We start from the raw sequence: 57,671 nt of genomic DNA, 5'->3' as shown, positions 1-57,671 counted from the left end.
ATTTAGCCCTGGTGTTGATTTTTTCTTTGCTGATTATACAAGCAAAAACACCCGAAACAGCGATCAACCTCAAAGTGGGTCAATTTGAACCAATAGCCTATTGGGGTAAACGACATACAACTGCTTTTAAAGTAGAGCTGACTTCTGATGGGTTTATCAATTTTAAAGGTGAGAAAGTACGTTTTAATCTAAGCGATATGTCTCGTATTCAAAAGTATATTGAAAATCGATTGGCGGAGTACCCAACTGATAGGGCATGGATGTTTATAAGCGATAGTGTTGAAATGAAATATGTGATGCAGATTTCAAATTTATTCAATAAGTTTGGCATTTACCGTCTTGCTGTTACTAGTTTATAAAATTTTATTAAGGAGAGTAGAGTGGGGAACTTACTATTTAAGGAAAAGCTAGTTTTAACTTTGTGTTGTTGTATCAGCTTTATTTTCTTTTATGCAGGTTTTATAGGTTTTTTATTAGTAATAGCTCAACAAGTGACTTAGCTTTAGCAATGGGCGCTGCAATTACAATTTTTATTGTGGGGTTAAACTCTAAGTTTTTTTCTTTGCCTTTAAAATCTGCTTTTTCAGAAACACCGAAACCCATATTCTTAAAACCTAGCACACTAAACTTCTTATTGATAAGTGGCTTATCCTTGAGTGTATTGGGTTTGATAACTAAATATATGTTATGAAAAACCTAATGCGTTTACCCTAGGGGTTCATAACTAGATGGTTATTATGAGCCTTTATGTATTTTTTCGCATATAAACTTCAATTCTGAGTAAAAACAAAGTATCAAAGTTGCTGTGCATTTTTCAACCAAACATAAGGTGAGCTAAGAACAGTCCTTTAACTCTTTTAGTTGTTAAGAATATTGCGAAGTCACTTCATTTTTGCATTGAGACCTTAGGGCTTAAATTACTAGAGCAATACGATGACTGTATTAAATTGAAATCAGGGACTCATGAAATCATTATGTTTGAAGGCACAAATAAAGCGACTGAATACGCACATGGCTATAATGCAAATTCTACTTTATTATTTACTGGTGATGACTTAGACAGTCGAATTAAAGAGATGAAGTCTTTTGGTGTTCTTATACTATATAAAAAGCTCCAAAATAGAGCTTTTTATATAACTCTATGAGCTTTACTCAGCTAAACCTAGCAATTCAAGTCTTTCTTTAGCCAGCAAGTATCTTGCTCTAACATCTTCAATTTGTTCTTGAGTCAGTTTCTTTCCAAGTGTGCGTAAGCCGCCTTCAGCGTCATTATGGTTAACACCAAATGCAAACTTTAAGTACTCTAGAAGTAATGGTTGGGCATCTAGGTATGAAATAGAGTTCATTGCTTGAGAAATTTTGTTCGCTTCTGCCCATTGCCCTTTATTTACATACTCTTGCATCGTAACGCTTGCTTTAGGGAAGATACAACCAACACCAGTAATACCACCGCATGCACCAGCAAGACCTGCGTGTACGGTAACAGTATCGACACCAGCAAGTACTTTTAATTCTTTGTTTTCTAGCATTAATGTTTCAATGACTGATACATCAGTAGTTGAAATTTTAAGCGCTGTTACTTCTGGTAAAGCTGCAAGTCTCATTAATAATGAAGTTGATAGAGCGTGGTAGCCAGCGGCATCTGGATTATTATATGGCATGATCGTTACGCCAGCTTCTTTAGCTGCAGACGCTGATAACGCGTAATAGTCATACATTTCATCATCTGATGGCGTAGCTTCGGTTTTTGGCGGCATAACCATAACAGTATCAACGCCTACTTTTGCGAGCTCTTTTACGATATCGGCTAATTCTTCTTTTGTTTCTGCCGCTGCACCACTAATTAAAGGTACATTAAATTCTTTGGCTACTTCTGAAAGAGAAGCAAGTAAAGATAAGCGTTGTTCATTCGTTAAATAGCTATTTTCGCCAAGTGTGCCAGAGCCAACTAAACCGCCCATTCTGGTTCCTGCTTTACCTTCAACTCTTAAAATATCTGCAGCATACTTTTGTGTTGCTGCTAGATCTATTTCTAAAGCGCCAGACTCAGACTCTTTTAGCCATGTAAAAACGGCTGGCATAACCGTATAACGCCAATCTGTACTATTTGTTTCCATCGTAATACCTTAAAGAATAAAAAACGTATCATAAATAAGATCGTATAAAATATACAATTGATTGTAACACCTAAATTGCAATCAGCAAAGTATGAGTTTTATTGACTTCATTCTTTAGAACAAAGTACCTACTTAGAGAATGTTTAACGTTCGACTGTACTTAAAAGAATATGAATAAAAGCAGAAAGTTAGCGCTTGTTGTTTTTGTGTGTTTTGGAAAGAAAACTTTTCTAAATATTTATTATTAGGTACATTGATTAAAGATAACATTCTATATAACTATTAGATTTAGACTCATACAATCCACTTTTATTTTGGTCTTAGGTCGAGTTTTAATTAATTCATAAAGGAGTAAAGATGAATACTTTAATTTTTTCAGCCGGTATTTTGGCGCTATTAACGGCATTGGTTCATATAATTGCAGGTCAGATTGAACCGGTTAGACCTTTTCTTAAATCTGAATTACCCGATATACCAAAAGCAACCCTTTTAGGCTGTTGGCATATGGTATCTGTGATGCTTGTTATTTCAGCAGCTGCATTCTGCTTTATTGGTTGGTTTAATTTTGTTGAATTCCAAAATCTTGTGATTTTACTATCTGCAAGTTTTGTCTTTTTTTCTGTCGTGTTTATTGTGGTTGGGTGGTACTTTTTTAAGGCGCGTACATTCATTAAGTTACCGCAGTGGTTACTCTTGCTATCAATCGGGTTATTGGGTTTTCTGGGGGTAATTTAGTACTCGCAGCATACTTTATTTGCCTATCTAAAAATTTTATATGTTTGTTAGTTCAAAATAATAGAATCTTCATTATGAATACATTTTCAAAGCCATTTAGCAGAGTGCAAACTTGTGTACTTGCTTTTATGTTCTTTATTTTACTTTTGCCTATTTTATTAATTCCCTTTGGGCCATATTTATTTTTATATTGTTCTATATTTTTTTTCTTGTTACCCGTACTCGAATCATTTTTGCTAACACCTTTGTACAGTCGTATTGGTAGGTTCACTTACCTTTCACCATTGTTGATATATATAGAATCAAATCGTGAACTGCATTTACATATTGGCTCTATCTATGACTACTTAATCAATATAGAGCGACATGAATATGGACATAAAGCGCATCTTAAAGTTTTAAAAGGGATTTTAGATGGCTTAAACGAGTTATGTGCACGCACTAAGCAGGGCGAACTTGAACAAGAAAGAGCAATATTTGCAACGTCGTATTTTTTTAACGCTAAAAGCGCCAAAAAATTGGGATTTAAAGAGGATGAAGCGAATGATTTAGAAGTGTTTAATTTATATCTCTCATATTTTTCATTAGCGATCAGACTCAGCATAATTAAAGGTAAATTAGAATACCCTAAACTAAGTGAGATAAAAAAGATCCGAACGACTGCTGGTGAACTACTAAAACACAAAGACGCAATCGAAAGAATGCTTTCCCATGTTGAAACTCGTCTCAACAGATTAAATGACGTTAAACTCTAATGTCAAAAATCGCAATTCGGCGCTTATTAAAAGATATTTCTAAACACTTTCCTGAGGCTGTTCCGTTATTGGAGCAGCATGAAAAGTGGGCCTATACCTATAGATTTGAAGCTTTTTCTGAGTTGACCAATCAAGCCTTCATTTCAGGCGATATCGATAAAGCTATATCTTATTTAAATTACATGAGTAAAAAATTTGAGTCGGCTTCAAATATCGAAGCTGAATATATTGATGTCTATTATGTTGAGCACTTGTTCTTTTCTTGCACTGCTGAAGCCATTGATTTTGGCTGGCCATTGGTCCCTAAAAATTTACAGCAGCTGTACATAAACTTTCATGGTGGCGCACCAAATAAAAAACTTTAAATTGATTAAATATTGATTGTTTTTACAGTTTTTTTATATACGATAGCCGAGTCGAAATTAACTCATTTTTAAAAGAGGAATTGATGAGTAAAACTAAAAAATATCAACACGACCATCAACGTGGTGAGATAAAAGATAATGCGATTAAGGCGCTTGTGACGAGCGTGTTGTTTAAGAGTAAAGTCGAAAAGCCTAAAAAAGGTAAGGGCAGTTATCAACGTAGCAATAAACATAAAGGCCGAGAGCCTTACCTTAAGGCAGCCTAAGCTTTAAGATAAGGTTTTTGTTCTATAGATAAGGATTTTCTATGTTTATTGTGTCTTTAAGTTATTGTGCACCGCTTAGCGTCATTGATAAATACATTCCAGAGCATAAAAAGTTTCTAGAGAAGCAGTATGGCAATGGTAACTTTATTTTGTCAGGCCGCAAGAACCCAAGAACGGGTGGTGTGATCATTTCTACAATTAAAGATAGAAAGCAGTTAGACAAGGTAATTGCGCAAGACCCATTCTTTATTGAAGCTCTTGCGCATTATGAAATTACAGAAATTTTACCAACCATGGCTGCGCAGCCATTGAAGTTTCTTCTCCAAGATTAATCCGTTTTTTAAATAAGTATCTTAAGCATTTTAGTTTTAAGTACTTATTTAGCTAGTAGTAGTTCTACCACTTCTTTGTTGGCAACTTGCCTTTTTGTCACTAACAGTTTGTTGTTCTTTATATCTGTAATATTTTCGGTGTTCTTTGTAAGTGTCTTAATAGTCTCGAAGTCTTTAGTTTGTATGTCATAACACCAAGCTTGATTTTGGTTGTTTATGCCGTAAATTTTATTATCACGGGTGAAGTAACGTTTGTTATCACCACCTTGTATATTAAGTGCGGGAATAGGTTGATACTCTATCGCGCTAGAAATCCAGAATCTATCCATGTGATCGGTGAGTACAATCGCACCGGTATCCGTTTTTGTTGCCCAGTTGACACGCTTGTCTGTCAGCTTTTGCACTACGCCTGAAATTAAATCTACTTGAGCCAGTTTTTTCACTCCATTGAACTGTGCAAATACCAATGCCGAGTTTTTATTATCGTCCCAGTGTAATAATGCAAGTATGGGTAAGCTTGTCTTTATTGGTGTTTGTACTTTATCTAAAGAAATATTAAATAACGTGCTATTTGCGTTCATTAATATACTTTTACCATTGCTCGACCATTTCATACCAGTGATATAGCTGTCTGTTGGTAACTGACTCAGTTGCGTAGTCGTATTTTGATTTGTTACCCAAACTTGTTCGTCACCCGAACGTTCTGACTCAAAGGCAATGTAATTGCCTTTTGGTTGATACACTGCACTATTTTCACCTGTATTTGACCTTGAAATAACACTAGATGAACCATCGTTTATATCGACTACAATTATATCTGTATCATACACCCCTTTTATAACCAGGCCTCTATCACCATCAGGGTGAAACATTGGACTTGAGAAAGGCTTGTCAACGGGAATACTAATATTCTGTATTTCGCCATCAAACGTCATTGAAAACAGTTGTCTACCTGTACTAAAAATTAATGTGTTTTCAATTGGAGAAAAGTTAGGGCGAATAAAACGATAACCTGTAATTTCTGGAGGTAAAAGAATTGGATGGCTAGAAATCAGCTCGCCGTTAGGTTTGATGAGTTCTATATAGTATCTGCTATCTTCCTTAATACTCGTGACTGCAAGTAAATCATAGGTTGGTGAGTAGTCGTAGTGGTAAACAAAGCCATCATGGATCACATTGGTTTGGCTCTGATTACTTTCAAAACTCACCAGTTGCCAAAGCTCAGTGTGTCTTTGCATTAGCGCAATATTACCATTGTTCATCCAATAGGGTCGTCTAATCTCTGAGTTTTTGCACTCTAGGATTAAATCCATTTCCTGCGGTGCGTTTAAGGCTTTTTCGAAATCTAAACTCATAAGTTGATAGCATTTTTTCTGCATAACAGGTTCAGCACAGTCAATGGTTCGGATGACAATAATTTTCTTCCCGTCTTTTGAGAAGCGTTGTTGTCCATAGATATCCATATTTTTGGTGAGTTTATATTCTTGCTGTGTTTCTAGGTTTTTCGCCCAAATATCGTTAATACATTCTTCTTCTGAGTAGCGATGAAAAATAATGTACTTACCATCTGGTGAATAAATACTGGCTAATTCTTTGCCGTCTGTTGCGGTGAGGGCGCGTATTTGTCCTATGGAAAAGGGTTTTGATGGTTGTGAAGTGAAGTAATAACCACTTATTAATACAAGAATCAATAATGTAAATATAGACAAGACGTATGTAATGTTTAACAACGGCTTATTAGAGTTTTTTGCAGAGCTATCGCTTTGAGCTATTTTTTTATCACGGCCTATAAGTACGTCTTCAGGATCTTGCTTTTGGAAGTGTATTGTTTGTTCTTCTTTGGTGAGCCAATGTACGTTTTGCTCTAAGCTGTAACCTTGTTTTGCATGGGTTTTAATATAGGTTTGCTCTTTACCATCATCACCTAATGCTTTTCTGAGCTGGGCGATACTGCGTTGTAATGTATTAGGTGAGACAACAGTGCCTTTCCAAACGTTATCTAATAACTCGTCCTGACTAATCACTTTGCCTTGATGTTTGGCTAAATAAGTAAGAACGGCGAGGGCTTTTGGCGGAATGATTTGTGGTTTAGTGTCTTGTGTAATTTGATTGCGCGAAAGGTCGATAAGGAATTCGCCAATTTTATATTGCTCTGCCATGCCAGCTCGAAATGCCAATTTGAATTAAGTTATTTATGAATAGATTACCTTTGGGCTTTTCAAAACGCAATTCTCTAACTATCTGATATACATGCTTTTAAAAATTATCAGGTAAACGTCAGTATAAATTCATTGTCAGTTCATGTGTTTTTAAATGTTTTTAGTAGCTTTGTTGTACAACTGACTAAAAGGAGGCTGTATGAGTCTTAAATCAAATTTAAGCATTACTTTAATCGTTTCTATGAGCATTTTATCTAGTAATGCGATTTCTGATGAACTTAATAAGAACATTCCGCTCGCAAGTAAAGCCGAGCAAACTATGTCATTTTGGGATTTACCCTATCTTAATAATGCCTATATCAGTACAAAACCAGAAGATAGAGGGGATGGTTTAGTCGTAGGTGATTTATCTAAAGTTACTAAGAACAAAAGTGCAATCCTTCAATTATCAAAAGACATTCAGTCAGGAAAGTATGGCTTGTATGACAGTTTACTTATCAGCCACAAAGGTAGATTGATTTATGAATCTTATTACCGTCGTTCAAGAGTAGATTTACCGACTGGGCAAGCCTCTGCGACAAAAGCCCTTACGAGTCTTATAGTTGGTATCGCAATTCAAAAGGGACATTTAACACTAGACGATTTACATAAACCATTAATGAGTTTTTTCTCTGACTTAGATTCGAGTAAATTTGTGTCTGGTGTTGAAAAAATAACGCTTCATAAAGCGCTTACAATGCGTGGAGGAATTAAAATTGATCAAGAAACGATTAAAGAGATTGAAAAACAGCCTGATAATCTGAAAGGCAAAAAACATATACAAGCCATTTTTGAAAACTCTAAAGCGATTACTGAAACGTCACAAGCCTATGCATATGGTAATTTAAATGATGTGCTGGTAATGCAAGTCATTGATGCTGTTGTGCCTGGTGGTGCAGAGCAATTTATTAAAACCGAATTGCTTGATAAGTTAGGCATTAAAAATTATCAATGGAGAGAGTCTATCAGTGGGTTACCCACTGGCGGATATGGTGCCAAATTCACATCAAGAGACATGCTAAAATGGGGAAGCCTATTACTCAATGATGGTCAGTGGCAAGGTAAGCAACTTGTTTCTAAAGCGTATTTAGATAAAGCCACTTCAGCCATTGTTGACCCGCTTGATACTTGGATCCCCGAAACCTTTATGTATGGCTACTTTATTTATCAGACGGATATTTCGATAGATGATAAACAGTTTAAAGCTAACTTTGCATGGGGCGGTGGTGGCCAATATGTTATTTCAGTCAAAGATCTTGATTTGGTTGTTGTGATAAAGGGCCACGACAGAGAAGATAGAATACTCGATGCCGCTTTAAACACGGTTTTACCTGCATTTTTATAAAGTTTTATAAGGCTACATAAAGTTGAATATTTTTATGTAGTCTTTCAATTATTTGCATGATAAGTGTTATCATTATCGGCCAATTTATATCTTTAAGGCTGTAATGAACAAATATCTTTTTGGACTCGTTTTCTTAGCATCAAATTCATTCGCGTCTTCTACTCCTTCTTTTACGACTGAGTTTTTAATCGGGTCTTCTTCTCATAAGCTCCACGCATCTCAAGACTTTGATATAGGACACAAACGCTCTTCTAGTAATAACTCAACTTCTCATGGTATTAGATTTGGTCTACCTATTTCGGAATATTTTTCGGTTGAGTTATCTAAGCATTTTTATGGTGAGGCAGATCATTCGTACATACTAAAAATACCTTCAGGTTTTATACATGATTACGTATTCAAATCTATCCCTGTTAGCTTACCAATCGAAACAAACGCGCTTAAATTTGGTATTAAGGGTCATGTAAATATTAATGCAAAACTGAATGTAAATTTGCGAGTTGGTTTAGCGAATTGGCGTTATAAACAGTATTCGCCAGCTATGTTAGTCATAAATGATATCCAAGAACAAAACCACAGTGGAAGAGACGTATATTTTTCAGTGGGCTCTGAATATGTAGTTTCAGATAGTATTTATATAGGTTTTGAGTACTCTCAATTCAGTATTAAAGAAACCGAACAGGGAGTATATACCGCTGATGTCAGTTATTCCCATAAAATAAACGACTTATCTTTAGTGTTAGGCTGGGCTTTTTAAACTCAGCTTCTAAAACAAACAAGCTTCAATAATATAAATCATTATATTATCTCATCTACTATCCACGCGTCCTCTAATTATGTACTCTTACATCGATTTATTTTTGGAGGACATTCGCGATGATGCGAACGATTGTATCAGTCAGCTTAGGACTGGCTTTTAGTGTTGGTGCTTTTGCCAATGAGGTGATGACACCCGAAAAGTTGTGGGAACTAAAAAGAGTAAGTGCTTTAGGCCTTAATAAAGACAAAACCCACGTCATTTATAAAGTCACGACACCAAGCATTGAAAACAATAGTTTTGATAGCAAAGTTTATCAGGTTTCTTTAAATGGTGGCGATGCACAACTTTTAGAAAACTACCAAGGTGTTGTGATTGACAAAAGCCTGTCACCTGATGGCACTAAAAAACTTTTCCACAAAAAAGTACAACTAGAAAATGTACTTGCGAGAGATCGTTATAAAGAGCTGGGTAAGGCAAATGCGTATGTGTTTGACGATTTAAATTACCGTCATTGGGATACATGGAAAGACGGTAAATATAAGCATGTTTTCTACCAAGATCTTAAGACAGAAGAAAAGGTAGATATCATGAAGGGCATGCCGTTTGATAGCCCAACATCGCCGTTTGGTGGTGTAGCTGATTATAAATGGGGCCCAAAAGGTGAAAACATTTACTATGTTAGTAAAAAACTTACTGGCACAGAGTATGTAAAAAGTACAAATACTGATATCTATCGTTATAACTTGAAAAGCAAAAAGACGACCAATATTACTGAAAGTAACTTAGGTTACGATAAATACCCTGCATTCTCTCCTAATGGCCACTTAGCTTGGCTACAAATGGATGAAGCTGGTAACGAAGCTGATAAAAACGACATTATTGTTAGAATTAAAAATCGTGACCATAACTTAACCGAACACTGGGACGGCACAGTAAATAGCTTTAAGTGGAGTCACGATGGTAAGAGCATTTACTTCATTGCACCAATTGACGGCACTATACAACTTTTCCAAGTTAGTGTTAGCTCAAAAGGCAGGTCAATGCCAAAAATTAAACAGCTTACTAAAGGTCAGTTTGACGTAAATGGTATTGTTGCAGTACTAAAAGACAAACTCATCGTTACCCGCAATAGCATGAATGCGGCGCGTGAGATTTATCGCTTTGATCTTCGCAGCAAAAAGTTGACAGCTCTCACCAAAGAGAATGACGCTTTCTATGCGAGTCTTGATTTACCAAACGTTGAAAAGCGTATGGTTAAAACAACAGATGGCCAAGACATGCTGACTTGGGTGATTTACCCGCCGAACTTTGATAAGAAGAAAAAGTATCCAACACTTCTTTATTTACAAGGTGGTCCACAGTCTGCACTTTCACAGTTCTATTCTTTCCGTTGGAACTTCCAAGTAATGGCTTCTCAGGGCTATATTGTTGTTGCTCCTAACCGTCGAGGTATGCCAGGTCATGGTGAGCAATGGAACAGAGACATCAGTAACGATTGGGGTGGTCAGGTAATGGAAGATTACCTTGCTGCAATTGATGATGTTGCAAAAGAGTCTTATGTTGATAAGTCTCGAATTGGTGCTGTAGGTGCGAGTTACGGCGGTTACTCTGCGTTTTATTTAGCAGGCAACCATGAAGGCCGATTCAAAACCTTTATTGCACACTGTGGTATTTTCGACTTACGTGGCATGTACGGTACAACTGAAGAGCTGTTCTTCGTTAATAACGAGCTTGGCGGTGCTTATTGGGAAAATAACGCATCTACAAACAAAGCATACGGTCAATTTAACCCAATCAATCACATTGATAAGTGGGATGCGCCGATGTTTGTTATTCATGGTGCAAAAGACTACCGTGTGCCACTTGAGCAAGGTATTGCGGCATTCCAAGCTGCTAAGCTACGCGGTTTAAAGAGTCGTTTCTTACTATTCCCAGAAGAAAACCATTGGGTACTGACACCGCAAAACGGTATTGTGTGGCAGCGTGAGTTCTTCAAGTGGTTAGAAGAAACGTTGTAAAAAACACAACTTCATAGTACCTTTCACAGGAATTTTATAGCCAGGATATTTATGTATTCTGGCTTTTTTATATAAATACAAAGGAGAACTTGTGAAAAAGGTTTTGTTATCTGCGGCTGTGATCATGTTATCTGGGTGTGCTCAAAATATTTATCTTCAGCCTATGGTTGATGGTCCTAGTGCAAAATTAAGATTAGCTTCTGTCCCGAGTAATAATAATTTTGTTGGTAGACCAAGTAATAACAGTTGCATCTCGACTGTTTCTGAACATGGTAGCCATATTGCAACACTTGGTGTGAAAGCTAACCTTGTTAGAAGCTTGAGTCGTTTAGATATGCCTGCTTATGATAAAAAGCTTGGTGATTCACATCAAAATGAAGTTTACATTCCAGCAGGAAAACCATTCTCATTCCAATTTAACGGCGTTGGCATTTCAGGGTTCTCTCCAGGCAAAGTCGATTCTGGTGGTGCGTTATACTCTTGGTGCAGAAAGTTGGTTACATTTGAAGCACAAGAAAACGGAAATTATGAAGCTTTATACGATTATGTGGAATTACCTAATGGTAAAGAAACTTGCGGTGTTAAGGTATTCGAAATCATTGAAACAGAAAATAATACATACAAGAAAGTTGAAATGAGCGATTATCAAGTTATAGAAAATTATTGCGAATAAACGACAAACCTATCCTTTTTTAGTTGTGCTTGGCAGAGCATCTAATAAAAAGCAAAGCACAATTGATGTTAGTAGCTTCGACTATGAGCAGTTCAAAGCGCTTGAAATTATAAAGCTGGAATACGATGATGACCGTATCCTTGCATGTGGAACATGTAATGGGTGGCGCAACTAAAGCTTTGCTTATCAACTAATAAGTTGTTCATAAAAAGGCCATATCAATTTATGGCCGTTTTAATATTTATTTACTTATTTAATCTTTCTTTTCTGATTTTACTAAGAGTTTTTCTTTAATTAATCCTAAGCCCATAATCAGCCCGCCGATGGCACCTATTAAGTGTGCTTCTATGGCTACACGGGATTGGATAAGTTCGCCGACGTCTGCGCTTGGTCCAGAATACTGCTCCCAAGCAAGTTTTCCCCAAATACCAATGAATAATAATATGCCTGAACGCATACCGACTTGTATGTCTTTAAGTGCGCCCCAAACAATAACGCCATGTAATAGGCCACTTAGCCCTGTATAGATTTTTATATCTGGCACAAAGAGCCAAATGCCTAGCCCAGTCCATAAAGCTAAAAAAGCGGTATGTATATAATATTGGCTTTGTGTTCTATGTTCAGCGTGTAACAGCCATATGAAGCCAATACCTACAATATTAAGTAGTAAATGAGTTGGGTTCGCGTGTACAAATTGCCCGGTAAATATACGCCAAATTTCGCCTGTTGCTATTTTGTTTCGATGGAATTCCAGCAAGTCATTGGTATTAAAAAACATTAATGCGCTGCTAAGCAATATAAGTAGAATGGGAGGCAGTATGTATTTTTTATCTAGTGGCAATTGGATCATCAATCAAAATTCTTTTTTATTTTTTGCATATTTTGCCCGTTTACTCTTATCATGCAAACCAGAACTTGAAAATTAATGACAACAACTATGACATTCAAATCTCTGCCTTTTGCGTTATCGCTTTGTTCATTGGCTTTATTAAGTGCCTGCTCAAGCCAAATTTCACCAAAACAAGAAATAAGAGAGCCAGAAGCAGCCACTGGTTTTACAAAAAAGCAAAAGCAAATCGCCGATAATTATATGATTGCGGCTGCAAATCCTTACGCTGTTAAAGCGGGTAAATTGATGCTCGACAAGGGCGGCAGTGCAATTGATGCGGCAATTGCCACGCAGTTGGTTTTAACCTTGGTTGAACCTCAATCTTCAGGTATTGGTGGCGGTGCTTTTATTTTGCATTATGATCAAAATGAAAATGCATTGACAACATTAGACGGCAGAGAAACAGCACCAGCTAAAGCAACCTCAGGTTTATTCTTAGACGAAAATGGCAAAGCTGCACCTTGGATTAAGGCCGTTGTAGGTGGTCGCTCGGTGGGTGTGCCTGGTATTCTGCATGCTTTTGATAAGGCGCATAAAGAACATGGTAAATTGGCTTGGGCCGACTTATTTGAGCCTGCAATTCAATTAGCTGAGCAAGGGTTTGTGGTTTCGCCTCGTCTGAATATGTTGTTATCTAAAAAGTTTAATCCGGGCCTTACCCGTTTGCCTGAAGCGAAAGCGTACTTTTACCCAGATGATCAACCTTTAGCTGTCGGCAGTATTCGTAAAAACCCTAAATTGGCTATGTTATACAAGCATATATCTGAGCAGGGTATTTCGGCTTTTTATACAGGGCAACATGCAGAAAACATAGTTGATGCAGTGCAAAGCTCTGAAATTGCACCTGGGTTATTGTCTCTTTCAGACCTAGAAAATTACCAAAGTAAATATAGAGATGCGATCTGTACGTCATATCATGCTTACAAGGTGTGCTCTATGGCACCACCAAGCAGTGGTGGCGTTGCTGTACTGCAAATTTTGAAATTACTTGAAGGTAAAAAGTTAGGCCAATATCAGCCTAATGACCCTAAAGCGCTGCACTTATTCACCCAAGCTTCGCGATTAGCATTTGCAGACAGGAATCATTATGTTGCGGACCCTGATTTTGTGACTGTGCCAACCCATGCATTACTTGATGACGCATACTTAGCTGAACGTGCCAAGCTGATTTCAGACAGAGATAATCACAAAGTCCCTGTAGGTAAACCGTTAAATGGAACGTTAAGTTATGCCGCAGATAACAGCTACGAGCTGCCTTCAACGACGCATGTTTCAATTGTGGACCAAGCGGGGAATGCGGTGTCTATGACCAGCTCTATTGAAATGGCCTTCGGTTCGACAGTTATGGTTGACGGCTATTTGTTAAATAACCAGCTAACCGACTTTGCGCTTTCTCCGAAGAAGAATGGCAAATTGCGTGCTAATCGCGTTGAAGCCAATAAACGTCCACGTAGCTCTATGTCGCCTGTTATGGTGTTCAACAAAGATGGCAGTCTACGTTTAGTCGTCGGCTCTCCGGGGGGTAGTCGTATTATTAACTATGTTGCGCAAACAGTCATTGGCGTACTAGATTGGCAGTTAGATATTCAGTCTGCTATCAATCTTCCAAAGATAACTAACCGTAACAAAGTAACGACTTTAGAAAAAGGCTCTGACCTTGAAAAGCACCAAGCCTATTTTGAAAGTTTAGGGCATAAAGTTTTTATTCGAGATTTGAATTCAGGTTTACATGGTATTGAACTGGTCGGAGGTCAGCTCGTAGGTGGCGCAGATCCTCGACGAGAGGGCATTGTGCTCGGTGAATGACGGCTAAACCCGTAGGTTTAGTGATATTTTTAAGATATACTGCAAGGCTCTTTAATTATCTAGTTGTGTTAAAGCGCCTTTTTTATTTATAAGCAATTTTTTGCTTTCTTGCCTATTCACAGCTAAGTAATAATAAAATCAGCCAGACGTATCATTACAAGTAAATATGACTAAACAAACCGATCCAAATTATCTATACATTCCATACTCAGGTCCTAACCTGTTAGAAACGCCTTTATTAAACAAAGGCAGCGCATTTAGTCAATCAGAGCGTGAGAACTTTAACTTAAATGGGTTATTGCCACCGCGTTTCGAAACCATTGAAGAGCAAGTAGAGCGTTGTTATCAGCAATACTCTTCTTTCAAAGATAATTTAAATAAGCACATTTATCTTCGTGCAATTCAAGATAACAACGAAACACTTTATTACCGTTTGGTTCGCGATCATTTAGAAGAAATGATGCCTATCATTTATACGCCGACGGTAGGTGATGCATGTGAAAAATTCTCTGATATTTATCGCAGCTCTCGTGGTCTATTTATTTCATATGAAGAGCGTCATAACATCGATGATATTTTACGTAATGCGACAAAAGGCAAAGTAAAAGTGATTGTTGTTACTGACGGTGAGCGTATTCTTGGTTTAGGTGACCAAGGTATCGGTGGTATGGGTATTCCAATTGGTAAATTATCGCTTTATACCGTTTGTGGCGGTATTAGCCCTGCTTACACGCTACCTGTTATGCTTGATGTGGGTACTAATAATGAAAAGCTACTTTCCGATCCTATGTATATGGGTGCACGTCATAAGCGTATTAACCAAGAGCAATATGACGAGTTCTTAGACTTGTTCATCAAAGCGGTTAAACGTCGTTGGCCAAACGTACTGCTTCAATTTGAAGATTTTGCACAACCAAATGCCATGCCTCTACTTAAGCGTTATAAAGATACGATTTGTAGCTTCAATGATGATATTCAAGGCACTGCGGCGGTTACTGTGGGCTCTTTACTTGCTGCTTGCCGTGTTAAAGACGTAAAACTGAGTGACCAAAAAGTAGTGTTTGTTGGTGCAGGCTCTGCGGGTTGTGGTATTGCTGAGCAGATCATCAGTCAAATGGTATCTGAAGGCATCTCTGACGAGCAAGCGCGTAGCCAAGTGTACATGGTTGACAGATTCGGTCTACTTACTGAAGGTATGGAAGGGCTACGTGATTTCCAAGCTGCACTTGTGCAACAAAAAGATGCGTTAACTGATTGGCAATATAGCGGTGACTTTGCGTCTTTATTAGATGTAATGCACTGTGCGAAACCAGACATTTTGATTGGTGTTTCTGGTCAGCCTGGTTTGTTCACTGAGCAAGTGATTAAAGCGATGCATTCAGGATGTGAGCAGCCAATTATCTTCCCTCTAAGTAATCCTTCACGTCAAGTTGAAGCACATCCAATAGATGTGATTGAGTGGACGAATGGCCAAGCAATTGTTGCAACTGGTAGCCCATTTGGTGAAGTGGAATATAACGGCGAAAAGTTCATTATTCCTCAGTGTAACAATAGCTATATTTTCCCAGGTATCGGTTTAGGCGTCATTGCAGCTAAAGCTAAGCGTATCACTGATGCAATGCTGATGGTATCAAGTGAAATGCTTGCTGAAGCTTCACCTCGTGCAAACACAGGTAAAGGCAGTCTATTACCTGCGCTGGTGGAGATCGAACCATTAAGTAAGAAGATTGCATTTGCTGTTGCGAAGAAAGCGATGGAAGAAGGTGTCGCATTAGAAATGTCTGATGAAGCCATCCTTAAAGCAATCGATAAAAACTACTGGTACCCTGAGTACCGCAATTACAAGCGTTGTAGCATTTAATACTTAGCTTGTAATTTAAATTGAGCCAGCAAGATTGCTGGCTTTTTTATGCCTAATTTTCCTTAAAACAGATTTTATATTTTGAAAATGAAGGGCTGACGTTATAGTTAATACATTGATTATTTTATTAAAGACATTCAAAGCTATTTATTGCCAATAAGAGGGCTAGGAAGGATAAGCGTCTGCGAAAAGTACCCATGCAAGGTCGCTTTTATGATTAGTTTGTCATAATAGGTGTATTGGCAGAGGTGCTTGGTGAAAATAGGATTAGTTTTCATCGTATAATTGATCAAGTGCCGAGTGTATTTGGCAATGTTGTTTGTTTAAAAACACCGTTAGTAAAATAAGCGATTAATTTATTTAATCAAAAATGGCAGAATCTGAGATTTAAGAATTAATAGTTGAAGTGTATTGATACTTATTTTACCTTATTAACTCGACTTTATTAGCGACTCCTTAAAGTTGTTTTCTCTATTCAGCCTTAATTAATCAAGTTTTTAGTTTAATAGCGCATCTTTGGCCACATTAGAGATTTAACTCTGATTTTGGCTCAATATCCATAAATGGAGTAGGTATGTTTAAGAAATTACTAGCCGTTACGTCTTTACTTTTATCTTCAAGTTTTAATTACGCTTATGCAGAGCCAACCAGTCCTCATTTAAGTGTGACAGGGTACGCAGAGCAGCTCGTTCAGCCAGATCAAGTTGTTTTAAGTGTTGCGATTTCACACTCTGATAAAAACATTAACAAAGCAAAAGATGAAGTAGACAGTGTGATTGCGCGAGTGATAAAAGTCGCTAATACTTTTAATGTCAGTAAAAATAACATTGATGCATCACAGCTAAATATCTATCGCCAACACGAATATAACCAAGTTACTCAAAAGCAGGAGTTTAGTACTTTTCAGGTAACACGAAATGTTGAGATAAAGCTGACTGACGTTAATAAGTATGCTTTGTTTTTACAAGAACTTGTTGAGGCTGGTATAAATGAAATTGGTTATACGCAGTTTTCTTATTCAAAAGCTGAAGAAGTGCAAGATAAGCTAAAAAAATTGGCTATCAAAGACGCTAAATTTGAAGCTAAAGAACTGGCTAGCGCATTCGATGCTAAATTAGACCGTGTTTATTCTGTAAATTTTGCAAATGCGCCATCTATGCCAACACCATATGGAAGACAATCAATGATTGAATCAGGCCGAGCACATAAGCAGGCATATAATGTTTCTGATATTGTTATTTCTTCTGAAGTTTTCGTCACTTATTTGATTAAGCAATAATAGCAACCCTCAATCATTTTGAGGGACTAAAACTGGCGCTAGCGTCTTTGAAAATTTCTGATTTAGAACAACTAAATAGCAAAATTTCGCCTTGCCTATATGGATGTAGGTAGCTTAGCGAGAGCAGGACGCGTTAGCTGTGCTATAGACAAGTTTTTCTCGACTCAAAATAGATCGCTTAATTAAGAGGATTGGTATAAATTTTTCGTTATAATGCGCCCTTACTATTGTAGGGCGCATTATGAGTAAAATCTTTATTATCGGGTTACCGAGAACAGGCACGACAAGTCTTTGTGCCGCATGCATTGAACTTGGTTTAACGACGGCACATACAGCTTATACAATAGAGACATTTAATAACGCGCAAGTCATTGCCGACACGCCCGTATTTAATGATTATGCGTTGCTGCATCAAAAATATCCTGATGCTAAATTCATTTATTTAGAAAGAGACTTAGCGGTGTGGCTACCGTCTATTTCTAAATTATTAACGCGCATGTCAGGCAACCTGTTCTCAGATAAAGGTGGCTTTAACGACACCATCAAGCGCTGTTTCTTAAACTCCTTTTCGGGATTAGATACCAAGCACCTTGATAACTTCGAATTTCTCACTATGTGTTACGAAACACATAAAGCCAAAGCCATTGCGTTTTTCGAGGACACTCAAGCGCAGCATTTGTTTTTGAATGTTAGCCTGCCTCATAGTTTTGCAAAACTGTGTGACTTTTTAGAAGTTGATGTTGCTTGCACAGAAATGACAGACATGCCTAAGCTCAACGTGAACGGTAAAGTTACGGCTTGGAATGACTTAAAGCACCCACTTAAAGTCAGCTCTACACGTATGGGAAAAGTAGATAAAGACGCCGATTTACTCACATTTATGCAATCTGTTTAATTCGTGTATCTCCTACGCTAGAATACCAGCAGTTTATATTGATTAAGAATGTTTATGTTTGAACTGAAGTACCACACCCCGTTTAATTGGACAGAAAAAGTGCTTGCTGATTTTGATACTTTTTTACAAGATCACGCAGCTGCTGAAAAAAAAGCGTCTGGCATGGCGATGTCTATGTTGGGTCATTACCCTGACAGAATTAAGCTTGTGAAAGCGATGACAGATTTAGCCATTGAAGAGATGATCCACTTTAAACAGGTATTGAAATTATTAACAGAGCGTGGGGTTACCTTAGGTAACGACCAAAAAGACCCTTATATTAAAGGTATGCGCGCATTATTCAGACAGGGCACCGATGAATTCTTAATCGACCGTCTATTAGTGGCGGCGGTGATTGAAGCGCGTGGTCACGAACGTTTTTCTTTGGTTGCAGAAGCCTTACCTGAAGGCAAAGAGAAAGACTTTTATGTGGCCATTGCTAAATCAGAAGAAAAACATAAGAACCTATTCGTAGAATTGGGCTACGAATACTTCAATAAAGACATTATTGACGCACGTTTAGCTGAAATACTTAAAGCTGAGGCGGAGATCTGTAAAAAGATACCATTTACAGCGGCGCTTCATTAATTCTAACATTACCGCTGTATAAATAAGGACTAGCGCATGAAAACGATTATTTTTGGTAATTCTGGCTCAGGAAAGTCAACACTTTCAAAGCGTTTAGCACAAGAATATTCAGCTGCACATTTAGATTTAGACACTCTTGCTTGGTTACCAACGTCACCACCAACTCGGGCACCACTTGATTCTTCGCTCTATAAAATCAACGAATTTGTTCAATCCCATTCAGATTGGGTGATTGAGGGTTGCTATAGTGATCTCATTAAACCGATCACAGAGCAGTGTCAGCATTTGGTGTTTATTGACTTAGATGTGGAGATCTGTAAAGCCAACGCTAAAGCGCGTCCTTGGGAGCCGCACAAATACCCATCAAAAGAAGCACAAGATGAAAATCTAGACATGTTATTGGCTTGGATTGAAGACTATGAAACCAGAGACGATGTATTTTCAAAAGCAGCCCATACAAAACTATTCGAGACTTTCACTGGCAATAAAGTGCGTTTAGAAAGCAACCAGCAAAGTAGAGCGTTTAGCTTGAAGTAGTACGTAATAAATCAAACCTCTCAAAATAGAGCTCCTTATATTGAGAGTTGGTATAAAAACTCAGCGGCTTGGTAAACATCAAGCCGCTTTTTTTTGCCTGCATTATTCTAAAAGCGCTTCATAGCGCCACTTGATAACGCTGTTAAGCTTGCCGATATGGCTAATTATACATATACTGTATTTATATACAGTATATGTATTTGGGTGCAGTATGAAAGTAATACCAGTTAAAGCAGCAGCGGGGATCAGCGGTTTTGAGTCTCCCGCAGCAGAATATAAAGAGCTCGGTTTATCCCTTGACCAACTCATAGTTGGTGACCCTAACGCCACTTTTTTAGGCCTCGCATCTGGTGATTCGATGCAGGGCGTTGGTATTTTTGATGGTGATTTATTGATTGTAGATAGGGCGGCCGAGCCAAAAGACCAAGATGTGATTGTTGCTAATTTCAACAATGAGTTTGTATGTAAAATCCTTGATATCCATAACCGACGGCTACTATCTGCATCACCAGTGTTTAAACCAGTATTTATCAGTGATTGTGATGTTTTTCAGCTCGAAGGTATTGTGACTGGTTCATTAAGAATGCATCGGCAAAACATGAGATTAAAACAATGTATGCGTTAATTGATGCCACCTCGTTTTATGCTTCAGCCGAAAAAGTATTCGACTTATCAATACGTAAGCGACCCGTTGTGGTGCTCTCAAACAACGACGGCTGCATTGTTGCTGCATCTCCTGAAGTAAAAAAACTTGGCGTTCCAAAGTTTGAGCCTTACTTTAAATTAAAGCCTATTTTAGATAAGCATAATGTGGTTATTCGCTCCTCAAATTATGAGTTATACGCCGATTTAAGTGACAAAATGATGGCCATTATCAACCGTTTTAGTGATCAACATTATGTATATTCCATTGACGAGTCATTTCTAAAGTTTGATGGCTACAGTGATGTGGTGAATTCTTGGTATGAATACGGGCAACTTATTCGCCGCACGGTTTGGCGAAAAACTAAGTTGCCAGTAGGGGTAGGCTTTGGGCCAACACCTACACTTGCGAAAGCCGCTAATCATGCGGCTAAGAAGTTTTTAGGCGCAACAGGCGTTGCCGTTATTGATAGTGAAAAGTCTCGAAAGCAAATTTTAGCCAATATGGCAGTATCGGATATTTGGGGTGTAGGGCGCCGATTAACCAAGCAACTTAAGTTATTCGGCATCGAAAGTGCGTTAGATTTAGCTAAACAAAACCCAAAAATGATGCGAAAACAATTTAGTGTTGTGCTTGAGCGAACGATATCGGAGCTTAATGGAGTGTCATGTTTATCATGGGATGATGTAAAACAGCGCAAAAAAGAAGTATTCAGCACCCGCAGTTTTGGTGAGCGCGTCGAAAACCCATTCGCACTTAAAGCGTCATTAGTAACGCACTGTTCAATCGTAGCCAAGAAACTACGCAAACAAGGTTCTTTAACGAAACGATTAATTATCTTCGCTCATAGCTCACCACATGAAGATAATTACTATAAAAGGTCGTTTATTCAGAAGCTTGCTGTGCCATCGAATGATAGCATGGTATTTGCCAAACAAGTCGAGTTGGTATTCAGCCAATTGTTCCAACCTGGTGTGCGATACTACAAAGCGGGTATTGGCGCCATTGAGCTAGAAGACGATATGCACCAACAAATTGATATGTTTAATGTTTCTGATGATAAACCAGAGCTTATGCAGTGCTTAGATACAATCAATAAACGCTACGGAAGTAGTAGCTTACGTATTGGGACAGAATTACAAAGTAATCAGTGGCAAATGAAGAGAGATTGGTTATCGAGAAGATATACAACGCGATGGCCTGAGATCCCGCTAATAAAATGCCAATAAAAAAATGATAAAAATATCGGTTGGAAAAAACAATCTATACTCAAAGAAGTAAAGCTAACGCAAAGTGCTTGTGGTGAAGGAATATGTTTAACAAATTGATATTTGCAATGGTGATATTATTAAAATCAAAATTTAGCAAACAGTACAAGCAATGAAATTTCTATTGGTATTGCAGTCAAAGAAAACAAATACATTGCAAATATAAAAGAGATTGTCACACAAGCTTACAACGAATTAGATAAGACCGTTATTTGGAAAAACTTGCCAGAAAGCAGATCGCTCAGGTTAACGAATAAAGGTAAGTTAGATGCAGAATTTTTGCGAGTCAATTCAGTTGCTGATGAATATGAAAATCTAATAAAGATAGATACGCCATTAATTTATGCTTCTATAAATCTGTATTGTAAAAGCCCGAAAGATTGTGAAATGGCATTACAAGGAAAAATTCCGGTTGGCTATAACATGAGTTATAAAATCTATGAACATATCTGCAGAAAAGAATATTTGTCATGTTTTGGCGTTAACACTAAGGGCGATCCAAATGTACTATTCAAACACAATCAACTAGACACGATCTTATCTAACGATTTAGAAATAGTAGCTAGCTTATCAAGCTTCGAGCAAGTTTTGTTTAAGAGTAAAAAATTAGAAGATGTTACAGGGCATCACCATATAAACAAAAAACATAAAAACCAATTCGAAATCGATTTCAGATCTGGTAAAAAATAACAAACATATAAAACAATTAGATTTTTAAAATTTCAGAATTTGAAAACTCAATCATTGGAAAAGAGTATTAATAAGAGTAATAAAAGCTTAAATAAATCACAGGTAGTGTATGTTTAATTTAGTTATTCAGTTTATTTAACATAATATAAATTATGCGATATTAAGTGGTAGCTAATACAAATATAGACTTCTTCATATTAAACATTAAAAAAACATTTAATGTCCAATACTAGACGGTATCGGACATTTTAAAGCGGTGTAATCTATTGTTTAATCTTTTCTGTTATCTTAGTATGAAGAAAAATTTTTTAAGAAGTAAAAACATATGGAATTTGTTAGACCACTAGAACCTATTTTAATCATCGACGACTCTGTTGAAGCCCGTGAGTATTTGGGCAATATTTTAGAAGACCTCGGATTTGAGGAGGTATCTGGATCTGAAGATTTCGACTCTGCAAAAAATCATCTTGAAAAGAATCCCCCTAACTTAATTTTCCTCGATATTGAACTTCCAAATACTGATGGTTCAGCCATTTTAGATTACTTAAATGAACACTATCCTAAGTCACATGTGATCATGTGTTCTGGACATAACAGTCTAGAGTGTGTGCAAAATACATGGGAATGTGGTGCTAAAGATTTTATAGAAAAACCATTCAATGCGAAAAAAGTCGATACAGTATTAAAAAGATTAGAACTGGTTACATGAAAACAAAAATAAATACGCTACTAGAAGCGCTTTCAACTGTCATTTATGATAAACAACCTCAAGTGAAGTTGGCGATTTGTAGTCTACTTTGTAAAGGTCACTTATTAATTGAAGATTTGCCTGGAATGGGTAAAACCACTTTATCCCATGGTTTAGCAGAAGTTTTAGGTTTAACCTACCAAAGAGTTCAATTTACCAGTGATTTACTTCCAGCTGACATAACTGGCTCAACTATATTTAATACCGATAAGCAGAACTTTGTATTTCATGAAGGCCCTGTTTTTACACAAGTTTTACTTGCTGATGAAATAAACCGGGCGAGTCCTAAAACACAAAGTGCATTGCTTGAAGCCATGGAAGAAAGACAAGTAACCATGGATGGTCAAAGTCATCTACTACCAGAGCCTTTTTTTGTGATTGCGACACAAAACCCATTACATCAATCAGGTACACACCCCCTACCAGAATCACAATTAGACCGCTTTTTCATGCGCGTTAGCTTGGGATATCCGTCTAAAGACGCTGAAAAGAAACTTATACTTGGAGACCATGGTAGAAAAACAACGCTCACGCAATTGATGGAACTAAACACCCTATCGGAATTGCAATCAGCCATTGAAGAGATGGATATTAAAGAGCAAGTTGTTCAATATATATTAGATTTAGTGAGTTTCACACGAGAGTCTGGCTTATTTAAAGATCCCCTGTCGCCAAGAGCAAGTATTGCATTAGGAACAGCTAGTAAAGCATGGGCGATAATACACGGCAGAGATTATGTTACTCATGATGACGTACAGGCCGTTTTTCCTGCAGTTGCTGGCCACAGGCTCAACTTAGATGCCACAGAGCAATTTAGAATAATCGACGATATATACTCACAAGTACCGGTTCAGATGTAATGATTAAACTGCCCCAACCTGCTTGGTTTGATGCTTTGTTGTTAAAAAAGCATCAAGGAGACAGTATAAGACTCAAGCATGATACTATTTATGTTTCACCATCCAAGTCAGGACTAGGATTCTTAGGGATAGCAGTTTTAAACTTTATATTAGGCATTAATTATCAAAATAATTTGATCTTAGCTGTTTCTTACTTGATGTTTGTTATGCTTCTCATGTGCTTGATATATGCTTTTAGTAATTTCAATGGGTTGATAATTGAAGTCGCGGCAATTAAAGATGATTTTGCCGATAAAAGACCATCGGTAACCTTTAAAATCGAAAATCAAAAGCAACGTTACGATATTCAGATAGAGCATATTGATACAAAAGAAAAAAGCATTCTAAAAAGAATAAAGAATAACGAGTTTTTAGAAATATTTTTGCCTGTAAAACGTGGTAAACATAAGCTCGGGCGTTTTAAAATCCTCACCCACTATCCGTTTGGTTTAGTCACTATTTGGAGTTATTTGATAAGCGAAAAACATATCTATGCCTACCCAGCACAAGTTGAAACAGAGCTTCCAAAGAATAGCTTCATTATTTACGAAAAAGGTGAAAAAGCACTCGACGATAAGGCTTTAGCTGAAGACTTTAATGAATTAAAAAGTTATCGCGAAGGTATGAGTATACATAGGATATCTTGGCGGCATTTTGCTAAGAATAAAGAGCTCTTAGTCAAAGACTATCAATCACCAAATAAATCAGCTAGCTATGGCTTTGATTTTGATAAAGTTTCAGGCACTAAAGAAGATAAACTGTCACAGCTGAGCTTTTTAATCGTGCAGGCCGAAATAGAGCAACAAAGTTACGCCCTTAGATTACCAAATAGACTTATTACTTTAAGCCAAGGAAATAGTCATAAAAAGAAATGTTTGGAGGCGCTAAGTGAAGCTTAACCAAATTTCTTGCTCCCTTATTTACTTATTACTTGCTTGGATAATGGCCGATGATCTTGGTTTCGTTATTGTATCTTATATTACAGGCTTATTTATAGCTTACGAATTGAACCGAGTAATCTATAAAAAGACTATAACAGACAGTATTATCAATGGATGCGCATTAGCGGGTATTGCACTGCTAATGGGATTCGTTGGCGTTAAAAACTCAGTTGCATTTTTTGTTTCTATGATGCTTTTGGCATCGATACTTAAAATATATCAAGCGAAAACTGACAGGCAGACCCTGCAAGTGTTTGTACTTAACTTTTTCACAATTCCCTGCTTATTTATATTCTCGCAAAATTTCTTCTCGGCATTGTTGGTATTTATATTAATTGGCTTTAATTTAGCCTTAATGCTGATATATCAATATGAGTTTTCACCAAAAGAAGCCGTTAAAAACGCATTCAGCAAATTGGCTTTAACAATTCCAGTCAGCGTAATGTTAGTACTTTTTATTCCTAAATTACCTGCATTTTGGCAACTCCCAGGACCTAACTCCGCCAAAACTGGTCTATCAGAAAATGTTGATCCGTTTGAAATTTCAAAACTATCCGAATCAAATGAGCTAGTTTTCCGAGCTATCTTCCCAAAAGAGCGAAATGTGGAAGGCCCATTTTATTGGCGTGCGCTTATACATGATGAATTTGATGGTACACGTTGGAATATGTCGTCATTACAAAGTGTTTCGGCGAATTATCAAGCCAGTGATAGTTCGCATAACTACACCATTATTGTTGAGCCCAGCCATTTAAAATGGCTTTATACGCTTGAAAAAATGACAACAGAGCAAGACTTAGTCGCGACTAATGTGTTCGGTCTGCCTTATAGAAAGCGCCCTGTCAGTTCAGCATTTGAATACCAAGTTTATAATGTCGTTGACACTCAAGACTCCAGTATTACCCGTTGGCAATACAGACAAAATATTCAATTACCAAGTGATTTAAATCCTCAAGCAAGAGCACTGGCTGAGCAGATTGATAAACAAAGTAATGATACTGCAGAATTTATTGCTTTATTGAGGGATTATATTTTAGCTCAAGGCTTTACTTATACGCTTAACCCACCTATCAGCCAGTCTAGTAACAAAATTGATGAATTCTTATTTAACAACAAAGCGGGGTTTTGTGGGCATTATGCTTCTACGGTTGCCATGATGATGCGCACTGTTGGGATCCCAGCAAGATTAGTGTCGGGCTATTTAGGTGGTGAACTCAATTCAGAAAATAACTACTACAGTGTTTATCAATACGATGCGCATGCTTGGCTTGAATATTACGTCCCTACTCAAGGTTGGCTCGAGTTAGATCCAACAGCATGGGTATCGCCAGAGCGTTTAAATGGCTCTTTATCTCAGCATAGCCAATTGGCGGAAGAATTGAAAAGTAACATTGGCATAACACTCATGGGGTTATCTGATGTTGCATTAGTTAATTGGCTACGGTTGCAGCTAGAATCATTTGATTATCAATGGACACGTTGGGTTTTAAATTTTGATGACCAAAAGCAAAGTAGCTTTCTAAAAAATATATTTGGCGAAAAGGCTAAAATGCTTTCAGGTATCGCGGTGATCATAGGTCTTAGTTTGTTATTTGCATTAGTTTATTGGATATTACAACGCAATTCACATCGAACCACTCCCTTGCCTGTTAAACTGTTATGCAAATTACAGGTTAACGCTTGTGGTGAATTTGATAATACTAAAACACCGGGACAAATCATTTCGGCTATTCAATCAAAATATCCAAAGTTAAGAGTAAAACTTAATAATTTTCTATATGAGTTCGAAAAAGTTCGATACGGAAATAAAAGTGAATTAACAGAATTAAAGAAACAGTATTTAGCATTAACAAAACAATTTAAAAACAATAAAAGAGATTAGTATGAATTCAGTATTAATTGGGGTTTTGCTCATGTTAGGCCTGTCTTTGGCCAGAGTAAACGTGATTGTAGCAATGACAATCAGTGCACTGTCTGCAGGTTTGATCGCAGGTCTCGGTTTAGGTGATACATTAAAAGCATTTAACAGTGGTTTATCTGGTGGCGCAGAAATCGCATTAAGTTACGCTATGCTAGGTGCATTTGCAGTAGCCATATCAAAATCAGGCTTAACGCTCATTCTTGCCGATAAATTACTGTCGAAAGTAGACAAAGCACACTCTAAACATTTGCAAACATTAAGCATGCTGATCATGACCATCATTTTGTCATGCGCGATTGCGTCACAAAATTTGGTCCCCGTACATATCGCATTTATACCTATTTTGATCCCACCATTGTTGGTAGTCTTTAATAAGCTACAGCTTGATAGACGTGCAATTGCTTGTATTTTAACATTTGGACTTGCGACTTCTTATATGGTTCTCCCTTATGGCTTTGGCGGTATTTACCTTTATTCTATTTTGCATAAAAACTTAGCTGAAAACGGCTTAGAAATAGTGAATACCGATGTACCTGAAGCCATGATTATTCCAGCACTAGGTATGCTTCTCGGCCTGATCATCGCAGTGTTTTTTAGTTATAGAAAGGACAGACACTACTCAGACAAAGAATCAGAAAAATCATCGACTAAGATAAATGTCGAGAACCCTAAAAAAGTAATGATCATTGGCGGTATTGCCGTTGTATGCTCATTACTGGCACAAAATGTCAGTGGCTCAATGATCTTAGGTGGCCTTGTTGGCGTGATGATATTTAGTATTTTCGGCATTGTAAAGTGGGAGCAAAGCTCCGATGTCTTTAGCCAAGGTGTTGCTATGATGGCTATGATTGGCTTTATCATGATTTCAGCTCAAGGCTTCGCGTCAGTCATGAAAGCAACAGGTGATGTAACTAGTTTGGTTAACACTACAGCTGATATAGTCTCGGGTAATAAACCCTTAGCTGCAGCGATGATTTTACTAGTCGGTTTATTAATAACCATGGGTATAGGTAGTTCATTTTCTACAGTGCCAATTATCGCCACTTTATTTGTACCACTTTGCCTCACTATTGGTTTTTCTCCAATGGCAACTGCTGCTTTAGTAGGCACAGCGGGCGCTTTAGGCGATGCTGGCTCCCCTGCTTCTGATTCTACACTAGGACCTACCTCAGGACTCAATGCTGACGGTCAGCATGACCATATTAAAGACTCAGTGATCCCAACATTTATCCACTTTAATATTCCATTACTCATATTTGGTTGGATTGCTGCCATGGTGCTATAAAGCAAAACATTGTAATGAAAAAACGTAATAAGCCGCACTTGCTTCTGATACGGCTTTTTTATAAATGGTTTGAATTAAATAGGCAGGATTAAGCAAGGAAAGATTAAAATAAAACGAGTACTGCTTTATTAGTAATATATTCAAGAGGGATAAAAAAAGGCCGCTAAACGCGGCCTAAAAACACATCATGGGTAAACATGAGGGATAAGTGTGAAAACAAAATCATTGTAATCATCCCTATGTAAAATAAAACCACATTATAGCGTCTAATAGATTCGAGAAAACCTGATTAAATTGCTGGCGCTATTTCTACTCTATTACGACCATGGGCTTTTGCTAGATATAAAGCCTTGTCGGCAGAAGCAATAAAGTCCTCTAAACTTTGTTTTTGTTTATAAAAAGCAATACCAAAGCTCGCTGTAATATTGCGTATTGCTTTACCAGTTTTCTTTCCTTTAACTGAGAGTTTTTCAATATCTTGACGAATAGCCTGACAGAAATTCAATGCCTCGCTAACACTCTTGAAATCTGCCAAAATACAGAACTCTTCACCACCATATCTATAAGCATTAGCTTTATTTAAACAATGCCTCGAAAGCTTATTAGCAACAACTTTGAGTACATCATCCCCTTTTTGATGACCAAAATCGTCATTAAATTGTTTAAAGTGGTCAATATCTAAAAAGATAAGTGTTTTAGAAATTGGGTTGCTGCTAATAAACTGATTGATATGTACTACAATATCATCGTCGAACTTGCCTCGGTTAAGTAAACCAGTAAGCTGATCTGTTACTGCTGCTTCCTGTGTACTTACAAGGGCTTGTTTTAACTCTGTAATTTCACTATATGCAGCTTGCAACTTTTTTTGAAAAGAAAAAGCCGTTTGCTGCATAACAACAGACTCTTCAGTCAGTTTATCAACATAGCTCAATACATTATCAAAACTAGAAATATCATTCTTATCAAGCGCGCTGAGATCTGATTTACACTGTAACAAAACAGAATTAAAGCTTTGGGAACTCGCAAGTGTAGAGTCTATGTCAATTTGTACAGACTCAAGTGTACCTTGGAAGTTATCGGAGATCTGATGAAAAAGCGCTAAGTCTTTGTCAGACAGATATTTGTCAAATAAGTATCTAGCTGATGAAGCTGGGCAAGTGCCATGTTCTGCTAGAATATTATCAAGCTCAATATTTAAAGCTAAATTACCACCTAGAACATAACAATACCAAATAGCATAATTTATTGGTGTAACGGGTATTTTATATTTGACCAGGAGCGGTATTGCTTGCTTAAGACACTGGGCAGAATGAGATAACGAGGTATTAAAATCCATAGCTGAGATAACTCATATTGGCATTCACAATCAGTGATGCGCTTTATTTTTATACAATGGCAAGAAAAAACTAACCCTTAAGTGCTAAATTAATGGAAATCCAAAACGATATCAATTTAAATTTAGGGGATTATAAGAGAAAGGGATAAAGATATTAGGGGATGAATAAAAAACTAATACTTTTAACTAGTTAAAAGGAATTTCGTTATACATCCCTGTAAAAGGTACAACCCAAATGGTTGAATAATAATAATTTTATATCAACTCTTGATTTAAGATTATTTTATTTTTTACAAAATTCACCTGCGCTTTCGCGCCATTCACGAGTGTGAAATTAGGAGAAACGTGGCCAATATCTAGGTTTCCGAAAACAGGAATGTTTACATCAGCAAACACTTCATTCAAAGTCATTTCTTCATTTCCAAGGCATTTATTCGAATACTCGAATTTATTTCTGCCAATTAAAATACAACGACACTTAGAAAAGAAACCTTTAATTTTTAGACTCAAAAGTGCACGCTTATATTGTGTTGTACTTAACTCTCCATTTTCAAGATAAAGAATGGTGTCTTTTGAACTCCCCTTGCTTTCTAGAGACAAAAACTCTGATCCCATCGTAAGCTGGAGTGTGTCAATACATCCACCAATTAATGAACCTTTTATAGACTTTTCTTCATGACTATTAATGATGATTAATTCACTCATAGTATCTAAAGAATAAGATGACAACGGCTTACTTTTATAATCAGGATAATTAAACTCATGATAAGAAGAAGACTTCTGTTCAAATGAATAACCCTCTGCTGCATTAAAGAGTAAATCAAACAGTGAATTAACATAATTACAATTTTCATTTCCTGCAATTTGCATCAAGTTAGCACTATGAACGGTATACCAACCTACTCTACTTGTAATTGTAGTTGTCAAAGTACTAATATCAGAAAAACCAAAAATCCATTTTGGCTTTGATTTTGCTATCCTATCCCAATCAAGCAAAGGCAAAACTTCGATAGCAAAATCTCCGCCCCATGGTGGAATAACCGCATCAAACTTATCGTCACATAGATATTTATTTAATGAATTTGCAATGCACTGTTTTGAAATGGCCGTATCAGTTAAAACATTTTCATCAACATAAACGTCAAGACCAAATGACTTTAAAGTTTTGATACATTCTTGAAAACGTTTTTCTAAACTCAGAGGAACTGGTGATGAAAAGGTGCAAACTGCAACTTTACACCCTTTTTTTAATTTAGTTGGGATCTTCATTGATTTCCTTGTTTAATTACAGCATTTTTAGCACATAATTAATTTTTTTGCTCAATCAGTATGATGTGTTCCAATATATATCATATAAAGGTAACCAGGAACAACAAAACTAGAGATTAATAATAAACAAGGTTAAGATACTTTAAATTTAATTAAGCCGTGACCCAATGAGCAGCAACTTAAAAGAAGAATTTAGTGCCTATTTTCAAGTAGAAGAAGCAAATCAAGTCAATCTGTTTGCTGTAGAAGAAAGTGAAGTACCACAAACAAAACAAGCGCTAGACCTTTCCATCCCGCCACTTTTTAGATTGGCAAATGAAGTCAATGAATTAGATGTTAATGCATTAAGACCTCTGAGAAATTTAGGAGATGTTGCCTCTCAGCTTGCTGAATACTTAAAAGCACAGTCTCGAAAAATTGACCTTATAATGAGTCATATTCTCTCAACAGAACAACCCGACGACACCAATCAATATTGTGATAGTTATGGTGGTGGTGGTCTTAAAGTAACGTGTGCTTCCCCCTTTTCTGTTAGTCAAAACTTAAGAACCAAAATATTTTTAAATCATGAAGCCAGTGCCATTTATTGTTATACACAAGTCATTGAAGTTGAATATTTATCTGAAAATCAATATCAGCATACCTTGGCTTTTGTACAAATAAGAGACGACGATCAAGAGTTAATGGTCAGAGCAAGTCTACATGCACAAACCCGACAACTAAAAAAGAAGCAAAATAAGTAAGGAGCAGACAAAAATACTGACAGTTTGAGTGTAAATGATAAAATAGAGAATTATATTTCTTTTATCTCAATCGCTAATGCAATTTACACTTTTACCAGAGTGGGCCGAGCAAGATGCAGTTATGCTAACTTGGCCTCATTTAGACACTGATTGGTCTGATATTTTAGACAAAGTTGAGCCTGTATACGTCGCTTTATGCCAGCAAATATCACAAGTAGAAGATGTGGTGATTGTTGCCCACAATGAATCACTTAAAGCTCACATTTCAAACTTACTAAATAACCATGAAGTTGACCTTACAAAAGTTCATTTTGTAGTTACCCCATACAATGATACCTGGGCACGAGATCACGGCCCTATTACAACCCAAAATGCTGAGGGTAAGTTATCCATCAAAGACTTCTCTTTTACAGGCTGGGGCAATAAATTTGCCGCTGAACTAGATAATAAAATCAATAGTGTACTGGTCAATGAACTTGTAGCACCTGAGAATGAATATGATGTCGTTGACATGGTGCTTGAAGGTGGCGGCATTGAAATTAATGAAGCAGGCACATTATTAACAACAAGCGAGTGCTTGTTAAATGATAACCGCAACTCTGAATTATCAAAAGATGACGTTGAGCGAATCTTAAAAGACAAGTTAGGTGCTAAAGATTTCTTATGGGTCGATCACGGTTATTTAGCAGGTGATGATACCGACAGCCACATCGATACCCTAGTGAGATTTGCACCGGGAAATACCTTAGTTTATGTTGGCTGCGATGATGAAAATGATGAACATTATCCTGCTTTAGCTAAAATGGCTGAGCAGTTGCGCTCATTTCGAACGCCTTCAGGTGAGGCTTATAAACTAATTGAGCTACCTTGGCCAAAAGCCATCTTTGATGATGAAGGCGAGCGCTTACCTGCAACTTACGCGAACTATTTAATAATGAATAAAACGGTACTTGTGCCTGTTTATAATGATGAAAAAGATGCACTTGCTCTTAAACAAATTCAGCTAGCTTACCCAGAGCATACCGTGATCGGGGTTGATTGTGTTCCAATCATTCATCAATTTGGTAGCTTACATTGTATTACCATGCAATTGCCGAAAGGCTTTTTAAAGAGGATTTAACATGTCTAACAGATTAAAAGTGGGCATTGTTCAACACAGTAACTCAAGTGACGTTACAGAAAACACCAATAAAACAGTCGCTGAAATTAGAAATGCCGCAGCGCAAGGTGCAAAGCTTATTGTGCTTCAAGAACTTCACAGAAGTCTCTATTTTTGCCAAACAGAAGATACAGAACTGTTCGATTTAGCAGAAACGATCCCTGGACCTTCAACTGAACTTTACGGTGAACTCGCGAAAGAGCTGAATATTGTTATTGTAACCTCTCTATTTGAAAAGCGTGCTACGGGTTTATATCACAATACTGCTGTTGTGCTAGACACCGATGGCAGCATCGCTGGAAAATACAGAAAAATGCACATCCCTGATGATCCAGGTTTTTACGAAAAGTTCTACTTTACACCTGGTGATTTGGGCTTTGAGCCTATTCAAACATCGGTAGGTAAATTAGGTGTATTAATATGTTGGGATCAATGGTTCCCTGAAGCTGCACGTTTAATGGCAATGGCTGGTGCTGAGTTTTTAATTTACCCTACAGCGATTGGTTGGGACCCTCGCGATGATAAAGATGAGCAAATCCGACAACGCGACGCATGGATCATCTCACAACGCGCACATGCCGTTGCAAATGGAGTGCCTGTTATTTCAGTAAACCGTGTAGGTCATGAAGCAGATCCATCAGGTCAAAGTGAAGGCATTCAATTTTGGGGTAACTCCTTTGTAGCAGGTCCGCAAGGTGAAATCTTGCTTCATGCTGATGAGCAACAAGAACAAACCTTAACGGTAGACATCGATCAAGCCCGTAGTGAATCTGTTCGACGAATTTGGCCGTATTTACGTGACCGCCGTATCGACCATTACGGTGACTTACAAAAAATTTATAGAGATTAAACACAGGTGGTGTTAACCACCTCTATACAAATCCTCATAATTAAGCGATCTATTTTGAGGCAAGGAAAACTTGTCGATAACGAGGCGGAAATTTTGCTGTTTAGTTGTTCTAAATAAGAAATTTTCAACAAAGTTAGCGTCAGTTTTAGTCCCTCAAAATAATTGAGTATTATTGAGGATTAGTATTAACTCTCAGCATTATTATAATAAATAGGAGCTTTCATGGCGTCTGCGCATTGGCAATCCATGCCTTGGGTTAAAAATAACAAAGATAAAATTAGTTGGGGACAGTTAACAGGCAGTGGCTTAGCACTCACGATCAGTGCAAACATAGCTGATAAAAAAACCATGACGGTTATTGTCACTCCCGACACCCCTTCTGCTTTGCGCCTTGAAACAGAGTTAGACTATTTATTACAAGAGCATAAGGTGATGACTTTCCCTGATTGGGAAACGCTACCTTATGACCACTTCTCGCCGCACCAAGATATTATTTCACAGCGCCTTGAAACGCTGAATGCATTAAAGCAGCAAAGCAAAACTGTTTTAATTATTCCAGTTTCAACACTCATGCTTAGAACAGCTCCGCCAAGTTTTATATATGGTCAGGCACTTAAATTTAAGTGTGGCGATACGGTTGATGCACAGCAGTTAAAAGACTCATTAACAGAGTCGGGGTATCGACATGCTCAACAAGTCATGGAACATGGTGAATTTGCAGTAAGAGGATCTATTGTAGATTTATACCCTATGGGCAGTAAAACGCCCTACCGTATCGATTTTTTTGACGACGAAATAGATTCAATTCGTTTATTCGATATTGAAACTCAGCGCTCGAGTGATACCGTTAAAGAAATCGACCTATTACCGGCGCATGAATTTCCAACTAATCCAGAAGATATAGAAAGGTTCAGAACGGCTTATCGGGCAGAGTTTGGCGCAAGCTCTGAACAAGACTCTATCTATATGCAGGTTAGCAAGGCAAACTGGCCTGCTGGAATCGAGTATTATTTACCCCTATTCTTTGAGTCACTTTCTACCATTTTTGATTATCTCCCAGAAGATGCGGCAATTATGCATCTTGCAGACATAGAGCATGCTGCAAAGAGTTTTTGGGAAGATGTTGAAAAGCGATACGAAAACCGACGAGTAGATCCTTTAAGGCCACTATTGTCACCAGAAAAACTCTACTTACCCGTAGAGTCACTATATCAGCAGTTTAAACAATTCGCTCGTGTCAATTTAAGTCAAGCTAACTTGCCTACTAAAGCGGGCAACACAAATTTAGATGCCGCCTTAATCGATGGCATTCGAATAGACCATAAAAAAGCCGAACCTTACGATACAATTTTAAAGTTTGTTTCTGAGCAAAAGAAGCAAAAAGCACGCATTTTATTTAGTGTAGAATCAGACGGTCGTCGGGAATCATTACTTACATTATTAAAAACTACAAATTTAAAGCTTAAGCAATTCGAGCATCTCAATGATTTTATCGCTACCTCTAATGACGTCGGTATTATTGTCAGTCCACTCGAGCAAAGTATTTCACTTTCAGGTAAGCCCAAACTAAATATTATTACTGAGCAAGAATTACTTGGTATTAAGGTTTCGCAACGACGCCGAAGAAAGCATAAATATGAGCAAGGCCAAGATGCTTTAATTCGTAATTTAGCTGAGCTCAAAGAAGGTCAACCGATTGTTCATTTAGATCACGGTGTGGGTAGATACCTAGGCTTACAAACTATCGATGCTGCTGGTGTTGCAACCGAGTTTGTCACCATCACCTATGCGAACGAAGCAAAACTGTACGTACCGGTATCAGCCTTACACATGTTGAGTCGTTATTCTGGTGGTGAAGAAGCTTCTGCGCCACTTCATAAACTAGGTTCAGATGTATGGGAAAAAGCGAAAAGACGCGCTGCTGAAAAAGTCAGAGATGTTGCCGCTGAATTACTTGATATCTATGCGAAACGTCAAAGCAAACCTGGATACAAATTTAAACTTGATGGTCAAGGCTATCGTGATTTTTCAGATAGCTTTCCATTTGAAGAAACCGACGACCAGCGTAACGCCATTGAAGCTGTACTTGCTGATATGCAATCTAATCAAGCGATGGATAGATTAGTGTGTGGTGACGTAGGCTTTGGTAAAACAGAAGTGGCGATGCGTGGGGCATTTGCCGCTGTTAACGATGGTAAACAAGTTGCAGTGCTTGTACCAACCACACTACTTGCTCAACAACACTTTGAAAACTTCAAAGACCGTTTTGCAGATTTACCCGTTGAAGTCGGTGTGTTATCGCGATTTAACAGCACAAAAGAACAAAAAGAAACCCTAGCTAAGTTAGAAAATGGCACCATAGATATCGTCATCGGCACACATAAACTTATCCAAGACAATATTAAGTTCAGTGATTTAGGCTTACTCATTGTCGACGAAGAGCACCGCTTTGGTGTACGTCAAAAAGAGAAAATTAAACAACTTCGTGCTGATGTTGATATTTTAACGCTGACAGCTACACCAATTCCAAGAACGCTTAATATGGCCATGAGTGGTATGCGCGATCTATCTATTATCGCTACACCTCCGGCAAAACGCCTAGCTGTGAAAACATTTGTTCAAGAACGTAATGATGAACTAATAAGAGAAGCCATTTTGCGTGAAATCAAACGTGGTGGCCAAGTTTATTTCTTACACAACAATGTTGAAACTATTGAAAAAACCGCATTTGACATTTCAGAGCTTGTGCCTGAAGCCAGTGTCGCCATTGCCCATGGTCAAATGCGCGAGCGTGAATTAGAAAACCTGATGAGTGATTTTTATCACCAAAAACATAATGTACTAGTGTGTACAACCATCATCGAAACGGGTATTGATATTCCGTCTGCAAATACCATTATCATGGATAGAGCTGACAAACTTGGTCTTGCACAACTTCATCAATTAAGAGGTCGTGTTGGTCGAAGCCACCACCAAGCTTATGCTTATCTGTTAACGAGAAATAGCCAATCTCTCAGTAAAGATGCTGTCAAACGTTTACAAGCCATAGAGTCGCTTGAAGACTTAGGCGCTGGTTTTGCGCTGGCAACACACGATTTAGAAATTCGTGGTGCCGGTGAGCTGTTAGGTGATGATCAAAGTGGTCAAATCCAGTCAGTAGGTTTTACTTTATATATGGAGATGCTTGAACATGCTGTTCAAGCGCTACGTGATGGCAAAGAGCCTACACTTGAGAACTTGTTACAACAGCAAACTGAAGTAGATCTTAAAATTCCTGCGCTACTACCTGATGATTATATTCCAGATGTGAATATTCGACTCAGCATGTATAAACGTATCGCTTCTATTGCAAATGCCGATGAAATAGACGAAATGAAAGTTGAGCTTATTGACCGTTTTGGATTGCTACCAGATGCGACTAAAAACTTGTTTGCTATACAGCAAATCAAACTTCAAGCAAACAAAATTGGTATGAGTAAAATAGAAGCGAACATCAAAGGCGGCTACTTCGAGTTCAGTTCTGATACAAAAATTAACCCAACGTTCATCATTGCCTTGATACAAAGTAATCCGTCAGTCTATAGAATGGAAGGGGCAAATAAGTTACGCTTCAACATAGAAGAAAAAAATGGCCAAGAAAGACTAAAATTAATCAGAGCCATGATAAATGATTTTGATAAAAAGGCATCTGCATGAAGCATAAGCTTTTAAAGCTCACAACATTGACGTTTTTAACTGCGTTTGCAGCCAATGCAAACGCAACTCGTTGGTTTGAGATTGAACTCATTGCTTTTGAGCAAAAACCAACGCCTGAGTTACGAGAAGATTTTAAACTTGAGCGTAAACCGATTCAGGCTCGAAAAACATTGGATATGATAGAAACAGGGCTAAACAATCAAGGTCAGCTCCAATGTTTGGCAGGTGAACAACAATTCGATCCTAGAGAATTGAGTCAGCAAATTGTCTCGACATCCAGCTCTTGGCAATGTGATGATGATAGAAACTATCTCGAGGAAATGCAGGCCTTGCCACTAACCCCCTTTGCGGAACCACAAGAACATATGGATACGATGTACTTGCTTGCTGAAGAACAGTTTCAATTTGAATCTGTTTTAAATAAGTTAAAGCGTAAAGGATTGAATCCAATATTACATACTGGCTGGCGCTTTCCTGAAATGAGTAGACGACGAGCGCCAAGTATTGAAATCATAGCCGGCCAAAAAATTGCTAAACCAACCAGCTATAAAGCAATTAATAACATCAGTAATGATGGTTACATTAGCCTTTTAGATAAGCCTATACAATATCAAGCGATTAACGATGAATTTAAGTGGCAAGTTGAAGGGCTAATGAAAATTCATGTCAGACATTATTTGTTTGTTACAACAGATCTAGATATCAATTTCATTGATAACGAAGGTGAATTACAACAAGCAAGAATGTCTCAATATACTCGTGTTTATAGCGGTGATATACACTATTTAGATCACCCTAGACTCGGGATAATATTTCAAATAAGAAAATATAAACACTAAGCACGAGGGTTAATATGAAAAAATTACTACTAGTTGCAGCACTACTTACTTTAGCTGGCTGTTCAAAAGTAAATAAAGAAAACTATGACAAAATCAAAGTCGGCATGGACAAAGCTGAAGTTGAAGCAATTATAGGCTCTGCAGACTCATGTGAAGAAAAAACATTACACACAAATTGCGTATGGGGCGAAGAAGAGAAAAACATCACTATCACACTCGTGTCAGATAAAGTGACATTGTTCTCGAGTAAAGGCTTAAAATAATTTAAACACCTTATCAGCTCATACCAAAATTCCCACACATGTGGGGATTTTTCATTTACACTCAGTATTAATAAAATCAAATGGTTAAGCAGCATCAGATATAACCCGATCTCTCCCCTGCTCTTTTGCATCGTATAAGAGTTCATCTACGCGTTTAAAAATATTCTCGGTAGTTTCAGCGGAACGATATTCAGTTACGCCAATACTTGAGGTTACATACAATGATTGTGCTTACTCACTGCAATAGGTGCTACTCTTAATCGCGTAGAAATTTTGTGTGCAAGTTTTAAATCCTGAGCATTTGACTTATCTGGCAGTACTATTAAAAACTCTTCTCCGCCATAACGTGAAACTATATCTGTACTTCTTACCGAATTTGATAATACAGATGCAGCCTCTTTAAATACTTTATCACCAAAAATATGGCCAAATGTATCGCTTATACGCTTAAATCTATCTAGGTCAAACATGATAACTGAGAACTTGATTGCTTCAGATTTTAAGTGTTCGATCGAACGTAACAAAGCACGTCTATTTATAAGTTTAGTTAAAGGATCAACTGTCGATTCTCTATAAAGGTGCATCAACATTGAAAGTTGCGCTATTTGCAGCCATAAGCTAATTCCAGCGAATAGAAAAAATAGCCACATATTATTAAACAGTGACCAAACATAACCTTGATAAAAAAGACTTTGTACAATTGCAAACGGAAAAAAAATAAAAGCTATTAGAATATGGCTTCCTCTAATCGTTAGAGGAAATAGCCCGACCATAGCTAAAATCAAATATTGTAGCATTGAGAAAATAAATGGCACGTCATTAAAACTATCAAGGGTCATCATTGAAGCTAAATAAAACAATGAAGGTAAGAAAAAGGATAGTGCTACCACTTTTTCAATGAGTAAGGCTGAACAACATTTATTAATAAAATAAGCCATTGCGAGTAGACTGGCTGACAAAACAAGGCGACTAATTAATATGGCAGTAGCTTGCGCGTAATCGAAGGTATAAAAGTCATAAATGGAAAAAAAAGCACCGAAATGGCAAAGAAAACACACATTACCCAAAGTCGTTTTCTGATATAAATAGAGCGCTTTTAATTAAACTCGTTCGAATGATTATTTGAACTTAATAAGTCTAATAATGTGTTCTGTTCAAGCCCTAGTAGTTTCAAAAACGTATTTAACTGCCACTTCCTTTTGTTTCCATTGTTAATGTTTATAGAATCTTTTGAATTCACCATGCCTAAAACTCATCCCATTATGTAATGAATATTATTATGATGAGATTTTAGGCTGGGTAAAAAAAGTACTGTTAATTTAGAACAAGTTTATTGCAGAAATTAGCTTAAACTCTGAATGTAATAGTTAAGGCGCTACTGCTCCCAAGTTTTCATCTTTCGATAAATAGTTGAAGGGCTAAGCTCTAACATGGCCGCTGCTTTGGGGATATTATTACCACAAATTTCAATTGCTTGTTCAATATACTCTTTTTCAACAATCCACATAGGTCTGATATCAAAATGGCTTTGCATTTTAGTCGTTAATTCATTTGGTGTTGTGACAGGTGACCCTTTTTGTACTTCATCAAATGATTGGTTAGGTGTTAATTGTGCATTAACTTGATTGGTAGGAGTAATTTGTTGGACGTTGCTATTAGTCATTGGGAAAGCAGGAAACATATGCGCGTCAATGACCTCACTATGATTCATGACTAAGGTGTTGCGGATCATGTTTTCTAGCTGACGTACGTTACCTGGCCAATCATAGTTAAGCAGTTTTTGTTTAGCGTTTTCAGTCAACTTTTCAAATAGTTTGCCTTCCTCTTTCGCAATACGTTCAAACATGGCTTGTGCTATTTGCACAACATCTTCTCCACGCTCTCTCAATGTTGGAAGCTGTATCGGAATAACATACAAACGGTAATATAAGTCTTCTCTAAAACGTCCCTCTTGCACTTCTAACCAAGGGTCTCGGTTAGTTGCACATACAAATCTAACATTTACTGACTGTAAGGTTTCACTGCCTACTTTTTGGAAAGTGCCGGTTTGTATAAAACGGAGTAACTTACTTTGCAGTCCAAGGTCCATTTCGCATAATTCATCTAGAAATAACGTACCGCCGTCCGCCTGACCAGCTGCACCTTCCCGGTTTGATGTCGCCCCCGTAAATGCACCTTTGACATGACCAAAAATTTCACTTTCTATTAAATCTTTAGGGATCGCTGCACAGTTTAATGCAACAAAAGGGGCTTGTTTTCGATCACTACACTCATGCACCGCTTTGGCGCATAACTCTTTACCCGTGCCACTTTCACCTGTAATAAAAACCGTAGCTTTGGAGTTCGCTGCATTAGAAATGATTTGATAAACACTTTGCATTGCAGAAGATTTGCCTATCAACTGGCAAAAACGACCGTTTTCAAACGTTGATTGATACTCTTCGACTTTTTTGCTGAGTGTTTTTAATTTTAAACCATTATTTACCGTGATCCTAAAACGCTCTGCATCAATCGGCTTTTCAAGAAAATCAATGGCTCCATGACGAATTGCTTCTACAGCCAGTTCTTTACTCGCATGGGCTGTGAGTACAATAACATCAGGGCGATTTTGCTCAGGCAATTGCGCTAAAATGTCCATACCGCTCATATCAGGCAGCATGATATCTAAAATAATTAAATCAGGTTGATTAGCATTTAAATAATCTAATGCAGCTTGCCCTGTGCCCGCTACAAAGATTTTTAATCCTGTAGGAATAAGATAAGACTGATACAGTAATGCAAGGGACTCTGTATCTTCTACAATTAAAATACTCGCTGGCATAGCAACCTCCTGATTGCAAAATCATTTCCTATACTTTATTAAGAACCAGTAACGTTGAATCGTCAATCTCTTTTGTTAAATCAGGTAGGCATTTTTGCCAAAGTTGTGTTTGAAATTCAGTGCTTTGAAAACTCATCTCTCTCAGTTTATTTTTAATAAACTGATCTGATGCACTAAATTTATCGCTATTCTCGTGAAGACCATCAGTAAAAGCAACAATGTAAGCTGATGCGGGTAAAATCAAAGATTTTGAGTTGTATTGATATGAAGGATTTAACCCTATGATAGGCTCGCTCGACTCTAATGACATTACAGAGTTGTTTTGTTTATCAATGAGTAAAAAACTAGGTTGACCGATATTGATGTATTCAAGCGTGTCCTCGACAAATTTTAACCCCAGCAAAGTGAAAATTTTATCTTTATTAATACAAATTCCGTTAATTACTGCGTCATTCAGATCATTCACCATACTCGATAAATCACCTGAGTTCTTTACTAAGCCAAAAATAAAGCCTTTTAATTCACTTGCAGTGTTTGCAGCAGCTTCACCATGACCCATAACATCGACCAAAAATACAAAGTGTGCACCTGCTTCTTTGTTGCTGTAATTTAGCACAAAATCACCACTTCTTTCGTGTGTTGCACTGCCAAACACAGACAAATATTTATGGGTATCTAACTCTATTAAATTATTATTGTATGCGTTTTTAACTTTTGATCTAAGTGTATCTTTTTTTCGCCTTAGAACACGTTCACAAATAAGTTGAATGTCTTCTTTGTTGAGCGGTTTAACTACATAATCGTCTATACCAACCAAAACTGTTTGTTTAATAGTATCAATCGCATCGTCAACAGACATAACGATAATCCCAAGGTTGGCTAAATGCTGGTAACGGTTTATCTGTTCAATGAACTTAGTAGCCAACATCTGATTTAAATTCAAATCTATTAGCAATAAATCAACTTCATGCTTTAAAATAAAAGAGTGTGCTTTATATTCACAATCGAATGCATACACGTCATAATCACCTTTTAGATAGCATTCGATTAATTTTAAAGTTGATAGTTCGTCCTCGATAATGACAACTTTGGTTTTATCTGAAGTGCTGGATAGTGTAATTCTGAAATGGTTTTGCTCTGACTCTTCATAGTATTGATATTGTGGGAAATAGTGATTGATCAGTGCCAAGCCCATACCGCCTTCTCTTAACTGCCCATCGTTAATCACTGCACTTCGATCGTTTTGTTCTTCTTGAGCAAACTCAGCAAAAAATTTAGTATTATCAATAACTTTTAGGGCAACGCCCCCTTTAATATTGTCTATTACTAGGGTCATTACACCATCCTCACCTTCTGAATGACGTATTAAATTCGATAAATACTCTGTTAATACAAGACCGGTATTATCGATATCTTCGTTAGATACCTTCATCTGCTTAAGATAATGATGCAATATTTCTCTAACAGACTGAATTGCAGGCCAGACTAAATTGAACCTTCTATAAAATAGTGTCGACATAGTCACCTCATACCGCTTCAAATAACCACTTTTGTTTCTTAATCGTGGTGATTAATTTTACTTTGAGCCAAGGAAAACGACTTAATCTATGCTCAACACTTTCAATTAAGCGCGGGCCTAACGGAGGTAGAGCAAACTGGCTCACGACGACTTCAATATGTTTGAAATTGGCTTTTTTAATTTTATCTACACTGACTTGAACTTGTTCTTCATTGTTAATGCCAAGTGCCACATTCAAAATCGCCATATCTGTTGCACTTGAAATAACATGAAGCGGAATATTTTGTCGATTATTTTGCATTAAAGGTGGCATATCAAAGATGATATAAGTGAACTCCTGCTCAAGCATTAAAATCGCTTGTTTTAAAATACCAAACTCTCTTACTTGTGCGTCTTCTTTCAACTCTTTAACCGTTAGAAAGTCAAATTGCTTTAAAGGTTTTGTGTAAAGCTGACAGCTTATATCATCAAAACTCCAACCTTGGTCGTCCATCTGCTCTTCTAACCAATCAAATGACATTGGGTTGTAAGAGTTTAAGTCAACTAATAACACTTTCTTGTCGATGGTTTGTAGTCTTCTTGCTAGGCAAACCGAAATTGAACTTGTTCCCTCTTCTCCCACTGGAGAAAAAACACATAAGCACTTAGCTTTTCTGTCTACAATACTTCTATAGACAGCTTCAACTTCTTGATATTCTGTAGGAATTAACTTCATAGACCCACCGCCAACGCAAGTATTGTTAAGAAATCTACAATTGAACTTTTCGCTCTTTGTCCAAAATCTTGTCCTTGATCAGGTATATATACGGTATCACCTGCACGTAAAACCGGAATGCGCATTGAATTAGGTTCACGTATAAACTCTTCAAGGTCGAAACGTCTTGCCTGCTCTTTACAGCAAGAGTGATTTATCACAACAATGTTTTCTATCAAAGCACTTCCTGTCGGTCCACCAGCTTCAGCTAATAAATCAAGTAAAGTCATAGAATCATCAAACGAATAACGCCCGGGAGTTTTTATCGCCCCCATCACGCGAACGACATTTTCTTTCTTTCTACTTAACCAATCTCTCGATTTTTCAGGAATATAAATTGTGTCTCCAGGGAGTACTTTCGGAAAGAGCGTTTCGTCTCCAGTCTCAAAATAAAGTGCTAGGTCAAGTTTACTCACTCTGGCTTCATAGCCATTTCGGTGCGTAATGCGTATATTTCTAATATCAGCATTACTGTTTGGCCCATCAGCTGCAGATAAAATATCAATGAAATGCAGTGACTCATCAAATGCATATCGGCCAGGGGCACCAACTTGTCCCATTACATAAATTGAAGTATCTGGATCTTGTCTTACCCATTGAGATTTATTGTCTTTAGGGTCGTGCGGTAATTCTTCAACGATAATTGTATCACCCGCTTGAATGCTAGGTAGCGGATAACTACCATCTGGACTGTTTACATAATCGTCCATACTAAAACGCTGTAAAACTTCACCGGCTCTAAAAATCTTAATATCGTTGACATTAGCCCCTTTAGTTGGACCACCAGCGTGAGCAAATAAATCCGTGAAATCCATTTCGTCACTCCATTCATAACGGCCAGGACTATTAACCGCCCCCATTACTTTTACTGCACGTTGAGGCGGAACTTTAAGCCAGCTTTTTTCATTGATATCTGTTTTTTCTGGAACAAATACCACATCACCTGGATTAATCGGTGGGATTGGAGAAGTCGCTACGCCATCGCTGTATGATTGCAAATCAAAATAAATGCTTTCACCAGTTGGCTTCAAAATTCGAATTTGTCGTGTTTCAGCAAAACGAGTAGGGCCACCTGCATTAGCTAGAATATCTAAAAAACCAATTTTATCGGTCGACTCATAGGCGCCTGGCTTTTGAACTTCGCCCATAATATAAACGGTTCTTGCTGTGGTATTCACATCTTCAACCATAATCGGCACATAAATTGTGGTACCACCTTCTATTCTGGGTAGTAAAGATTCTTCGCCCGAGTCTAAATACTGTTTCAAATCGAATATTTCAGGCTCGCCGTTACGTATAAGACGGATCTTTGTTACATCTGCATAGCGCGTTACCCCTTCTGCACGCATTAGTGCATCAATAATATTCATATCTTCTTTGTAAGAAAAACTGCCGGGGCTATGTAACTCACCAAACAGCGTCACGGCTTTTTCATTGCCTTCAGCATCTCCTGATGCAGATAGCGTCTGGGCGTCGAAATCAATTTGTACATTACCAAGCAGCGGTGAGACTGGTACAAAGACAATATCACCTGATCTAAGCGCTGGAAGTTTGTTTGGGTCACCACTATCAAGGTAAGCCTTGTAATCAAAACTAATACTTTCGTCACCACGTCGGATCTGAAGTTTATTTAGTTGAGCACCAGGTTTCAGTCCTCCTGCTTGTGATATAACCATCTGTATGTTGCCATCTTCAGGAATACTCACTTGAGACGGCTCATTGACATAACCTAAAACTGTAACGAGTAAGTCTCTTGCTCTTATCTCTACATAAAACTGCTCAAGACCTTTGTATACTCCGCTCAACTGCAATTTAATTTCATTTTCGACTCGTTGAATGGTTTTACCTGCCACTGTCACCTTGCCAATTTCAGGCACATTGATTTGGCCTTTTTTATCCACCTCAAATACATCAGCGAAATCTTCTTCGTTTGGCATATTTAAAAATAGTTTATTGCCGACTTCTATCATGGTTGCTTTACCTTCCGTTGAGGATGCTACTTCTGCAGAAGAAGGCAAAGAAATGCTCGAAGCGATGATTAAAAGCAAAAAAGGTATCAGGCTGTTTAGATTAATTTTTATCATCACTGCGCTCCTTAGTCAGCTCATCCGTCCACGATGTAAGTGGTTTTAGCTGAGTTTCTGCATCGATTTGTGATTCAGCATTGAGAATATAAGCATTTACACGTCTATCTGAATGGCGGCTTACCGCGTTGTTATCGCTTTCGCTGTAAGGGGAAAGACTCCCTTGCGTTACAGTTGTAATGGTTGCAGGATTAACACCATAAACACTTAACCAATGCTTTACTTTTTCTGCCCGCTTAAAGGCTAGCTCATAATTATCAGAGTCAATGCCCTTCTTATCTGTATGACCTACAAGAAGTAACTCAATTTCAGGAACTAGTTTCAATAGATCAGCGGCTTGGGTAAGCCTTTTCATGTATTTTGGTGTCACTTCGAAACTATCAAATGCAAATTGATTGTCACTGTTCAGTAGTGATTTGATTTGCTTTATTATTTTGAGTGAATCGCCTTTACTCGTGTCGTTTTTTGCCATAGCACACCCAGTCAGCTTCAAGACACGTTCAAAGTGGTTTTGTAATAAATTCAGTTGATGATAAAAAATTCTTAAGTCAGCCTGTGCATCTGAGTACATTTCAGCTGCAAGCATACGCTTTATTCGATTAGATAACATTTCAGCTTGATATACTTGTGCAGGCATACATCTATTGATACCACGTACTTTCAACCAATCTAATTTCATTTGAATATGTTCATATTCGTTTGCAATGTGCATCGGTGCTGATGCATACCAGGTTTCGCTATTTGTCTCATTGTCAGGATGATACTCTTCAGCCCAACCACCTTTGCCTTGTTCGGGCCAAGTACTACAGCCCGTAACTACTATCAGCATTAGTAAAATATACATCCATCTCATAGCAACTCTCCTGGTTTTAATTTTATCTACTCATCAATAAAATCAATGGTTAAGTCTACTCTTAGTAAGGTCATTAATTTTCTTGGTTGACCGTTTACTTTCAGCAATTGCATATTCACGCCACGTTGCTCAATCCGCTTGAATAAGAACACCATTGCACCAATACCTGATGAATCAATAAACTCTGTCTTATTGAAATTTAGTACAATGTTCTCCTTATGTGTATTCGCAAGTGAATCAAATTGTTCTCTATATCTGTCTACAGACATACCTGAAAAGTCATTTGGTAGCTCTACAATGATTTTGTCGTCGATTACTTCTGTTGGTAGTTGCTGATACATGATAGTTATCCTCTCGTTAGGTTTAACTTTAACTATCAAGTTGAATGCCATACTTTAAACCATTGAGATAAATGACCTTTTGAAGGCGGTGGATTTTAGTTTTCGCAAATTGCAATAGGTTAAACTGCAAAAAATTGCAAAATGCGAGTCACTTGGGAATTAAAAATTGGATATACGCGAAAGGCTTAACCGAAAGGAAAAAAGCCAAATTAGAACTTGGCTTGGATTTATATCAAAGCGACAATTTATATAGATTACTTCCCTTTCCCCATAAGCACGACTTGAATGGTTTTAACTAAAATGCTCATCTCTGTTCTGTACCAAGATGAAAAGCTAGACAATGACAACGCATAAGCATAATCCCAGGCTATTTTTCTTCTTACACCTTCAATATTTTCATCATAGCCGTTCATTACTTGCGCTAAACCCGAAATCCCCGGTTTTAATTGATAAGTACGGTGTGTGAAGTAAGGTACGTTTTCTTCTAAGTTTTTATAAAATGCTGGACGTTCAGGACGCGGACCGATTAAAGACATTTCACCTTTTAATACATTCCATAATTGTGGTAATTCATCTAAACGTGTTTTTCTTAAAAAACGACCCACACGTGTGATCCTAGGATCGTTATCAGAAGCCCATATAGCGCCACTGCGCGCTTCTGCATCAATATACATACTTCTCAACTTATAAACGTAAATTAAGCTTACGAAGGTGTCTGTTGACTTGCCAACTCTTAGTTGTTTGTAGATGATGCCCCCTTTTGAATCTAGCTTAATGGCAATGGCTACAAGCAACAGAATAGGTGCAGTTAATAGCAGACCAACTGAAGCGCCAATCACATCGATAATTCGCTTTGTAATTAAGATGCGTTTTTGGTCTGAGTTAATTTTAATAGGCACACGAGACCAACTTTGTTTATAGACACCTTTATGAAATTGTACGATTCCGTATAAACCAACTAGATAACTAAACAACATATAATTTACAGAATCGATTACAGGAATCTTAAAACTGAACAGTCCATGGATTTTAGCTAAACCAATTAAGTTAGTTATTAGTAACCCAGTTGCTGCAACCGAATATAAACCGCCTACTATTACAGCCTGATTGAATAAAGAAATATAAAGTACAGCGATACAAATTGGCATGACGCCTCTTAGTCCCTTACTAGACGTAAAAATAAGTTTTTGCCACAGGTTAAAAGACCCGAACTTCTTAACTAGTAAGCCAAGTTGTTGCCAGTTTCCTGCACAAATACGCACACGGCGTGAATAGTCTTTGTCTAACGCATCTTCTTCCATCTCAACCATGTTGATGTCTTCTGATATTGCAATCACGTGTTCTTTATCTACTGCTTGAACCGCTTGAATGAAGTCGTCATTAATGGTGCCTTCATCGAGAGGTTTGACTAAATGACTTTTAATGGCAAGCAAAGAGCCCGAGACACCATTCACAGCACCAAAAATACTTTCATCTAACCGTGTTTTATTTTGCAGTGCCCAGTAGCCGCTCTGTTCATTGTTAGCTTGGTCATACACTTGATATAAGCCTGATACTACTGCAACTTTCTTATCAGCCATCTTGCAAGCGACTTCTTGAAAAGCATTTATACTTAGCATAGCGCTCACATCTGAAAACAGCACCACATCATAATCACTGCTGTACAAGTTAATGAGATGATTAATTGCGTTTAACTTGCCTTTATTCTCATCAAACACATCGATGTGACAAAATATATTTTGTTCAGCCAGTCTATCGAGTGCTGGGGTTGCGCATGCGAGTGTGTCATCAGTACAACCATCAAGCACAAGATGAATGGCAATTTTTTCATTTGGGTAAATTTGACTGGCGATATTGATGAGTTTGTCATAAATATATACTTGCTCATTATGAGCTGCCATGAACACAGCAATTTTTGGCTGATACGCCTTAATACAATCGCTTTGCAAATTGCGACGCTGTTTGTATTTTGCAACAACATTGATTGCCAAAGGGTACACCCCATGGTGATAGATCACTAAGCCAATACAGATGATAAGAATGATATCCATGGTATTCATAACTTACTCCTAGCTTTTTATGCTTTGATATAAGTAGTCATAACGTTTTGTCATTTTTTTCGAACAACCAAGCTCTAAAGCATGTGCTCTGACCTTTGTGCCGTTTTGTAACGACAAACCTCTCTGTATAACATCTGGCAAACAATGGGCCATATTTACGTTTAGTAAAATACCACTTTGTTTGCTCACAATTTCTTTAACGCCACCGACATCAGAAGCAATAACTGGAATATTACAGGCCATCGCTTCAAGCAAGGTAAGTGGAAGCCCTTCTCGCTCTGAAAATAAACAAAACACATCAATGGCGGAATAAAACAGCGGCATAGCATCGACTTTACCGAGCCAATGAATTCTATCTTGTAGTGACTTTTCTATACCGTATTTGGTGTAAAACTCACGTTGACTGCCGTCTCCCGCAAAAACAAGGTGAACGTGATCTGGCAAAGATTTAAGGCTATCAATTAGGGCTATATGGCCTTTCCCCTTCTCGACTCTTGCAGCACAGCCAACCAGTTTAATACCACTTGGTAAACCTAAGCGACAACGAGCAAGATACTTGGAAAAAGGTCTGAATAGCTGAGTGTCTATGCCGTTGTGCACCACATAATCCGCTTTAATAGAGGTTTGATGTGTCAGTTCAGATGCTACTGCATTCGCGTCTGTCACTATGGTTACTTTAGTCAGGCTATGAACTAACCTAGTTAGTAAACGCTGTTTAAAGTTATTTAAATACCAAGCATCATGCATTGTATGAATGTGTTTAACATGTGGTCTGTACATTTTGACCATAGCGCCATAAAATAAAGGACCAACATGATGGCTGTGGATCGTATCAATGCCCCACTCGTCAATGAGTTTGATGAGCTTTTTTACTGTTAGGTAAGAAATACCAGGTTGTTTATCTAAACATTCAAAATGAGAAAGCTCTTTTAATGCTGGCCATGCTGATAAAGCTCGATTAGTTGAGCCCTCAAGGGCAACTAAAGCCATTTTATTTGAGAACTCACTTTGCTGACACAGTGTAAGAACCATCTTCTCTAAACCACCTATCTGTGGATGCTGAATTAGCTGTAGTACGTTATTCATAAGAACTCCTCGATGCTTCAATGATAATCTCTCGTTCAAACTCTTGATGAACTATCGGCATGACGGTCAGTACTGGTTGCTCTGTAAGATGGGCCACTGTCTTCATGTCTTTAATGCGTGTATCAAGTAGTGCATAGACAAATACAAGTGCTATGCCACAAAATAGCCCAAGGACAATACCAAGGACGACACTGATCCATAATGGGTTATTAATTGGTACGCTAGGGCTATAAGCACGTTCAATTGTCTTAACTTTATCAGGGCCTTCGTAGCGAACTAGCTGACCCGTGACCTTAGACATTTCATAACGCTCTAACATATCTTTATATAGATTTTGTTTTACTTCTAAATCACGTTGCAATTTGCGAAGCTTTTTATCTATGTCAGTGGTACTACTTAAACGCGCTGCAATTAGTCTAATTTGCTCGTCTAACATATCCAGTTCTTGTTGATGTTGAGCCAAGCTATTTTTGGCTTCTTCGAGCGTTAATAATTGGGAGACCAACAAGGCGTTATTTTGTTTTTCTCCATCTTGCGGCAAGGTATTGGCGATTTGCCAAAGCGAATCTAGGTCCGTTGAATCAATTGATTGATGTTTTTCGCTTATGGTTTGCTTATGCGCTTTTAGGTTTTCAAGCTCTTTTAATTTAGCCTGTAATTTGCTGTGCTTATCGGTATAACGTGTTCTTAAAAGTGCAATTTCAGCCTCAGTACGAAGAATCTTATCTTCAATATGACCTAGAATTGGGTTTGCTTTACTCATTTTCTTTGCAAGCGTATTAAACTTGGCCTGGGCCCCACTGAGTACCACGGTTTTCATTTGCTTTTGCTGTTCAAGGCGTGACATGGTTTCCTGGTTCACGCTCATCAGCTCTGGTAAAGCATCTCGGTTATCTGCTTTAAATTGTGCTAATTGATCTTCCGACTTTTCAAGTTCTGTTCTCATTAGCTCAAGTTGATCTAAAAAGAATTGCTCTGAGGTATCTAAAGACGATTTAGTTGGTGCTAGTAGTCGCTCGATAAACTTTTCAACCACAAGCTCGAGAATTGGTTTCATTTGGGCTTGGTTGTTCCATTTAAAGCTTATTTTTACAAGTTCATCACCAACGACTGAGATAGAAATTGCCTGGCCTAACTTCTGACGCATTTGCTCAACTTCTCTTATTGGCGCGCCCACAGGGACTAATTGCATTTCTTCAACAATTTCGGCTAAATTGTTTCTACTCAACACCAAAGTACGGAGTGCATCTATACGCTCTGATAGTTCGAATGAAAAAGACAATTCATCTAGGTAAGGATTTAATAGCGCCGATTCTTCAATTAGGATACTGGCATGATTGGTATATTGCTTTTCAGCCGTTGCACTTAAGCCAATGACAATGATTGGGACTATGATAAATGGCAGCAAAACTAACTGATAGCGTTCGTATACGGCGTATAACGCTAAATACAGTAGTCTTTTAATTTGAGCTTGTGCCAATATCATACAATTCATCCATTTTGCATTTTGCAAAGCAAAATTAAACCCACTTGCAAAATGTCACTTAAAAACAAAGATTTCATATCTTTGTTATGAACAGTCGCAAGAATAGAACCAACTTTAAAAATAGAAAGGAATTTAGGATTTGAAAGATGCTGGGTATTACATACCCACCCACTAATAACTAATGCTCGTTAATTCAGTGGGTTGGTATGAAAATTTTTACACTCTGATAGAACAAATTGGGCTTTATGATCCCAGCTATGGCGTTTAACTAAGTCACTAGAATGAGATTTCCAAGCGATTTGTGGAAAATGATTTATGGCAACGGCTATATCGAGGCGATTTAAAAAGCCTTCTGCAGAATTAGAAATTAAAACCGCGTCTTGAAATCGTCTTACTGCAGGAAAATCGGTTGCCACAATCGGCACTCCTGCAGCTAAATACTCTTTCAGCTTTAATGGATCGCATGACTGAATTTGACCATTATCTTTAAAAGGCAAAATTGAAGCTTGCCAGTGCTGTGAAAAACCAGCTAGTTTTTTGTGGTCAATTGCTTGATGATGTGTGACATTATTCAAGCAAAGTAGTTCTGAAATATCTACCTCAGCTTTTCCAACCAATACAAATTGGTATTCTGGCCTTTGTCTCGCACAGTACTCTAATAAATTTATATCTAACCAGCTTGAAATAGATCCATAAAAACCAATGACATTATTCTTACCTGATAACTCATCTGCTTTGGGTTTTGGCTGATTAAATAAGTTAAAATCGACACCATGCTCAAGTAGCTGTGTTTTATTTGCCGGCATCTTACGCATCAACTTATCACTGATCACAAAGATCCTATCAGCTTTTTCAATTAATGCTTTTTCAAACGCTTCAACCATTTGGTGATCAACGCCTGCAAGGGATGAAAAATCATCACCACAATAATAAATAAGCTTGTCTTGCGGTCTTAACTTTATTGCATTGTTGGCGGTGGCGACACTTAACCAATAAATTATTGGCTCTTCGTTTGATGTATCGATTAATTGATTTATTTTGAATGAGTTAAATGCTGAACACAGTGTATTATCATGCCATGGCAACACCAATGGGTTCTGCACTTTGGGAGAATGTGATGCATCTACTTGATTTGCTTTGTCATGTGCTTTGCTTGCATGAACAAACTTATCTTTTATCATCAAAGAAAGCTTTGTAACAATTCGATTAATGTCTTTTAAATTTATACTTGGCTTTCTCATACCAATTGAATTAAACCAAATGACATCATGCTCTTTTGCAATCCGCGTAAAAAGGTGCTGTGTGCTACTTGGGTGGCTTCCCCAATCTTCAGCGAAAACGACAAATCGCATAACGTTCTCCTACAAAGCTCTGATGACTTTAGCGGGATTGCCACCCGCTAGAGTGAATGGTGGTACATCCTTAGTGACAACAGAGTTAGCAGCAATAATGGCTCCCTCACCAATTGTCACACCAGCGATGATGGTTGAGCCTGTACCAACCCATGCACCTTTTTTTACTATGATGTCACCAACTTGATCGTCAGTGTCTGGTAAACCTTGTGCGCGTAGCTCACAATCAACGGGGTGGCCAGGAAAACCGGCTAGAAAAATTTTACCTGCAAAACGAACATCGTCTTCAATAATGACTTTGTTGCCAACCGAAATTGCATTTTGCCACCCTATATCGACATTGTTACCAATACGTAGCTCTGGGGTTTGTTTAGATACCGCACGTCCGCAAAATGTTGTAATTCCCGACATGCGTACATCGTCACCAATATAAATCTCAAGTGGTCCAAAGATTTGTGGCATACCGCAATACAATGAAAGCCTTTTTTTGGTACCACTTATCCGAGATTTAAACATGGGTGTAAAATAAAAGAATTGCGTTGCAGAATGCAAAAAGTTTTGCATAAAGCGATGGGCAGCATAAAGCCCTTTGTGAAATAGAGGGAGCACTGGAAACTCGATATGTCTAATACCAAATACAAGTTTACGGACTAATTTGCCAAGTTGAGAATTATCTGTTTTAACCCAATTTTTCAATGCAATGTACATAACCTACCTCTTGTCATCGTTTTCTTTCGTTAATAAACGTTCTAGTGCAATTGTTAACGAAAGTACTATGTATAAAGGCCAAGTGAAGGCTTGTGTTAAAAATGTACCTGACACCATAAAACCAAATAGTCCAGCTTGAAGGATGTGAACATTAACAAACAACGATTCTTTGTTTTTACTCTTACAGTACAAATTACTACGTCTTAAACTTTTAAATATAGATACAATAAGCATCGCAAAAAGTATAAGACCAACAAACCCCGTTTCACCTAAAACCTGAAACCATGTACTGTGTACTGCATGATTCTTGCCATCCCAATGTGGACTAAAGAAAAAATAATTAACGTAAAAGTTATTTATACCAACCCCTGTGAAAGGGTTTGCTAGTGCCATATTTATAGCTGCTTGCCAAGCGTAAATACGCCCCATGGCTGACTCATCTACCCCTTCTTCGGCTGCACCGCCGCTTTGTCTATCACCTATACCTGCGACAGCCAATAAGAACAAACCAGCCACAGCGCCAATACTACCTAGCAGAATTGGATTTTTAATTCTCTTTGAAATAAAGAAGCCCATGATGGTTAAAATACCCAGTAAGCCTCCACGGCTTTGCGTTGCGATTATTCCCCAGCACATAAGCAGAATGCCGAGAAATGCGAGGAACCTAAAAAAAGGTTTGTTATTTGAGTTAAAAACTTCGCCAGCGAAAAATGCCACTGGAAAAAGTAACACTAAAGATAGGTCGTTTGGATCACCGATCTGTGAACGATATTCTCGAGATATTGTCACCCGAGTGCCTTCAATAAGACCAATACCATTTAGTTTGTTGTAAATAGCGACACTGGCTAATAGTGCACCAGAGATCATTATGCCTATACGGGTATAGGTCATAAGCTTTGCGGTATTAATGAGCCAACTAATAACGAACACCATCAAGAATACTTTTGATAGCGTACCCGTGTACATCGACATCGCCTCTGCTCGGTTAGTTGCCATAAAAACACACACGGTGATCCAAAAAAAGAAAATGGTAAACATCGCATGGCAAGTATGCCAAAAGGGTTTGAGTTTCAAGCTAATGAATAAGTGCCAAACAATGCCAAGCATGGCAGCCAGAGCCAACATTTTTGGTATTTTGAAGTTATATAAAACAGGAAATGCTTCGTGGAGTCTGAAATAGCTAAATAAGATAAACAGTATGACAAAGGCTGTACTTGCTTTTATTGTGCTATAAAGTGCAAAGGGTAACAGCAGCAAGACAAAAACTGATATTACCCCAAACGTGGTGTACAAAACATACGTCAACATACACAAAATGGCGGCAGCAGACCAATATTGTAATTTTTGATTCTTACTTTGGTTTATGTCCATATTGCTAGCCTCTTAGAAGATGCATTACTTGTTTACGTTGAATAAAGCCAACACTTAAAACAATCAGACAGCCGCTTGCAAAAAGTATCAATGCATACAACTGATAGTGGGAAACTAGCAATGTCTGCGCCACTAACAGGCTTATCATGAGAATCAAATATTTGTATTTATAAGGTAAGGTCACCAATAGTTGGCTTCTAATTAAGAACATCAAACTACGGATCGTATGAACTGCTGTTAGTACATAGAGCATCATGTTTAGATCATAATATTTTAAACTCAAGTAGCAGCCAAAAATGGCAAGCAAAGCACAAAGCCCATTTATGATGGGTGCTGCTTGCGCATTGTTTTTGTAATAACAACCTAGATTCAGTAGTTCAGATATGGTTTTTATGAAGAAAACGACGCATAGCCAAGGTAGTATTTGTTTAGATTCTGCATATTCATTAGGAAGCAGAAAATCAATCATAAATGGTCCCAGTGTCATCATGGTGATGACTATGAGCAGCGCATACGCTAAACCATAGAGTGGGATATCTGCTGCTTTTTGCTCATTACTTTGAAACGTATTGAATCGTTGTGGAAACCACCATAATCTGAATGGTTCGAATGCTATAGAAGTTACAAGCGCGAATTGTGTTGCAACAAAATACATAGCGAGTGTTTCTTTGCCCTGAAACGACACTAAAAACCAGTTTTCCGCGCCATTTAAACCATAAGCAAATAGAGAAGATAAGGTAATAGAAAGAATATAAAGGCCATGTTCATTCGTTATGTTTGTTCCACTATCTTCGTTTGCAATTATAAAGGCTCTATAATGCCAAGCCAGAATTAAAAGAATAAACCATACAGCCATAGCGCCCGAAAGCATCACGCCAACAACACCATACCCAGCTTCGAGCAGTAACAAAGTTAATAAGGCTTGTAGTCCCCCTTGTGATACAGAGGTCAACATAAATGCTTTTGCTTTGCCATGGATCCTAAGTATAGCGAGCGGTAAAGACAAAACTACACTGCCCCCTAGGTTTATGAATAGCAGTCTTAATGCCTCTATCGACACTTCAGTTGGAAGTAGCGTTATTAAAGTATCTACAAAGAAAATTGCAAATATAAAGCACAAACAAGCGCTACAAAGTGCAACCTTTAAGTATGATTTGTAAAATCCAAAGCGCTGTGAATTGTTTTTAAATTGATTGAATCTATACAGCAATTCACTTAGACCAAGAGACAAAACAATACTCAACATACTGGCAATACTGACTAGGAAGTTCAGCATACCGTAATCAGATACACTGAGATAGCGCGTCATGATCGGCATCATAACCAGACTAATGCCTTTTAAGCTTAAAATCGCTAATGCGTAGTAGACTATGTTTGTCGCCTTACTCATGATTAAGCCTGCTGTATCCAATCAGAAAGTTGCTTGGCTTGTTTAAATGCATCAAATCTTTCAAGTACACGCGCTCTAGCTGCAAGACGCATTTTAGATCTTTGTTCTTTACTTAAATGTACATATTGATTAATTGCGCGTGTTAAAGCTTGTGTGTTACGACTTTCTACAAGATAACCAACTGAGTCATCGACTATCTCAGCACACCCCATCACATCACAGGTGATCACAGGCAATGACATTGCCATCGCTTCTTTTAGAACGACTGGCCCCGTATCTTTGTCGCCGTTTTCAGCAATACAAAATGGCGCTAGAAATCCATCATAGTGTTTCGCCATATTTCTTATATCTTGTGGTTTTTTTGCACCTACGAAGTCAATATAGTCGTTGACTCCCATTTCATCGACTTGATACTCTAAAGCACTCCTAAGGGGCCCATCTCCAATAATATCTAGCTTCGGTCTAATCTCAACAGGTAGATTAGCTAGTGCACTAATCGCATAACTAAGCCCTTTTTTTTCAACTAAACGCCCAAAAAAAAGTAGTTTAATTTCTTTATTAGCTTGTAGTGTGTCGGGTTGGAATATTTCAGTATCTACACCACAGTGCAACAACTTTGCTTTGGTAGGAGAAAATCGATGTAACAATTTAAGCATGTCTTCGCATACTGCGACGCAAAAGTCGCATTCATGTACTTTTGCTTGTAAATCCGCGCTGTTTACATAGATATCATGACCATGACCAATTGATGACACACTAATATTGGCAAGTTTTGCTGCAACAACCCCATATGCCAGACTGTTATGCATAAAATGACAATGCATATGCTCAATTTTATTTACTTTTATTATTTCAGCTGCTTTCGTCGCAAAGAATAAAAGAGAGGTAGTACTAATTGCACTTTGCCTGACTGATGCCTTGATGCCTTTAACTATTAAAGCAAAAGGCAGTTCAGTGAGGCTAAACACTGTGTCTATTAGCTGCGTTTTCTTTAAAACATGGACATCACAAGGCAACTCAATGTCGTTTTCACATTGTTCAAAAGTAATAACAGATACTTTATGACCTGCTTTTTGTAATGCTTTTATCTCTGTAATTACGAATGTTTCAGATGGTACGGGAAAGCTTGGGACCATAATTGCGATATGTTTCATTTTTAAACTCCACCATAAGATACGGTTTGGCATCGCAATCTCTGTGCCGCTTAAAAAGTATCTCTAATTGCAAATAACCATCTTAATTTTGCAAATTATTTGCATTTTGCAACGCAATCTCACAAATCTTACTGTAAATCGGCACTTTAAAGGCTGGAACAAAGCTTGCCGTATCTAAGCAAACATGAATTGGAGATACGATTATGCAACCTGATGTCAGTGTGATAATTCCTAATTACAATTGCTTAGAGTTTTTACCTAAAGCCATTGATTCTATAATGATGCAAAAAGGTGTTAATTGCGAAATCATTATTGTCGATGATGGTTCAACAGATGGTTCTGTAGACTGGTTATTGAAGCAACAGGTAAGAAACCCTCAGCTCCGTTTAATCACACAAGCAAATCAAGGCGTAATCGCTGCAAGAAATCGCGCGATTAGAGCAGCAAATGCATCATATATCGCTTTTTTAGATGCTGATGACTTTTGGTATAGAGATAAATTAGAGAAACAAATTAATTATTTTAAAGCCAACCCGAATTGTGGATTATCTTTTACAAACTATGACCATCTCACCATGGATTATGAATACATCATAGATTGTTATGGTTATTGGCCGGAGTTTTCTAAACATAGAAATAAGAGCCAAGGTGAATATGTTAATTTAGATAATGCAGTCAACTTTC

The 57,671-nt window shown here is 37.7% G+C and carries 52 protein-coding genes (2 of these 52 running past the window's edge); 31 read left to right on the top strand and 21 right to left on the bottom strand.

The window, feature by feature from the left end; translation table 11 throughout:
• Window positions 1-359, top strand: partial view of a hypothetical protein gene (locus ABMY35_RS13585; protein ID WP_349286682.1) — the 3' portion only. 43 nt of this gene lie to the left of the window's left edge; the window shows 359 of its 402 coding nt (coding positions 44-402); the start codon falls outside the window, past its left edge; it ends in the stop codon at window positions 357-359.
• Window positions 360-459: 100 nt separating this feature from the next.
• Here ABMY35_RS13585 and ABMY35_RS13580 read toward each other — a convergent pair whose 3' ends face one another.
• Together ABMY35_RS13580 and ABMY35_RS13575 are read right to left on the bottom strand one after the other, a co-directional pair.
• Window positions 460-621 (bottom strand): hypothetical protein, encoded by a 162-nt coding sequence (locus tag ABMY35_RS13580; RefSeq protein ID WP_349286681.1) that lies wholly within the window; start codon window positions 619-621, stop codon window positions 460-462.
• A gap of 527 nt (window positions 622-1,148) precedes the next feature.
• Window positions 1,149-2,117, bottom strand: coding sequence for a dihydrodipicolinate synthase family protein (locus tag ABMY35_RS13575; RefSeq protein WP_349286680.1), 969 nt, complete (start codon window positions 2,115-2,117; stop codon window positions 1,149-1,151).
• A 357-nt stretch (window positions 2,118-2,474) separates the two neighbouring features.
• Between ABMY35_RS13575 and ABMY35_RS13570 the strand changes: the two genes are divergently transcribed.
• From ABMY35_RS13570 to ABMY35_RS13550, 5 genes are all read left to right on the top strand, one after another.
• Window positions 2,475-2,852: a hypothetical protein gene (locus ABMY35_RS13570; RefSeq protein WP_349286679.1), complete on the top strand. Its 378-nt coding sequence runs from the start codon at window positions 2,475-2,477 to the stop codon at window positions 2,850-2,852.
• 74 nt (window positions 2,853-2,926) lie between these two features.
• Complete coding sequence (locus tag ABMY35_RS13565) at window positions 2,927-3,607, top strand: hypothetical protein (RefSeq protein ID WP_349286678.1); 681 nt, start codon at window positions 2,927-2,929, stop codon at window positions 3,605-3,607.
• Complete coding sequence (locus ABMY35_RS13560; protein ID WP_349286677.1) at window positions 3,607-3,972, top strand: hypothetical protein; 366 nt, start codon at window positions 3,607-3,609, stop codon at window positions 3,970-3,972. Before ABMY35_RS13565 ends, ABMY35_RS13560 begins: the two co-directional genes overlap by 1 nt.
• Before the next feature lie 83 nt (window positions 3,973-4,055).
• Complete coding sequence (locus ABMY35_RS13555) at window positions 4,056-4,238, top strand: ribosome alternative rescue factor ArfA (RefSeq protein WP_349286676.1); 183 nt, start codon at window positions 4,056-4,058, stop codon at window positions 4,236-4,238.
• Between the two features lie 41 nt (window positions 4,239-4,279).
• Window positions 4,280-4,570: a YciI family protein gene (locus ABMY35_RS13550; RefSeq protein ID WP_349286675.1), complete on the top strand. Its 291-nt coding sequence runs from the start codon at window positions 4,280-4,282 to the stop codon at window positions 4,568-4,570.
• A 44-nt stretch (window positions 4,571-4,614) separates the two neighbouring features.
• On the opposite strand, the gene ABMY35_RS13545 is transcribed toward ABMY35_RS13550, so the two are convergent.
• Window positions 4,615-6,729: a winged helix-turn-helix domain-containing protein gene (locus ABMY35_RS13545; RefSeq protein WP_349286674.1), complete on the bottom strand. Its 2,115-nt coding sequence runs from the start codon at window positions 6,727-6,729 to the stop codon at window positions 4,615-4,617.
• A gap of 199 nt (window positions 6,730-6,928) precedes the next feature.
• Between ABMY35_RS13545 and ABMY35_RS13540 the strand changes: the two genes are divergently transcribed.
• The 4 genes from ABMY35_RS13540 (at window position 6,929) to ABMY35_RS13525 (ending at window position 11,564) form a co-directional block, all read left to right on the top strand.
• The gene (locus ABMY35_RS13540; RefSeq protein ID WP_349286673.1) at window positions 6,929-8,113 is read left to right on the top strand and encodes a serine hydrolase; all 1,185 of its coding nucleotides are present in this window, start codon (window positions 6,929-6,931) and stop codon (window positions 8,111-8,113) included.
• A gap of 103 nt (window positions 8,114-8,216) precedes the next feature.
• Window positions 8,217-8,870, top strand: a complete 654-nt coding sequence (locus tag ABMY35_RS13535) for an outer membrane beta-barrel protein (RefSeq protein WP_349286672.1) — start codon at window positions 8,217-8,219, stop codon at window positions 8,868-8,870.
• A gap of 119 nt (window positions 8,871-8,989) precedes the next feature.
• Window positions 8,990-10,891 (top strand): S9 family peptidase, encoded by a 1,902-nt coding sequence (locus tag ABMY35_RS13530; protein WP_349286671.1) that lies wholly within the window; start codon window positions 8,990-8,992, stop codon window positions 10,889-10,891.
• A 91-nt stretch (window positions 10,892-10,982) separates the two neighbouring features.
• Complete coding sequence (locus tag ABMY35_RS13525) at window positions 10,983-11,564, top strand: hypothetical protein (protein WP_349286670.1); 582 nt, start codon at window positions 10,983-10,985, stop codon at window positions 11,562-11,564.
• Window positions 11,565-11,817: 253 nt separating this feature from the next.
• On the opposite strand, the gene rrtA is transcribed toward ABMY35_RS13525, so the two are convergent.
• Complete coding sequence (rrtA, locus tag ABMY35_RS13520) at window positions 11,818-12,342, bottom strand: rhombosortase (protein WP_349286669.1); 525 nt, start codon at window positions 12,340-12,342, stop codon at window positions 11,818-11,820.
• Window positions 12,343-12,501: 159 nt separating this feature from the next.
• Here rrtA and ggt point away from each other — a divergent pair, with 159 nt between their 5' ends.
• The 14 genes from ggt (at window position 12,502) to ABMY35_RS13450 (ending at window position 27,853) form a co-directional block, all read left to right on the top strand.
• Window positions 12,502-14,259: a gamma-glutamyltransferase gene (ggt, locus tag ABMY35_RS13515; RefSeq protein WP_349286668.1), complete on the top strand. Its 1,758-nt coding sequence runs from the start codon at window positions 12,502-12,504 to the stop codon at window positions 14,257-14,259.
• A gap of 166 nt (window positions 14,260-14,425) precedes the next feature.
• Complete coding sequence (locus ABMY35_RS13510) at window positions 14,426-16,120, top strand: NAD-dependent malic enzyme (protein WP_349286667.1); 1,695 nt, start codon at window positions 14,426-14,428, stop codon at window positions 16,118-16,120.
• A gap of 574 nt (window positions 16,121-16,694) precedes the next feature.
• Window positions 16,695-17,399, top strand: coding sequence for an SIMPL domain-containing protein (locus tag ABMY35_RS13505; protein WP_349286666.1), 705 nt, complete (start codon window positions 16,695-16,697; stop codon window positions 17,397-17,399).
• Between the two features lie 241 nt (window positions 17,400-17,640).
• Window positions 17,641-18,294: a sulfotransferase family protein gene (locus ABMY35_RS13500; RefSeq protein WP_349286665.1), complete on the top strand. Its 654-nt coding sequence runs from the start codon at window positions 17,641-17,643 to the stop codon at window positions 18,292-18,294.
• Window positions 18,295-18,348: 54 nt separating this feature from the next.
• A complete protein-coding gene (locus ABMY35_RS13495; RefSeq protein ID WP_349286664.1) occupies window positions 18,349-18,921 on the top strand; it encodes a tRNA-(ms[2]io[6]A)-hydroxylase in 573 nt (190 codons plus the stop codon).
• Between the two features lie 36 nt (window positions 18,922-18,957).
• A complete protein-coding gene (locus ABMY35_RS13490; RefSeq protein ID WP_349286663.1) occupies window positions 18,958-19,458 on the top strand; it encodes an AAA family ATPase in 501 nt (166 codons plus the stop codon).
• Window positions 19,459-19,669: 211 nt separating this feature from the next.
• Complete coding sequence (locus ABMY35_RS13485; RefSeq protein ID WP_138634963.1) at window positions 19,670-20,083, top strand: S24 family peptidase; 414 nt, start codon at window positions 19,670-19,672, stop codon at window positions 20,081-20,083.
• Window positions 20,071-21,330: a Y-family DNA polymerase gene (locus tag ABMY35_RS13480; RefSeq protein WP_349286662.1), complete on the top strand. Its 1,260-nt coding sequence runs from the start codon at window positions 20,071-20,073 to the stop codon at window positions 21,328-21,330. The genes ABMY35_RS13485 and ABMY35_RS13480 overlap by 13 nt, the downstream gene beginning before the upstream one ends.
• Before the next feature lie 261 nt (window positions 21,331-21,591).
• Complete coding sequence (locus tag ABMY35_RS13475; RefSeq protein ID WP_349286661.1) at window positions 21,592-22,059, top strand: hypothetical protein; 468 nt, start codon at window positions 21,592-21,594, stop codon at window positions 22,057-22,059.
• A gap of 325 nt (window positions 22,060-22,384) precedes the next feature.
• A complete protein-coding gene (locus ABMY35_RS13470) occupies window positions 22,385-22,768 on the top strand; it encodes a response regulator (RefSeq protein WP_349286660.1) in 384 nt (127 codons plus the stop codon).
• The gene (locus ABMY35_RS13465; protein WP_349286659.1) at window positions 22,765-23,667 is read left to right on the top strand and encodes an AAA family ATPase; all 903 of its coding nucleotides are present in this window, start codon (window positions 22,765-22,767) and stop codon (window positions 23,665-23,667) included. The genes ABMY35_RS13470 and ABMY35_RS13465 overlap by 4 nt, the downstream gene beginning before the upstream one ends.
• The gene (locus ABMY35_RS13460) at window positions 23,667-24,605 is read left to right on the top strand and encodes a DUF58 domain-containing protein (RefSeq protein WP_349286658.1); all 939 of its coding nucleotides are present in this window, start codon (window positions 23,667-23,669) and stop codon (window positions 24,603-24,605) included. Before ABMY35_RS13465 ends, ABMY35_RS13460 begins: the two co-directional genes overlap by 1 nt.
• Window positions 24,595-26,529 carry a DUF3488 and transglutaminase-like domain-containing protein gene (locus ABMY35_RS13455; RefSeq protein WP_349286657.1) on the top strand — a complete coding sequence of 645 codons (1,935 nt, stop codon included), beginning with the start codon at window positions 24,595-24,597 and terminating at the stop codon, window positions 26,527-26,529. The genes ABMY35_RS13460 and ABMY35_RS13455 overlap by 11 nt, the downstream gene beginning before the upstream one ends.
• Window position 26,530: 1 nt before the next feature.
• Window positions 26,531-27,853 (top strand): Na+/H+ antiporter family protein, encoded by a 1,323-nt coding sequence (locus ABMY35_RS13450; protein ID WP_349286656.1) that lies wholly within the window; start codon window positions 26,531-26,533, stop codon window positions 27,851-27,853.
• Window positions 27,854-28,142: 289 nt separating this feature from the next.
• Here the strand turns inward: ABMY35_RS13450 and ABMY35_RS13445 are convergent, their stop codons facing one another.
• Together ABMY35_RS13445 and ABMY35_RS13440 are read right to left on the bottom strand one after the other, a co-directional pair.
• Window positions 28,143-29,189: a GGDEF domain-containing protein gene (locus tag ABMY35_RS13445; protein ID WP_349286655.1), complete on the bottom strand. Its 1,047-nt coding sequence runs from the start codon at window positions 29,187-29,189 to the stop codon at window positions 28,143-28,145.
• A 255-nt stretch (window positions 29,190-29,444) separates the two neighbouring features.
• Complete coding sequence (locus ABMY35_RS13440) at window positions 29,445-30,458, bottom strand: LD-carboxypeptidase (protein ID WP_349286654.1); 1,014 nt, start codon at window positions 30,456-30,458, stop codon at window positions 29,445-29,447.
• Between the two features lie 167 nt (window positions 30,459-30,625).
• On the opposite strand from ABMY35_RS13440, the gene ABMY35_RS13435 reads away from it, so the two are divergent.
• The 6 genes from ABMY35_RS13435 to ABMY35_RS13410 all read left to right on the top strand — a co-directional run bounded on the left by ABMY35_RS13435 (window position 30,626) and on the right by ABMY35_RS13410 (window position 38,008).
• Complete coding sequence (locus ABMY35_RS13435; protein ID WP_349286653.1) at window positions 30,626-31,201, top strand: PilZ domain-containing protein; 576 nt, start codon at window positions 30,626-30,628, stop codon at window positions 31,199-31,201.
• Window positions 31,202-31,277: 76 nt separating this feature from the next.
• Complete coding sequence (locus tag ABMY35_RS13430; protein ID WP_349286652.1) at window positions 31,278-32,321, top strand: agmatine deiminase family protein; 1,044 nt, start codon at window positions 31,278-31,280, stop codon at window positions 32,319-32,321.
• Window position 32,322: 1 nt separating this feature from the next.
• Complete coding sequence (locus ABMY35_RS13425) at window positions 32,323-33,210, top strand: carbon-nitrogen hydrolase (protein ID WP_349286651.1); 888 nt, start codon at window positions 32,323-32,325, stop codon at window positions 33,208-33,210.
• A gap of 222 nt (window positions 33,211-33,432) precedes the next feature.
• Window positions 33,433-36,906, top strand: coding sequence for a transcription-repair coupling factor (gene mfd, locus ABMY35_RS13420; RefSeq protein ID WP_349286650.1), 3,474 nt, complete (start codon window positions 33,433-33,435; stop codon window positions 36,904-36,906).
• Entirely contained in the window at window positions 36,903-37,745 is an 843-nt protein-coding gene (locus tag ABMY35_RS13415) for a CsiV family protein (RefSeq protein ID WP_349286649.1), read from the top strand. The genes mfd and ABMY35_RS13415 overlap by 4 nt, the downstream gene beginning before the upstream one ends.
• A gap of 14 nt (window positions 37,746-37,759) precedes the next feature.
• Entirely contained in the window at window positions 37,760-38,008 is a 249-nt protein-coding gene (locus ABMY35_RS13410; protein WP_349286648.1) for a DUF3862 domain-containing protein, read from the top strand.
• 212 nt (window positions 38,009-38,220) lie between these two features.
• On the opposite strand, the gene ABMY35_RS13405 is transcribed toward ABMY35_RS13410, so the two are convergent.
• The 15 genes from ABMY35_RS13405 to ABMY35_RS13335 form a co-directional block, all read right to left on the bottom strand.
• Entirely contained in the window at window positions 38,221-38,967 is a 747-nt protein-coding gene (locus ABMY35_RS13405; RefSeq protein ID WP_349286647.1) for a GGDEF domain-containing protein, read from the bottom strand.
• A gap of 416 nt (window positions 38,968-39,383) precedes the next feature.
• Window positions 39,384-40,829: a sigma-54 dependent transcriptional regulator gene (locus ABMY35_RS13400; RefSeq protein ID WP_349286646.1), complete on the bottom strand. Its 1,446-nt coding sequence runs from the start codon at window positions 40,827-40,829 to the stop codon at window positions 39,384-39,386.
• A gap of 28 nt (window positions 40,830-40,857) precedes the next feature.
• Window positions 40,858-42,348: a SpoIIE family protein phosphatase gene (locus tag ABMY35_RS13395; protein ID WP_349286645.1), complete on the bottom strand. Its 1,491-nt coding sequence runs from the start codon at window positions 42,346-42,348 to the stop codon at window positions 40,858-40,860.
• A 7-nt stretch (window positions 42,349-42,355) separates the two neighbouring features.
• A complete protein-coding gene (locus tag ABMY35_RS13390) occupies window positions 42,356-43,063 on the bottom strand; it encodes a cellulose synthase operon protein YhjQ/BcsQ (RefSeq protein WP_349286644.1) in 708 nt (235 codons plus the stop codon).
• A complete protein-coding gene (locus tag ABMY35_RS13385) occupies window positions 43,060-45,186 on the bottom strand; it encodes an SLBB domain-containing protein (RefSeq protein ID WP_349286643.1) in 2,127 nt (708 codons plus the stop codon). The genes ABMY35_RS13390 and ABMY35_RS13385 overlap by 4 nt, the downstream gene beginning before the upstream one ends.
• A complete protein-coding gene (locus ABMY35_RS13380; protein WP_349286642.1) occupies window positions 45,173-46,039 on the bottom strand; it encodes an OmpA family protein in 867 nt (288 codons plus the stop codon). The genes ABMY35_RS13385 and ABMY35_RS13380 overlap by 14 nt, the downstream gene beginning before the upstream one ends.
• Before the next feature lie 26 nt (window positions 46,040-46,065).
• Window positions 46,066-46,380 (bottom strand): STAS domain-containing protein, encoded by a 315-nt coding sequence (locus ABMY35_RS13375; RefSeq protein WP_349286641.1) that lies wholly within the window; start codon window positions 46,378-46,380, stop codon window positions 46,066-46,068.
• Between the two features lie 254 nt (window positions 46,381-46,634).
• Window positions 46,635-48,440, bottom strand: a complete 1,806-nt coding sequence (locus ABMY35_RS13370) for a sugar transferase (RefSeq protein WP_349286640.1) — start codon at window positions 48,438-48,440, stop codon at window positions 46,635-46,637.
• Window positions 48,441-48,449: 9 nt separating this feature from the next.
• Window positions 48,450-49,526: a glycosyltransferase gene (locus tag ABMY35_RS13365; RefSeq protein WP_349286639.1), complete on the bottom strand. Its 1,077-nt coding sequence runs from the start codon at window positions 49,524-49,526 to the stop codon at window positions 48,450-48,452.
• The gene (locus ABMY35_RS13360; protein ID WP_349286638.1) at window positions 49,519-51,012 is read right to left on the bottom strand and encodes a GNVR domain-containing protein; all 1,494 of its coding nucleotides are present in this window, start codon (window positions 51,010-51,012) and stop codon (window positions 49,519-49,521) included. The genes ABMY35_RS13365 and ABMY35_RS13360 overlap by 8 nt, the downstream gene beginning before the upstream one ends.
• 188 nt (window positions 51,013-51,200) lie before the next feature.
• Entirely contained in the window at window positions 51,201-52,364 is a 1,164-nt protein-coding gene (locus ABMY35_RS13355; protein ID WP_349286637.1) for a glycosyltransferase family 1 protein, read from the bottom strand.
• A 9-nt stretch (window positions 52,365-52,373) separates the two neighbouring features.
• Window positions 52,374-53,072 (bottom strand): acyltransferase, encoded by a 699-nt coding sequence (locus ABMY35_RS13350; protein ID WP_349286636.1) that lies wholly within the window; start codon window positions 53,070-53,072, stop codon window positions 52,374-52,376.
• 3 nt (window positions 53,073-53,075) lie between these two features.
• On the bottom strand, window positions 53,076-54,380 hold the full coding sequence (locus ABMY35_RS13345) for an O-antigen ligase family protein (RefSeq protein ID WP_349286690.1): 1,305 nt from the start codon (window positions 54,378-54,380) through the stop codon (window positions 53,076-53,078).
• A gap of 67 nt (window positions 54,381-54,447) precedes the next feature.
• Window positions 54,448-55,833, bottom strand: coding sequence for an oligosaccharide flippase family protein (locus ABMY35_RS13340; protein WP_349286635.1), 1,386 nt, complete (start codon window positions 55,831-55,833; stop codon window positions 54,448-54,450).
• A gap of 2 nt (window positions 55,834-55,835) precedes the next feature.
• Window positions 55,836-56,987, bottom strand: a complete 1,152-nt coding sequence (locus ABMY35_RS13335; protein WP_349286634.1) for a glycosyltransferase — start codon at window positions 56,985-56,987, stop codon at window positions 55,836-55,838.
• A gap of 203 nt (window positions 56,988-57,190) precedes the next feature.
• Between ABMY35_RS13335 and ABMY35_RS13330 the strand changes: the two genes are divergently transcribed.
• Window positions 57,191-57,671, top strand: partial view of a glycosyltransferase family A protein gene (locus ABMY35_RS13330; RefSeq protein ID WP_349286633.1) — the 5' portion only. It continues 461 nt past the right edge of the window; the window shows 481 of its 942 coding nt (coding positions 1-481); the start codon lies at window positions 57,191-57,193; the stop codon falls past the right edge of the window.

It is taken from the genome of Pseudoalteromonas sp. BZB3 (genome assembly GCF_040104455.1).
Lineage (GTDB): Bacteria > Pseudomonadota > Gammaproteobacteria > Enterobacterales > Alteromonadaceae > Pseudoalteromonas.
The sequence above is the reverse complement of the archived record's forward strand: the minus strand, read 5'-3'. Positions and strand labels throughout refer to the sequence as shown.

What these genes read in the sequence shown, in the direction of transcription:
- ABMY35_RS13355 (WP_349286637.1), bottom strand. Translation starts at nt 52,364, where the DNA reads ATGCGATTTGTCGTTTTCGCTGAAGATTGGGGAAGCCACCCAAGTAGC.
- ABMY35_RS13550 (WP_349286675.1), top strand. Translation starts at nt 4,280, where the DNA reads ATGTTTATTGTGTCTTTAAGTTATTGTGCACCGCTTAGCGTCATTGAT.
- ABMY35_RS13460 (WP_349286658.1), top strand. Translation starts at nt 23,667, where the DNA reads ATGATTAAACTGCCCCAACCTGCTTGGTTTGATGCTTTGTTGTTAAAA.
- ABMY35_RS13380 (WP_349286642.1), bottom strand. Translation starts at nt 46,039, where the DNA reads ATGAGATGGATGTATATTTTACTAATGCTGATAGTAGTTACGGGCTGT.
- ABMY35_RS13435 (WP_349286653.1), top strand. Translation starts at nt 30,626, where the DNA reads ATGAGCAGCAACTTAAAAGAAGAATTTAGTGCCTATTTTCAAGTAGAA.
- ABMY35_RS13490 (WP_349286663.1), top strand. Translation starts at nt 18,958, where the DNA reads ATGAAAACGATTATTTTTGGTAATTCTGGCTCAGGAAAGTCAACACTT.
- ABMY35_RS13375 (WP_349286641.1), bottom strand. Translation starts at nt 46,380, where the DNA reads ATGTATCAGCAACTACCAACAGAAGTAATCGACGACAAAATCATTGTA.
- ABMY35_RS13540 (WP_349286673.1), top strand. Translation starts at nt 6,929, where the DNA reads ATGAGTCTTAAATCAAATTTAAGCATTACTTTAATCGTTTCTATGAGC.
- ABMY35_RS13485 (WP_138634963.1), top strand. Translation starts at nt 19,670, where the DNA reads ATGAAAGTAATACCAGTTAAAGCAGCAGCGGGGATCAGCGGTTTTGAG.
- ABMY35_RS13365 (WP_349286639.1), bottom strand. Translation starts at nt 49,526, where the DNA reads ATGAATAACGTACTACAGCTAATTCAGCATCCACAGATAGGTGGTTTA.
- ABMY35_RS13500 (WP_349286665.1), top strand. Translation starts at nt 17,641, where the DNA reads ATGAGTAAAATCTTTATTATCGGGTTACCGAGAACAGGCACGACAAGT.
- ABMY35_RS13465 (WP_349286659.1), top strand. Translation starts at nt 22,765, where the DNA reads ATGAAAACAAAAATAAATACGCTACTAGAAGCGCTTTCAACTGTCATT.
- ABMY35_RS13575 (WP_349286680.1), bottom strand. Translation starts at nt 2,117, where the DNA reads ATGGAAACAAATAGTACAGATTGGCGTTATACGGTTATGCCAGCCGTT.
- ABMY35_RS13415 (WP_349286649.1), top strand. Translation starts at nt 36,903, where the DNA reads ATGAAGCATAAGCTTTTAAAGCTCACAACATTGACGTTTTTAACTGCG.
- ABMY35_RS13545 (WP_349286674.1), bottom strand. Translation starts at nt 6,729, where the DNA reads ATGGCAGAGCAATATAAAATTGGCGAATTCCTTATCGACCTTTCGCGC.
- ABMY35_RS13480 (WP_349286662.1), top strand. Translation starts at nt 20,071, where the DNA reads ATGTATGCGTTAATTGATGCCACCTCGTTTTATGCTTCAGCCGAAAAA.
- ABMY35_RS13470 (WP_349286660.1), top strand. Translation starts at nt 22,385, where the DNA reads ATGGAATTTGTTAGACCACTAGAACCTATTTTAATCATCGACGACTCT.
- ABMY35_RS13495 (WP_349286664.1), top strand. Translation starts at nt 18,349, where the DNA reads ATGTTTGAACTGAAGTACCACACCCCGTTTAATTGGACAGAAAAAGTG.
- ABMY35_RS13430 (WP_349286652.1), top strand. Translation starts at nt 31,278, where the DNA reads ATGCAATTTACACTTTTACCAGAGTGGGCCGAGCAAGATGCAGTTATG.
- ABMY35_RS13410 (WP_349286648.1), top strand. Translation starts at nt 37,760, where the DNA reads ATGAAAAAATTACTACTAGTTGCAGCACTACTTACTTTAGCTGGCTGT.
- ABMY35_RS13335 (WP_349286634.1), bottom strand. Translation starts at nt 56,987, where the DNA reads ATGAAACATATCGCAATTATGGTCCCAAGCTTTCCCGTACCATCTGAA.
- ABMY35_RS13510 (WP_349286667.1), top strand. Translation starts at nt 14,426, where the DNA reads ATGACTAAACAAACCGATCCAAATTATCTATACATTCCATACTCAGGT.
- ABMY35_RS13565 (WP_349286678.1), top strand. Translation starts at nt 2,927, where the DNA reads ATGAATACATTTTCAAAGCCATTTAGCAGAGTGCAAACTTGTGTACTT.
- ABMY35_RS13530 (WP_349286671.1), top strand. Translation starts at nt 8,990, where the DNA reads ATGATGCGAACGATTGTATCAGTCAGCTTAGGACTGGCTTTTAGTGTT.
- ABMY35_RS13385 (WP_349286643.1), bottom strand. Translation starts at nt 45,186, where the DNA reads ATGATAAAAATTAATCTAAACAGCCTGATACCTTTTTTGCTTTTAATC.
- ABMY35_RS13400 (WP_349286646.1), bottom strand. Translation starts at nt 40,829, where the DNA reads ATGCCAGCGAGTATTTTAATTGTAGAAGATACAGAGTCCCTTGCATTA.
- ABMY35_RS13535 (WP_349286672.1), top strand. Translation starts at nt 8,217, where the DNA reads ATGAACAAATATCTTTTTGGACTCGTTTTCTTAGCATCAAATTCATTC.
- ABMY35_RS13370 (WP_349286640.1), bottom strand. Translation starts at nt 48,440, where the DNA reads ATGAATACCATGGATATCATTCTTATCATCTGTATTGGCTTAGTGATC.
- ABMY35_RS13425 (WP_349286651.1), top strand. Translation starts at nt 32,323, where the DNA reads ATGTCTAACAGATTAAAAGTGGGCATTGTTCAACACAGTAACTCAAGT.
- mfd (WP_349286650.1), top strand. Translation starts at nt 33,433, where the DNA reads ATGGCGTCTGCGCATTGGCAATCCATGCCTTGGGTTAAAAATAACAAA.
- ABMY35_RS13445 (WP_349286655.1), bottom strand. Translation starts at nt 29,189, where the DNA reads ATGGATTTTAATACCTCGTTATCTCATTCTGCCCAGTGTCTTAAGCAA.
- ggt (WP_349286668.1), top strand. Translation starts at nt 12,502, where the DNA reads ATGACATTCAAATCTCTGCCTTTTGCGTTATCGCTTTGTTCATTGGCT.
- ABMY35_RS13350 (WP_349286636.1), bottom strand. Translation starts at nt 53,072, where the DNA reads ATGTACATTGCATTGAAAAATTGGGTTAAAACAGATAATTCTCAACTT.
- ABMY35_RS13450 (WP_349286656.1), top strand. Translation starts at nt 26,531, where the DNA reads ATGAATTCAGTATTAATTGGGGTTTTGCTCATGTTAGGCCTGTCTTTG.
- ABMY35_RS13345 (WP_349286690.1), bottom strand. Translation starts at nt 54,380, where the DNA reads ATGTTGACGTATGTTTTGTACACCACGTTTGGGGTAATATCAGTTTTT.
- ABMY35_RS13390 (WP_349286644.1), bottom strand. Translation starts at nt 43,063, where the DNA reads ATGAAGTTAATTCCTACAGAATATCAAGAAGTTGAAGCTGTCTATAGA.
- ABMY35_RS13555 (WP_349286676.1), top strand. Translation starts at nt 4,056, where the DNA reads ATGAGTAAAACTAAAAAATATCAACACGACCATCAACGTGGTGAGATA.
- ABMY35_RS13360 (WP_349286638.1), bottom strand. Translation starts at nt 51,012, where the DNA reads ATGATATTGGCACAAGCTCAAATTAAAAGACTACTGTATTTAGCGTTA.
- ABMY35_RS13560 (WP_349286677.1), top strand. Translation starts at nt 3,607, where the DNA reads ATGTCAAAAATCGCAATTCGGCGCTTATTAAAAGATATTTCTAAACAC.
- rrtA (WP_349286669.1), bottom strand. Translation starts at nt 12,342, where the DNA reads ATGTTTTTTAATACCAATGACTTGCTGGAATTCCATCGAAACAAAATA.
- ABMY35_RS13570 (WP_349286679.1), top strand. Translation starts at nt 2,475, where the DNA reads ATGAATACTTTAATTTTTTCAGCCGGTATTTTGGCGCTATTAACGGCA.
- ABMY35_RS13505 (WP_349286666.1), top strand. Translation starts at nt 16,695, where the DNA reads ATGTTTAAGAAATTACTAGCCGTTACGTCTTTACTTTTATCTTCAAGT.
- ABMY35_RS13440 (WP_349286654.1), bottom strand. Translation starts at nt 30,458, where the DNA reads ATGAAGATCCCAACTAAATTAAAAAAAGGGTGTAAAGTTGCAGTTTGC.
- ABMY35_RS13395 (WP_349286645.1), bottom strand. Translation starts at nt 42,348, where the DNA reads ATGTCGACACTATTTTATAGAAGGTTCAATTTAGTCTGGCCTGCAATT.
- ABMY35_RS13340 (WP_349286635.1), bottom strand. Translation starts at nt 55,833, where the DNA reads ATGAGTAAGGCGACAAACATAGTCTACTACGCATTAGCGATTTTAAGC.